This window comes from Hallella faecis (genome assembly GCF_018789675.1).
GTDB lineage: Bacteria > Bacteroidota > Bacteroidia > Bacteroidales > Bacteroidaceae > Prevotella > Prevotella faecis.
Genome location: NZ_JAHKBE010000023.1, coordinates 1 through 44546 on the forward strand (window position 1 = coordinate 1; position 44546 = coordinate 44546).

The window sequence follows — 44546 nt, forward strand, 5'->3', positions numbered from 1 at the left end:
GCTTATGCAAAACCCTTCAAAACAGAATTCGGATAAGAATCCTTTCTTTCCGGTTAGAATCTGCGTATTTCCTCAAGTCGCATCGTGGGGTAAGGGGATGTTGGCTACATATTGATGTTGTGCTGTTGCTTTTTACTGAAAGCTACTACTAACGACTCATAAATCTACCCTTAATCGTGTATTGGATGATAGTTGCGGATTTTAGGTAATATAATATGGTATTCCTCCTACAATCGTCTCTTACTTCTTCTTGGTGTTTTCCACCACATTCCCCCTTCATTCCACGAATGACAGTGCAAACGAGCACCATGAAACCTTGCTTTCAAAGGGCCGAATGCAACCTCTCTTTTTGCAAAGATAATACAAAAAAACGTAAATCTTTGCACGAATTTTTACTTTTTTTAGGAGACCTTTTCTCCTGCCGTCGCGCTATTCTTTTCTTCCCGTTCGCCTTCGCGTGGGCTGCGACACGTGCCATGAGGCCCTATGTTTATGCCCGAGCCAAGGATCGACATTCCCCTATAACCAAAAGAAAAAGCCTCCGAGGAACGATTCCCCAGAGGCTTTTTATCTTATCTGATTAGGTTTACTCACCCATCATCTTATTGAATTCGTCGAGCGACACACTCTTCTTGTTCAGTGTAACCACACCCTTGAGGGCCTCAACGAGCTTGGCGTCGATGGCGCGGTCAACAAACTGCTGCTGTGCCTCCTTCTTCTTGAGCAACTCATCGGCGTAGTTGTCGACGTACTCCTGGGGCACATTGCTCATGCCATACTGGGCAAACTGAGCCTTGGCCATCTCGCGAGCGGCGCTCTTCACGTCCTCGTCCTCGATCTTCACACCGAGGGCCACAGCGATCTTGCTGCGGATGAGGCTCCAGCTGAGCTCCTTGATGCTGGGCTCATAGTTCTTGTCGATGAACTCCTGGTCCTTATCCTTGTTGTTCTGCTTCATGATGCGCTTGAGCAGTGAGTCGGGATAAGTGAGCTGCCCCACCTTGTCCTCAGCGTACTTGCGCACGTCCATCAGGAACTTCATGTCGCTGTCGAGAGCCAGCTGAGCCTTCAGGCCCTCAGCGATCTTCTCGCGGAACTCCTTCTCGTCCTTAACGGCGTCCTTGCCGAAGGTGAGGTCGAAGAGCTCCTGGTCCACGGCGTGCTTCTCGAAGTGCTGCACACTTGTGATCTGATAGCTGAAGTCGCCAGTGTACTCAGCCACCTTCTCGCGGTCCACCTTCAGCAGTGATGACAACTCATAGTTGCTGCCCTCGTAAGCCTTGCTGGGGTTGAAGGTGATGATATCTCCGGGCTTGCAACCGTCGAAGAGTTTCTTCTGGTCGTCGCTCTTGAGGTACTTAGGCATCACTGAAGCAGCCTCAACGGTAAGACCACCCTCCAAGGTGTTGCCCTCAGCGTCGAGCTGGCGCAGGTCGCCCTTCAGCACGTCGCCATCCTCATAGTGGTCGGCCTCCACGTTCTGTCCCATGCGCGATGCGAACATCTCCACCTGTGAGTCGATGAGCGTGTCGTCGGCAGTGATCTCATAGTAGTCGACTGTATCGTTGGCGTCGAGCTTGATGTCGAACTCAGGAGCCACGGCGATGTCGAACATGAATGTGTAGGGACCGTCCTTCTCGAGGTCTTGGGGCTGCTGCTTCTCTGAGGCGAGGGGCTCGCCGAGCATAGCGATGTTGTTGTCAGCGATATACTTCTGCAACTCATCACCCAGAACCTTATTGATGGCGTCCATCTTCACAGCCGACCCAAAGCGGCGGCGAATCATGCCCATAGGCACTTGGCCGGGGCGGAAGCCAGGCACATTGGCGGTCTTGCGGTATTCTTTCAGGGTCTTCTCAACCTCTGCCTTGTAGTCGTCGTCCTCAACGGTAATGGTCAACAGGCCATTGATCTTGTCGGGGTTCTCAAATGAAACTTTCATCTTTTAAGTTGTATTTTTGTTTTTATGAATAATCTGCGATTGGCAATCATGCAATGCGAGTTGCAAAATTACGCAAATTTCACGAATATGCCTAATATAAAAGGTAAAAATTGTGTTTTCGCCCTGTTTGCGCCTGTGGCGGGGCACCTCAGCGCGCTTTCGGTCAGCCCTGCGTCTCGGCCAAGAGATCTCGACGGGCGCCAACGGCGAAGGCTCGGTCTTCCTCGTTCGACTGGAACTTTCTGTACACGAAGTTCTCGCTGAGATAGTTCTTTCTCACGATCTTGTTGGCCGCCAAGCTCTCTGGGTCGCCCTGGAAGAGGATGCGTCCCTCAAACAAGAGGTAGGCTCGGTCGATGATCGAGAGCGTCTCCTGCACGTTATGGTCGGTGATGAGGATACCTATGTTGCGGTATTTCAGTCGCCACACGATGTGCTGGATGTCTTCCACGGCGATGGGGTCCACACCGGCGAAGGGCTCGTCGAGCATGATAAATTTCGGGTCGATGGCCAAGCAGCGCGCAATCTCCGTGCGTCGGCGCTCACCTCCCGAGAGGCGGTCTCCCATGTTCTTGCGCACCTTCTGCAATCGGAACTCGGCAATGAGGCTTTCCAACTTGTCGAGCTGTTGCTGGTGTGTGAGCTTCGTCATCTCGAGCACCGACATGATGTTGTCCTCCACGCTGAGCTTTCTGAACACGCTGGCCTCCTGCGGCAGGTATCCGATACCTGCGCGGGCACGCTTGTAAACGGGGTATTTGGTAATCTCCTCGTCGTCGATGTAGACATGTCCCTCGTTGGGGATGACCAGTCCGGTGGTCATATAGAACGACGTGGTCTTTCCGGCGCCATTGGGTCCGAGCAGTCCCACTATCTCGCCTTGCTTCACGTTGATGGTCACACCGTTGGCCACGGTGCGCTTGCCGTAGCGCTTCACCAGTCCTTCGGTATGGAGCATCTTATGCTTCAGGCGCTTGTCGAGATGCGCCTCCACCTCCTCAGGACTCATGCGTTCTATTTCAGCACGTTCCAGCCTTTGATTCTCGGCCACGTTTGTTGTCTCTGTCATAATTTCCGATTTGGCTGCAAAAATACTAAAAAAAAAGAAGAACGCCTAATGGTTGATAGTTAAGTGAAGTCAAAAAAACAAAAGACCCAACATTACCCACCTGTTGGCCACACACTACATGAACTGCGCCCCCTACCGCCTCACGCCACGCCCTCCCATTCGCGCAACCCCGACCGCCCGTTGGCCTCAGAAGGCCGAACCCATGGATTTTGCAGGGCTTTGGGTTCACAATCCGCTATTATCCCAAATTGGTCATTAGACCGAAATTGGGGAAATAGTAGGATGTAACAAACACTAACAAGAATTGAAATCTAATGACCAATTTGGGATTATTTGGCCCTTTTGCCAAAGATTTCTGCCTGTTTCCGCCTGTTTCTGATGGTTTATGGCTAAATTTGTGTGAACAACATACCACATCATTGATCCATGACCAACCTAAGTTTCGACAGATACCTGCACACGCTGCCCATTGGCGAGGTGGCGCCAAGCGTCAACGATGCGCTGCGCGACCACTCGGCGGTGGTTGTCACCGCACCTCCAGGAGCGGGAAAATCGACCCTGCTCCCGCTGACCCTATACCAAGGGCAGGCCAAAGCCGACGAGAAGGTGGTGCTGCTTGAGCCTCGGCGCGTGGCCGCCCGGCAGATAGCGGAGCGCATGGCCGAGATGACCCACACGGCCGTGGGCGACCTGATAGGCTACAGGGTGAGATTCGAGAGCAAGGTGTCGACCCACACACGCATAGAAGTGCTCACCGAGGGTGTGCTGACGCGGATGATGGTGGACGATCCGACACTCGACAGCATATCGACCATCATCTTCGACGAGTTTCACGAGCGCAGCATCATCACCGACGCGGCCTTGGCCCTTGTGCGCGAAACGCAACGCACCATTCGTCCTGACCTGAAAATCGTGGTCATGTCGGCCACGATCGACACCTCCGCTATCTGCCACGCGCTGAACGCGCCCCTGGTGGAGAGCCGCGGAAGGATGTTCGACGTGGAGGTGGTGTATGGCAACGACATCAGCGCCTACCAATGTGCTGAGGAGGTGGCGGCCACGGTGTGCCAGGCGTGGCGCGATACCGACGGAAGCATTCTCGCCTTTTTGCCGGGCGAGGTCGAGATTGGCAAGTGCTGCGAGATGCTCGCGGGCAGCTTCACCAGCGACACGGTGCTCTATCCGCTCTACGGGCGCCTGTCGCCCAGCGAGCAGCGGGCGGCCATCGCCCCTCCCAGGAGCGGGGAGCGCAAGATTGTGCTGGCCACGCCCATTGCCGAGACGTCGATAACGATCGAAGGCGTAACGGTGGTGGTCGACTCGGGATTGTGCCGCCGAATGGTCTACGATGAGTGCAACGCCCTGGAACATCTGGAGACGGTGCGCATCTCCATGGACATGGCTCAACAGCGAACCGGACGGGCCGGACGTGTGTCGGCGGGCCGATGCTACCGCCTGTGGAGCAAAGCCGCCGAGGCCCGACTGGAGGCGTGTAGGACTCCCGAGATCATGACCGCCGACCTAACAGCGCTCGCCCTCGACATAGCGGCGTGGGGCGGCACCGCAATGGAGCAGATGCCTTGGATGACACCGCCACCCGCCAACCACATACGGCGCGCTGAGGAGCTACTGAGAAGTCTTGGCGCCATCGACCACCGAGGGCGCATCACGACGCATGGCGAGGCCCTGTCGAAGTTGCCTTGCCACCCGCGCATAGCGCAGATGCTGGTCAAGGCCAACAGCAACGCCCTGAAGGCGCTGGCCACCGACATCGCCGCATTGCTTGAGGAGCGCGACCCGCTCTCCAACGACAACGACGCCGATCTCAACCGGCGCGTCATCGAGTTGAGAGAGGCGCGACGCCGGCGGGCACTGGGGCGTTGGAAGCGCATCGCCCTGATAGCCGAGCAATACCGCCGCATGGTTCGCGTGGGCGAGGACAACCAAGCGTCGTCGGCCTACGACACGGGCATGCTGGTGGCCGTGGCCTACCCCGAGCGCATAGCCAAGGCGGACCCCGACGGCACATACCGTATGGCCAACGGCGAGCATGTCGCCCTCGACACCAACGACAGCCTGCATGGCTACCCACTGCTGGCCGTGGCCGCTGTGGGACGAAAAATTTTCCTTGCCTCGCCAGTCGATGAGGCGACGGTCGACCCCTTGGCAAGCGATTACGACCGAATCGCTTGGGACGACGCATTGGGACGGGTGACGGCCACACGCGAACGGCGCATCGGAAGCATCCTGTTGTCCGCCAAGCCGTTGGAGGCGGTGCCCCACGACAAGGCCGTAGCCATCGTGGCGCAAACGCTGAAACGGGAGGGGCGCAGCCTGCTCAACCTCTCCGACGGGTTCCAACAATTACAACGACGCATAGCCACCTGCGCCAGTTGGCATGCGGAGCTTGCGCTGCCCGACGTGTCTACCGACGGCTTGCTTCAGAAAACGGAGGAGTGGCTGCCGATGTACGTTGGCAGGTCGGTCAACGCGACGGAACTGAAAAAGATCGACATGGCGGCGGTGCTGTGGGAGCAGCTCTCCTATGAGCAGCAACAAGCGGTGGAGCAGCTGGCACCCTCCCACATCGTGGTGCCCACAGGCAGTCGTATCAGGGTCGACTATCGTGAGGGGGCCGACGCGCCGGTGCTCAGCGTCCGCCTGCAGGAGTGCTTCGGCATGACCGACACGCCTTGTGTTGACAATGGCTCACGGCCTGTGCTGATGGAACTGCTGTCGCCGGGATTCAAGCCTGTGCAGTTGACCAAGGACTTGCGAAGTTTCTGGAACAACGCCTATTTCGAGGTGCGCAAGGAACTGAAGCGCCGCTATCCCAAGCATCATTGGCCCGACAACCCCTTGGAAGCCGAGGCGGTAAGGGGCGTGAAGCGAAAGCCCAACAACAAAGGCGGGGCCTGACCATCGGTCCTCCCATACAAAGGCGACATATCACAGCCCAACAACAAATATCATTCATTCATAACACAACCCTATCACAACACCAAGCAAATGACTTACAAAGCAATCGTGCTCGATCTCGACGGAACACTGACCAACAATAAGAAAGAGATAACACCCAAGACCCGCGAAGCCCTGCTGAGCGCCCAACGCAATGGAATGTGCGTCATCCTGGCATCGGGACGCCCCACCTACGGCATACGCCCTCTTGCCGACGAGTTGCAAATAGGCCAACAGGGCGGCTACGTCATGGCTTACAATGGCGGTTGCGTCACCCAATGGGACAGCAAAGCCATCATCTTCAACCAAACGCTCAACGCCGACCTCGTGCCCATCCTGTATCGGGCAGCCAAAGAAGATAGCCGCCATTTTGAGATCCTCACCTACCAGGGCGAGGGCATAGCCGCCACCGACATCAGCAACGAGTATGTGCGCCACGAGGCGTTCATCAACAAGATGCCCCTCACCCAATACGACGACTTCGTCCATCAGGTGCAATATCCCATCAACAAGTGTCTCATCGTAGGCGACCCCACCCCACTCGTCCTGTTGGAACGCCATCTGGCCCAGACCCTGCAAGGCCAGTGCAGCGTCTACCGTTCCGCCGACTTCTTCCTGGAGTGTGTGCCACTCGGCATCGACAAGGCTGCCTCGCTCGCACGCCTCCTGCCCACCCTCGGCCTGACACGCGAGGAGATCATTGCCGTAGGCGACGGCCACAACGACATCTCCATGATCGAATATGCCGGACTGGGCGTGGCGATGGCCAATGCCGCCGACGCCACCAAGGCGAAAGCCGACTACATCACCCGCTCCAACGAGGAGGACGGCGTGGCCCACGTGCTGCAGAAGTTCTGCGGCGTGGAATGAGATTGGAAAGCCTTATCGCAAGGCTTTCCCAATCACTTATTTGCCTCCCTTTCGTCGGTTACACTCACGGCATAACACCTGGCAGTTCTCCAACACGGTCCGGCCACCATCACACCAAGGCGTAATATGGTCGGCCTCCATAAACTCAATGTCGAATTCCTTGCCGCAAAGAGTGCATTTGTGGCCTTGCTGCTCCCAAACTGCAAGTTTTATTTTCTCTGGAAAGGCTCGGAGGTCAAGATAACGTTCTTCTCCCGTCAACACATAAGGGATAATTCCTTGCGGTTTTTGAATTTCGTCATCGCTCAAACAGTCGACGATACGTTGTTCCATGTCTTTTATGTCAAGCGACTTCTCATGATATTCATCATAGAACTTAGCCCAATCCAATCCCTTCATTATTTTCTTGAACTTTTTCATATTGAAGGTATCCATCGTCCAATGCAACACACTTTGGAAATAAGTCCACAAGGGTCCAGCGTTCAGGTCGTGCTGATGTTCTGACATATAGCCAACAATGGTTTGGGGCTTTCCATAGCGAGTCTCATGGGCGGCCATCCAATCCAAGGCTTTCTTGAAGAATTCTTGTCGGATAGGAGAACCATTCACTAAGTCTTTTCCCAAGCGATATGCTGCACAGTTGGTCTTGGAGAAATGCTTCTTGGCATCGCTCACAAACGGACCAGCATAGACTGCATTTCTAATTTCTTGCTCATTCAAAGACTTGCCGGCAATATTGATGGTCTTGAACCATTCCAACTTCTCTGACTCCTCACCCTCACAAACATACACCGTCAACTTGTAGTCGAGAATCTTCTTCTGAATGTCGGCAGGCTGATTGAAGAAATTCTTAAAATCGTAAGCAAACTTACCTGCCACATATTCGCAAAGCGACAAGGTACGTTGCTGTCCATCCATTACCTCGTATGGGCATTCAGCGTCATCATTTCTCTTTACCCAATACATGATATTGAGGGGATAACCATTCAACACCGTTGTTATCACAGCTTGTTGTTCTTTTTCGTTATAGATAAACTCACGCTGATATGGAGGGCGGATGTCGAGCAATCCTTTATAGCCTCGCACGCCTTGCTCATCATTGTTGACGTAGTCCTTGGTTATCTCCCCAACGGTCACGCTTATTTGTTTGATTGTCATCATAATGCTTGTGGGTGCTTGTTACGAATGAATATTCTTTTATATGCTGAATGTACTATTTCTCCATTTGGACCTAAATAATAAGTCTTCTTGGTTCCTTTCCCCTTTAATACAGCATTTTCATTAGTCTTACCACCTGACGAACCTGTAGGCTTGTCTGTTGCCCTCGTTATTTCCTTATAATCATTATAACGTTTCGTGTCTGGACATAAATCATGGCAACCAATTTGACTCAAGCCCAATATTTCGAACTGTTCAGGATTGTATTTATCTAGGAAGGTAATTGGGACTCCCATAATGCCAGCATAATCATAAGGTATATCTGAAGTCTTTCCAACTTCAATCGCGTCAAAGTTATCAAACGTAGGATATTCGTCTTCTGAATAACGACAAACTAAATCCAAATCTTCATGGCGCTTATTGTGGTCTAAATTTGTAAACCATCTTATACCTTTAACACGAATAAAACGTCTGCCATCCGAGTCGATTCCACAACCTGCTGCATTTAATGGATAATCATCAGGAACATAAAATTTTCTATCACCACTTGAAATACTTGGTCCTATCCACATTCGATTATCTTGAATATATGGAAAGACTTCTTTGCAAGTAATGGAATTCATATTACCAATTATCAAAAACTTCTTCTGATACTCCATCAACTGCCCGATATATTCACGGAACAAAGAGAAAGGCGGGTTGGTTACTACAATATCTGCTTCTTTGAGAAGTTCTATGCACTCTTGCGAACGGAAGTCTCCAGTTTTCAAGATAGACTTCACATTTTTATCATTCTGCAAGAGGTAACGAACATCGGACAAATCCACAGCCCCATCGCCATTTTCATCCTTCACCTCTGTTATCTCAACCTTATAGGCAATCTTCTTCGGCTCCTCATCAAAGCCCGGGAAATGGATCCTCAATTCATTACCAGTAACAGGAGAGCCATTATAACACGTGCAGATGAGCTTCTTCAATCCGAGTTGGTTGAAGCGGAGCGCAAAATACTTGAAGAAGTTGCTTTCGTAGGGGTCGTCGCAGTTGCAGAGCACCACCTTCCCACGAAAATGCTGCCAATAATGCTGCAATTCGCGCTCAATGTCTGAAAGTTGGGTGTAGAACTCATCTTTCTTTGCCACTTTCGCGGCATTTAGGTTCTTGTTTGCCATATTGTGTGATTGATGGTTATAAGATACAATACGTGCACACAACTATCAATCACGCCAAGACGCAAAAAGGGCGTGATGCTCCTTATTGCGTTCAGCTATGAGGCAGCCTCGGAATGGAAACCTCAACCCACATAATAAAGAATACACCACGCCTATGGCGAGATGCATTTCTATTATACATGTAGGTTAAGGCACTCCATACCGAATGCCTTATCACGATTATTTCTGTTACGTTATTTCCATCCAATAAGTTTCCGAGGCTTTTGGCTGAACGCGAAATAATAGCGAATGCTTTGTTTTACCAACGATGTCTTGGAAAGGGGTAAGCCCAATCCGAGCGTAAAATTACAAATAAATACCGACACACGCCCACGTTTCACCATAAAACTTCTAAAAACTTTCTGCCCGATTGCAGTTTATCGGGATGTTTTGGTTACTTTTGCATTGATAACGTAAAAAAACGACAACGCACATGTTTCTCATTAAATTACTCCGCAACTGGCTCACCACGTTTGGCAGCTACCTCTTCCTGATGGGCCGTTCCTTTTCGCGCCCCGAGCGCATGCGTGTGTTCATGAAGCGCTACGTCAAGGAGATGTCTCAACTGGGTGTCGACTCCATCGGCATCGTGCTACTCATATCGTTCTTCATCGGCGCGGTGATCTGCATCCAGATGAAGGTGAACATCCAGAGTCCGTGGATGCCCCATTGGGTAACGGGCTATGTGACGCGCGAAATCATGCTGCTGGAGTTCTCCTCATCCATCATGTGCCTGATTCTTGCGGGCAAGGTGGGTTCCAACATCGCCTCGGAGATTGGCACGATGCGCGTGACCCAACAGATCGACGCCCTCGATGTGATGGGCGTCAACTCGGCCTGCCACCTCATCCTTCCCAAGATCATGGGCTTGGTAACCATCATGCCGTTCCTGGTGATTTTCTCATCGACCATGGGCATTGTGGGCGCCTACGCCACGGCCTACGTCGGCCACATGATGTCGCCCGAGGACCTTACGTCGGGCATGCACCACGCCTTCAACTCGTGGTTCATGTGGATGAGCATCATCAAGAGCCTGTTCTTCGCCTTCATCATCTCGAGTGTGTCGAGCTATTACGGCTACACCGTGGAGGGCGGCTCCGTGGAGGTCGGCAAGTCGTCGACCGACGCCGTGGTGTCGTCGAGTGTGCTCATCTTGTTCTCCGACGTGTTCCTCACCCAACTGTTGTCGTAACGCATTTCCCAACCCTCTCAACCATCAGCCATCATGATTGAAATTAAGCAACTCACCAAGTCGTTTGGCGACAGAACGGTGCTCCAGGGCATCGACGCTGTCTTCGAAACGGGCAAGACCAACCTCATCATCGGCCAGAGCGGATCGGGAAAGACCGTTCTGATGAACGACCTCGTCGGACTGCTGGAGCCCACGTCGGGACAGATACTCTACGACGGTCGCGACTTTGTTACCATGGACAAGCGCCAACGCATCCTGTTGCGCCGCGAAATGGGCATGACGTTCCAGGGATCGGCCTTGTTCGACTCGCTGAACGTGCTTGAAAACGTTAGGTTCCCGCTCGACATGTTCTCATCGATGAGCAGCCGGGAGCGCGACAGGCGCGCCATGGAGTGCATAGAGCGCGTGAACCTCAAGGGCGCCGAGACCAAGTATCCCGACGAGATCTCTGGCGGCATGCAGAAGCGTGTGGCCATTGCCAGGGCCATTGTGCTCAACCCGAAGTACCTCTTCTGTGACGAGCCCAACTCGGGTCTCGACCCCAAGACATCGCTCGTCATAGACCGCCTGCTGTCGGACATTACACACGACTACGGCATAACGACCATCATCAACACGCACGACATGAACTCGGTGATGGGCATCGGCGAGAAAATTATCTTCATCTACCAAGGACACAAGGAATGGGAAGGCACCAAAGACCAAGTGATGGACGCCAAGAACAAACGCCTCAACGACTTCGTCTTCGCCTCCGACCTCTTCCGAAAGGTTCGCAAAGCCGAGCTCGACGAGGACAACAACAAGTAGCAGCCGCAAGGGGTTGCCATAATCCCACAACACAGGCGGGCGCTTTTAGACCATTCTAAAAGCGCCCGCCTGCTGTTTATCCCACATCGGTCATTAGACCGAGTTTCGCCTTAGCGCATGTACCACACGCCACCCCGCTCCACCATGGGAACGACCACTTGCTCGTTCAGGCTGTCGCCATAAACGAACCCGAGGAAGACGGTGGCGACATGGCGCGCCGTGTCGGCCGTGGCCCTGATAACACGCACCTCCTTGATGCCGTGGTGCTCGTCTTTCTGCTGTCCCACAAACATCTTCGCGTTGGCAATGAGCTGCTCGCGGTAACTCTTGGGGATGGAGTCGGTGCGATAGGTGCCGTCTACAAAACTGGCATAGTCGCCCTGCAGCAGTTGCTCATAATAGACCTTCGCCGACTGGGCTGCCAGCTCGCTCGCATCGGGCCCCGTCGACTCGCCGCAAGCCACGAGAAGCGACAGGGGAAGAAATAAAAGAAGTAGCTTTTTCATCATTCGAACAATCGGGTTCTCCTAAGTGTCGACCGCCTGAACGCCATTCGGTCGGTCGGTTTCTCATAACACCTGGCGTAGGTTCGGCTCCTCCACGGGGCCACTCTACGGGCCTCAACGCAACGCGCCGTCCCACCCTCTTGGGCTACGGACGGCGCGGCAGAGACCTGCGGCCTCCTTATTTCTGTCGGATAAAGACGTTGATGGGGCAGCCATGGAGCGACCAGTTGTCGCGGATCTTGTTCTCCAAGAAACGGCGATAAGGCTCCTTGATATACTGCGGCAGGTTGGCGTAGAACACAAACGACGGGATCTGCGTGTTGGGCAACTGCGAGCAATACTTAATCTTGATATACTTACCCTTGGTCGACGGTGGCGGCGTCTGCTCGATGATGGGCAGCATCACCTCGTTGAGCTTCGTGGTTCCGATGTGGATGTGACGGTTCTGGTACACCTCCTTGGCGGTCTCGAGCACCTTGAAGATGCGCTGCTTGGTGAGCGCAGATGCGAAGATGATGGGGAAATCCACGAACGGGGCCATGCGGTTGTAGATGGCGTTCTTAAACGTGTCGATGACCTTCTGGTCCTTGTTCTCCACAAGATCCCACTTGTTGACCACCACGATGAGGCTCTTGTTGTTCTTCTGAATGAGCTGGAAGATGTTCATGTCCTGCGCCTCGATGCCACGTGTGGCGTCGACCATGAGGATGCAAACGTCGCTGTTCTCGATGGAACGTATGCTTCGCATCACACTGTAGAACTCCAGGTCCTCGGTGACCTTGTTCTTCTTTCTGATTCCCGCCGTATCGACGAGGTAGAAATCGAAGCCAAACTTATTGAAACGTGTGTAGATGCTGTCGCGCGTGGTGCCCGCAATCTCGGTCACGATGTTGCGGTCCTCGCCGATGAAAGCGTTGATGATGCTCGACTTACCGGCGTTAGGACGTCCCACGACGGCGAAGCGAGGAATGTCGTCATCCACAATCTCCTTGGCCTCCTTGGGCAGCGTAGCGACCACAACATCGAGCAGGTCGCCCGTTCCGCCACCTGTGGCAGCGCTGATGCACTGGGGGTCGCCCAGTCCGAGCTTGTAGAACTCGGCGGCCTCGTAGGCCTCACCACTGTTGTCGACCTTGTTGGCCACAAGGATCACGGGCAACTTGGCGCGGCGAAGAATGGTGGCCACGTCCTCATCCCAATCGGTGAGGCCCGTCTCCACATCCACGAGGAAGAGCACGAGGTCGGCCTCCTCGGTAGCCACCTTCACTTGTTCGCGGATGGCACCTTCGAAGATGTCGTCGGACTTCACTACCCATCCGCCGGTATCGACGATGGAGAACTCCTGTCCGTTCCATTGGCACTTGCCGTACTGGCGGTCGCGCGTGGTACCGGCTGTGTCACTGACGATGGCCTTGCGGCTTTGCGTCAGACGGTTGAAAAGCGTGGACTTGCCCACATTGGGCCGTCCAACTATCGCTACTAAGTTTGGCATATTCGTTCAGATTATTTTGTTTGTCAATGAAGCCCGGGCGCCGCATGGAACGTCGGTCCATCCGTAGTTGTTGCCCAAGGCTGTGCGCGCCAAGCCACCGGAAATGGCAGCCCGTGTGGCCACTCCTTACTGGGGATTGTAGCCGAAATGGGTGAGCTCGCGGTCGGAGTTGCGCCAATCCTTGTCGACCTTCACGAAAATCTCGAGGAAAATCTTCTTGTCGAAAAATTTCTCAAGGCTCTTTCGGGCCTCGGTCGACACCTTCTTCAGCGCCACGCCCTGGTGGCCGATGATGATGCCCTTCTGCGAGTCGCGCTCCACATAGATCACGGCGTTGATGCGTATGTGGGTGTCGTCTTCCTTGAAGCGTTCCACAACGACCTCCACCGAGTAGGGTATTTCCTTGTCGTAATAGCGCAGGATCTTCTCGCGTATAATCTCCGACACGAAGAACTTGGCGGGCTTGTCGGTGAGCTGGTCCTTATCGAAGTAAGCGGGGCTCTCGGGCAGCAGCTCGCGAATGCGCTTCATGAGCATGTCGATGCCAAACTTGTTCTTGGCGGAGATGGGCAGTATCTCGGCGTTGGGCAACAGCTTGCTCCACTTCTCCACCAGTGCGCCCAGTCGTTGCGTGGGGTTGGGCGCGCCTTTCTTGGGCGCGTCGGTGGTGGCCAACTCGTCAATCTTGTTGATGAGCACAATGACGGGGATGGTCATCGTGCGCACCTTCTCGAGAAACTCCATGTTTTTCTCAGGGTCCTCCACCACATCGGTGACGTAGAGCAGCGTGTCGGCGTCGGCCAGGGCCGACTCGGAGAACTGCAGCATCATCTCCTGCATCTTATAGTTGGGCTTGAGCACGCCGGGGGTGTCGGAGAACACGATCTGCGTGTCGTCCGTGTTGACGATGCCCATGATGCGATGGCGTGTGGTCTGGGCCTTGAATGTGGCAATGCTCAACTTCTCGCCGACGAGCTGGTTCATCAGCGTCGACTTTCCAACGTTGGGATTACCCACGATGTTTACAAATCCTGCTTTGTGCATGCTTATGTAAAATATTGGATAGGGGTGATGGTATTGCGTTTGATGGGGTGTAGAGCGTAAAAGTGAGGGGTGTGATAAGAAGACAAAAGTCCAGAAGCTCAGTCACAACGCCTTGGCCTACGGCCCGAGGCTATTGCTTGTTGGAATGACTGGACTTCTGAACTTCCTGACTATGTTGTCGGTGTTGCTCGATCGCTATTATTTCTTTCCGGCTACGGCAGCTCCGTCGTATGCCCACTTGTAATAGGCTGCGCCGTGCACAAATCCCGCACCGAAAGCTGTTAGGATGAGTTTGTCGCCTTTTTTGAACCGATCTTCAAAGTCCCACATCGCCAAGGGGATGGTAGCCGAACTGGTGTTGCCATACCTCTCGATGTTGATGAGCACCTTCGACGGGTCGATTTCCGCGCGCTTGGCCACGGCCTCCTCAATGCGGAGGTTGGCTTGGTGGGGAATCACCCAGTCGACATCGCCGGGCGTGAGGTTGTTCTGCCTCATCACCTCCATCACGTCGTCGCTCATGTTGGTCACAGCATAGCGGAACACGGTGCGTCCCTCCTGGTAGAGGTAGTGCAGTCGGTGGTCGACGGTGAAATGTGAGGGTGGGCAAACACTGCCGCCAGCCTTCAGGTGAAGGAAAGGCAAGCCCTTGCCGTCGGTGCGGAAGAACGAGCTCTGCACGCCGACGCCCTCTTCCTCGGTGGCTTCCATGAGCACGGCGCCTGCGCCATCGCCGAAGAGCACGCATGTCTGGCGGTCGGTATAGTCGACCACCGACGACATCTTGTCGGCTCCGATGACAATGATCTTCTTGTAGCGTCCGCTCTGAATCATCGAGGCCGCCATGTCCATCGTATAGAGGAATCCGCAGCACGCTGCCGAGAGGTCGAACGCAAAAGCGTTCTTCAATCCCAGCTTGCCGAGCACGATGCTGGCCGTGGAGGGAAACTTATAGTCGGGCGTGGTGGTGGTGACGATAAGTGCGTCGATGGTGTCGGGGTCGACACCCGTCTTTTGCAGGAGCTGCTTGGCGGCCTTGCGCGCCATGTAGCTGGTGCCAAGGCCCTCCTCGGTGAGGATGCGGCGCTCCTTGATGCCCACACGCGTCTGTATCCACTCGTCGCTGGTGTCGACCATGCGCGACAACTCCTCGTTGTTGAGGACGTAGTCGGGCACATAGCCGCCAACGCCGGTGATAATCGCGTTGACCTTACCCATTATTCAGCTGCTTCCTTAACGATAGCTACCTTGCCACGATAGTAGCCGCAGGTGGGGCAAACCGTGTGGTAAACGTAATAAGCGCCGCAGTTGGGGCAAACAGCCAATGTGGGAGCTACTGCTCCGTCGTGGGTTCTACGCTTGAGTGTACGTGTCTTTGACTGACGTCTTTTAGGATGTGCCATTTTAAATAATAGTTTTAATTTGTTATTTTTAAATCTTTCAATGCCGCCCATCGGGAATCCACGGCTTTCTCTCCATCCTCGTCACCGCTTCGGGCGGCCGAATGTTCCTTGAGCACATTCATCATGGCAGGATTGCATTTTCCAGGTGCATGCACATGCCTGAGCGGGATGCTGAGCGCTATGGACTCGTAGACGAACCACGCCACATCGAGTATTCCTTCTTCCTCGCTTACCGTGACCACGTCGTCGTCCTCCGAGCCGGTGTCGCCGAGCTGAGCGGTGAGCCTGTCGTGGGTCTCAATGGGTTGGTCCATATCGTCGAGACAAACGTCGCAGGGCACCGTCACTGTGCCGGCAGTGTCGACAAGCAGTTCAAAGAGGTTGTCGCGGCGGTGGATGGTCAGTGTGCTGTGCAACTGGCCGCTCCTCACGTCGGGAGCGTCGATAGATGCAAAGAAATCATCACCGAGGTCGCGTTCCATTACGGTCTCGCCCTCGGGAAGGCTCTTCAAGTCGATCTTAAACTTCTCTAAACTTGGCATATCTACACTTTGGGTTGCAAAGTTACCACTTTTCCCCGATATAAAAACAATTTTTGGCAAAAAGTTGAATGTTAATGGGCTAAAATTGTATCCTCCACCCCTTTATCGGCCTCGCGAAAGCCTCAACGGCCGCTCCGCCACGCCTCTACACTCCTACGCGCTCCTATATATAGTCCCAAATCGGCCATATAATCCCCAATCGGCCATTAGACCGAAACAGGGGGAATGGCAGGATGTTATTGTTTACAAGAATTGTATTTACAACCGATTATTACTCAATATTTTATAGATAATAAGTCAGAAATATGGTTGTTATTTTTAATTGCACATTCTAAAAGGTGAAGATTTAACGCTTTTATTGATTATTAACTCAAAAAGGACATCAACTTGGGTCGTTTCTTCTCTTTTCCTTGCTATTCGTTTCCGATATTCCACTTTTGTTTTGGTCTATCTCATATGTACTGCAAAGGTATTGATTTTTGTTTGATATTGCTCCTTGCTTGCTCCTTGTCGTAGATTAATTTTCACACAGGAATTTTTGTTCTCTTCTATAGGGGCTTGAAACAATCCATTTATTGGAAACAATTAAAGACGGAGCTGGTTTGCCCCAGTGCTTTTTAAGAAACAGGGCAATTATTTTATCTCCACAAAGGCTCTTGTTCCCAATTATGAGGAAAGCCTAATAAACGGGTTCTTACTGATGGGTATTTCGATAAAAGCTGCTTGAAATCTGCAACAAAAGTGTTGCCCATAGAAATGGAGTTAAGCCAATACACCACATAGCAGAGTTGCGGATAAAGTGTTTGTTCACGGAACGAGAAATCCGTAATCCATGTGTTTGGCATACGCATAGGCATCATTGGCTTGACAGGAAAGACCCGATTTGACAGTCTTGAATGATGGGCGCAGCAATTACGAAGTACGGGTCTGGGTACGGATTAAAAGGCTAAGTGATTATTTTCAGTCATTTAGCCTTTTTAATTATCTAATTTTTCCCCACAGCTGTCTATTTATATATTTTAGAAACATATTTTTCCGTAAAGTTATGTACCTTTGTCGGCAAATAAAGATATTCTCGTCAAACAAATATAAATAATATAAACATGGGAAAAAACAGAAAAAAACAAATCGTAGTTTTGTGTATAGCTTTAGTTTGCATTTTCATCTTGGTATTTTCATTGTTCCATAAATCAGCGACAAAAGATAGCGCAAATCCTCCTTTAACAAATGTTTTGACTGATAGCATTTCTCAAATTGTCTCAGCTTGTCCTGGCGAAATTGGTGTGGCGGTTATTGTTAATAACAGAGATACGGTTAAGGTCAATAATAAGAGTGTTTATCCTATGATGAGTGTGTTTAAGGTTCATCAGGCATTAGCTCTTTGTAATGACTTTGACAATAAAGGAATTTCACTTGATACCTTAGTAAATATAAATAGGGATAAACTTGACCCAAAGACTTGGAGTCCTATGCTGAAAGATTATTCAGGGCCAGTCATATCATTGACAGTGAGAGATTTGCTGCGTTATACTCTTACTCAGAGTGACAACAATGCAAGCAACCTTATGTTTAAGGATATGGTTAATGTCGCTCAAACAGATAGTTTTATAGCCACACTCATTCCTCGTTCAAGTTTTCAGATAGCTTATACGGAAGAGGAAATGTCGGCTGACCATAACAAGGCTTACTCTAACTATACATCTCCTCTTGGTGCTGCAATGTTGATGAATCGTTTGTTTACTGAAGGTCTTATCGATGATGAGAAACAAAGTTTCATTAAGAATACGTTAAAAGAATGCAAAACAGGTGTAGATAGGATAGCAGCTCCACTTCTTGATAAAGAAGGGGTTGTTATAGCGCATAAGACAGGTTCAGGTGATGTTAATGAAAATGGTGTTCTTGCAGCTCACAATGATGTTGCCTATATATGTCTGCCTAATAATATCAGTTATACCTTAGCGGTATTTGTTAAGGATTTCAAGGGAAATGAATCACAAGCGTCACAATATGTTGCGCATATATCAGCTGTAGTATATTCTTTATTAATGCAAACTTCAGTAAAATCTTAAACTGCACTTGCTTTGATAATTAATGATTAGTAATCTAAAAGCACTCTAATCGTTATCGGAGTGCTTTTAGATTACTAATCAAATTGCTTCTATTATAATTTGAATCCTCTACTTTTTCTTTCTTCCTGTTGCGGCACTCTTGCTCCATATCTAAGCCTGTGCCATTGCTCCCTGAACCAGTCGGCAATCGGCTTCCTGTTTATTGTCAGGTTCAGCCTGCTTTCATCGTCAGGGTCATTTTCCACCCTTAAAATATCATCCTTTATATCAAAGTTCCGCCTGTGTTGCTCGGAATAGATTTTACCGCTACATTTCAGGGCTTCTTTTTTGACTATAAGACTTTCAGTCATTTCTTTAGAGAATCCCAGCATGGCACATAACTTTTCCATGCGCAGCATTTCCCTGAACATCGGAAACCACCTAAAAGCCTTGTCTATGATTCTGGCGAGCCGTGACAGTTCTTTTTCTTTCATGTCAAGTTCCTGCCTGTGCATTTCTCTGAGATTGTGGATTTGCGTATCATGCTGTTTCTGCATCTGCTGTACTTGGCTCTGCAATTTTTCAATATTGGTGTTCCGTTTTGAAACCTCGTCTTGCAGTTTTTCGTTGGCACGTTCCAGTTCTTTCAGTTTTCCACTCCCGAAAAGAGAAGCAACTCCACTAGTTATGGCTGTCGCTGCCGTGGTGGCTGTCTTCTTTAACTTGTCAGTGCGTATTTCTGATTTCACCTGTTTCAGTTCCTGCTCGGCAAGATTTATCTGTTCTTCTTTGTGCCGTTTGGCTGCATCCATGCGTTGCAGTTCAGCTTTCTGCTTCTCAATGATAAAGTCGTTCCGTTCCAGATGCTCCTTACCAGTGACAACCTTTGACTGCCCGCGTTCCATCAGCAGGATGTCGGATGCAAGGGTCTGCATCTGCATCATGTCATCGTCATTGAGCTTTCGGCTCTTTCCTGTTTCGTGGTTCATCCAGTCGAAAACGATATGGGCATGATAGTTCGGCTTGAACCATCTGTCCCCGACTTTGAAGCTTTCCCTGTCTTCCGCTTCCGGCTGACCGTTCAGCCAATGCCCTTCATCCTTGTGCAGGAAGATTTGCAGCGGTGTGATTCCCCAGCGTCTTTGACACTCCTCACCGAATTTACGCACGTCTGCCAGTGTGGTGTCCGACCTGACAAGCAGCACTCCTTCACGTATGGGGGAGCATCCCGCAATCTTGACTATTTTACCGTTCTTGCCTTTGCGTTCACGCTCCTTTTCCTGCATGGCACGTCCGGTCTTTTCCTTTACCATCTGTCTGATATTGTCATAATGCGTCCGCAAATCCGGACTGCCGAAGTCGGGATTTATCCACTGTTCGTTATCGGTGGATAGTTCAGGAACGACATAGATTCTGGACTCTCCGATGTGGCGCATGTATTCGGCAGTCCTCCTGTTGTGAGCCTCGCTCGATGCGATGTTGCAGGGCTTGATATGTATGCTTGATTTTGTTGCCATAGATACTTGTTTTTTGGTTTGTACTTTATTGTTAGCTTTTCCGCTGTCCGTAAACGCATGGGGTTCTTAGGGGTGCAACCCATAAGCGGAGATTGCAAAGAGAGGGTCACTCTTTGCTCTGGGTTCTCAGGGGAGAAACGCCCTGAGTGGGTTATTAGGGTAAAACCCTAATCCTCTCGGGAGAGCCCACAACTACGTAAGCGAAGCGTGTAGTTATAGTGGGCTATATCAATGGCAAGCCATTGTCCGACACTACAACCTCCGGTTTCCGCTCTCCTCCGTTAAGGAGGGTTTCCGTCACCGCTGCCGATTAGGGATGCACTGACCAGCACAAGCCCCAGATCATCTATCAGCTTTTGAAGGGCGGGGTTCTTTCCTGTCATTCTTAGCAGGATTCTTTCCGCTTCCACCAGATGGTCAGCTGTACAATTTATCCTGCTGTCCCGTATCTGGTAAATTATCCAGTCGGCTATGTCGATATGTGCCGCCTTCTGCTCCGGCGTTGCGTTCTTCTCTATGAGGTCAGACACCATCACCTTGCAGAAGGTCATGCCGTCGGCACGCTCTTTCCATTCGGCATAGGCATCGGCATCTGGAAAGAGAAGTAGGGTCCGTCCGCTCAGTACACGGAGCTTTTCCTCCCGCAACTGGCTTTTGCCTCCTGCCGCCAGCCATACATAATCGGGGAAGAGGGCGGAACCGATAACGGCACTCTTCTCGGATTCCACCAGAACCGCCACCTTGTCAGGATAGACACTCAGCAGGTGTTCCCCGAAAAGGCATTGGGAAAGCTGCCATTCCTCCGCCAGCACCCGCTGCCTTTTCAGTATGCTGTGTATCCAGTTCACTGCCGATGCATGTCCGTCCTTTACACGGTGTCCGTCCCCGGGATTGTACTGCATCACCTTGCCAGTCCGCACCTTGTTCTCCCGGTCAATCTGCCAGAAGATGACCGCACCGTCACGGGTAGCTCCCAGACGGTAATCCTCCATCAACCGTTCCAGCACTTCCTTTGCCTTGCTGCCGTAATAGGAATCAAGCAGTACTGAAAGGAAACGGCAGAAGTTGCTATGCACGCTCTGCGATTTCTCCACATAGTGCGGCGGTATGTAACCGATGGCTGTCTGTTGCAGCGGTTGCTTGGGCTTCTGCGCCATACATTGTCTGCCGGAAGAGAAATCACCGGCGGTCCGGCATTCGGGGTGGTCGTGAAAATACTGTCTGGGCGTATAATGATACCCGCAACCGCTTTCGTGGTTGCATCTGCCGACTGACGGGTGAAGGGGCGTACCGCTTTCGTCCACATAGTAGGCAAAGGAACGTCTGTCCCCGCAATTCGGACAGGTATGCCGTGTTGACGTTCCTTTATATTTCTGTAATGAATAGTTGCTCATGACTTTTTTTGATGTTTGGTTTTCTACTGTTGTCCCGCTGTCCCGTCCCCTAAAGGCTGGGACAGTGGGACACTTGGGACACCCCGGGACACTCTGGAAAATCAGGGCCCGGTTTGTATGCTCCCATGTTCTGCAAATGATACGGTCGGCTGGCATACAGCCGTGTGCAGGCTGCTTTTTCATGGTTTGTCCTCCTTTTCATGTCCTGCAAACAGCTCCGCCTGCCTTGCTTCTCCTGCTGTCCCGCTTGTCCCATCTGTCCCATGCTGTCCCACCTGTCCCATTGTCCCGTTCTCCTTGGGACGGGACAGCGGGACAGCAGGGACAGCTGCGTTCCTGTCCTCCTTGCTGCGCTGGATTATCCGGCTGACGGTGGACTTGCCGCAATTGACCTGCGAGGCTATCTCCCGGACTGACTTCCCGGATTGGGACAGTTGCAGGATAAGGCAATCCCTTTGTCCCGATTCGTTGTCACCCGGTTTCTTCAGGTGTTCCTTTTCGGTTGAATAGCCCCTGAACACGAATTGCAGGAAGGCATCCGTTTTCTCAATCTCATAGACAATCACATTGTCGGCATCATACGAGAATGTCCCGTAACGGACCTTAAGCTGCTTCACATAGCGGAGTCCCCCGTCCAGTGCGCTTTTCCCGATGACAAACACGCTGTCAAAGAAATTGTAGAGCCGCTTGCTTCCGGCAAGGTCGTTGGACGTGATGGGACAGTCCAGTGAACGCTTTGGGGTGTGTGCCAGGACAAGGATGGAAAGCCCGTATCTCTTTTTGAGATTGTTGAGCTGTATCATCAGCCGTCCCGCCGCATCGCCTTTCTCCATGGCACAGCACAGGTAAGTAAGGTTGTCAACGATGAAGATCCTGCAGCGGGTCTGCTGTGCCATCTGTTCGATGCTGCCGATGATTGTCCCTTCAAAGTCGGCATCCAGAAGGGCGTCGCTGTCAAGCGATACCCGGTACAGCCTTTCGGGAAAGGTGTAAGGCTTTCCGTACTCGTCGGTATAGCGGAGCTGGAACTGCTTTTCAGAGAGTTCAAAGTCCAGATAAAGCACGTTGTCAGTCCGGGCGATACGGTCGGCTATCTGCACGGCAAGGATGGATTTCCCCACGTTGGAATCCGCAAAGAGGCAGGACAGTTCCCCCTCGTACCAGAAACTGTCCCACAACGCACGGGGCGTGGGCAGCTGCGATGCTTCGAGTATGGTCCGGTTGGCGGTCTTTATGCTCATCACGCCGATATTTTCCGGCATACCGTTCTGCATCTGGGCTGCCCTTGTCAGGTCGCCATGGATCATGCTGATATAGTTCTTGTCCTCTTCCATGGCTTTTACCAGTTACGTTGGCCGGGCTTGCGGCGATGGGAGGAGGACATGGACTCGCTGAGTTCCTCATCGGACAGGGGTACGGGATTCTTGCGGGAGGATTCCAGCCATCTGTCCAGTTCGTCACGGTAAAGGCAATAGCGTTTGCCGGGCTTGGTGGCCGGAATGCTTCCGTCCGACAGTTTCATGTAGAGCGTTCCCTTGGGAATACCGAGATATTCCGCCGCTTCATCCACGGACATGGGGACATGGGTGTCCACCGCCTTTGCATTGTTCACACTGCGCTGCTCGGTAAGCAGGCTTCTCAAGCTCATCACTTCGTCCCGAAGCTGGGCTACGACCTCCGGTAGGTCGTTGAATGTAATCACTGTTTTTTCCATTTGCGTACTCGCCTCTTTTGTAAGGCTTGGCGCAAAGGACCGCAATGATATGGCCGTGAAGATATTCACGGGATGTCATTGCAAAATAATTCCCAAATAACGATGCCCAACCGTGAATGACGGGCAAAGCTATTCGGGAAACAATGAGATACAGGCTGTTACGTGTTGCCTGATACTTGTCGTTATTGTTGTTATATCCCCGGGAAACGGTCAACTGTTCACTTTCCGTGCATAATCTTCGGGATAATGGAAGTCCAGACTGCCGTTTTCGGGTTCGTCAATGGGAATAAGCGTCTTTGACGGATCGACCTTGAAGTTCTTTATGGTCGCTATATCCGTGTCGGCAAACTCACGTGGAAAAAGGGTCTTGATAAAATTGGCACGGTTGTCCCCGTTGTAGTATTTCTTGTACATGAAACGCTCGGAGATGTTCCACACGAAATGGCGGAGCGGAATGTTGGTAATCTCCCTGGTCAGCCGTCCTGTTATCGGCTTGGGCTTGTAGCTGTGAAGGCACATCCACTTGTTGACCTCGGCACAGATATGGTTGACGGTCTCCTTGTCGGCAATACGGGGCATGACGAAGTGGATGTACTCCATGACCATGCGGATCCGTTCCGCCTCTTCCTGCTTCTGTCTGTCCTCATAGCTGGCACGATTCTTTTCGTGCAGTTCCGGGGCAATGGCAATCTCTACCGGTTTTATATCCGGGGTTGCTTCCCTGTTTGTCGGCATTGGTGTCGGAGCTGCAGGTTCATTTGCATCCTGTAGCTGTTCTTCCTGAGCCCTTATGATTCCGGCAGATGCCTTTTTCTTGCTGGACTTGAGTTTCCAGATCTCGTATGAGTCGAAAATGACCGTCTGGAAAGAGAGATAGAGCAGCCAACCGAGAATGTTGCTGCATACAAAGACTATCAGCCTTACAAAATTGTCCTGATTGAAACTTGCGGAGACAATCAGCGTGATAAAAAAGGAAATCAGGCAGATGGCAACGCCGATGAATCCCAGAATGATGTATTTGTCCTTTATCGTTGGTTCCATATCGTTTTTTTCGGTTATTACTTGTAACTGTCAGGTCTTTGCAAATTTAATGGTATTCTTCCAATTATTGCTCATTAGCCTTGGTTGGCGGTTTCTTTTTCAATGTTTTTCACCAAAAGTCCGGAATCATACCAAAATATCATACTATAATGACTTTTTAAGGAATGGTGCCATCAGAAACTGAGGGAGCGGTTAAAGCCTGCACGCAATAACCGCTCCCCCTGAATATCCTGAAACAAGGCCTATGCTTCCTTGTGTTTCAGGGTTATCTTGTCCACCACCTCGCACATCTGTTGTGCAGCCATCTTGGAATAGATTTGTGTGGTGGTAATGTTCTTGTGTCCCAGACAGGCTTGTATGACAGCCATGTCCGTGCCCATTTCCACGTGCAGGCTTCCGAATGAATGCCGGGTACAATGGAAGGTTATCTTCTTGGTTATGCCTGCCGCCGACAGCCAACGCTTCAGGGGCCCCTGCAGCATCTTGTCCTTGAAGCCCTCAAAGATAAGTCCTTCATGCCGTTCCCCGAGCAGTCCGTAGGCTTCATCACTGATGGGGTTGTGTACAATCTGCTTCGTCTTCTGCATACGGGTGGTCACGAACATCTTGCCGTTGGTATACGGCTGTATCTGCTGCCAGGTAAGCTGCCTGATGTCGCTCTTCCGCAATCCCGTCAGGCAGGCGAAAAGGAAAGCTCTTTTCAGAACCTCTTCCTCGCATGGCGTTTCGGCAAGCCGTATCAGTTCCTCCTGGCTCAGATGCTCTCTCATGGTGGGAATACTCTCGATACGGTCCAGAAAGCCGTTGGGATTCTCCTTTATCTTCCTGTCACGGTAGGCCGTGTGCAGGACGGCACGGAAAGCCGACCAGTAGCCCGCCGCAGAATTGATATGCAGCTTTTGGTTGGTATGTATGGTCTGGGGAGCGTTCAGCAGGTACTCCATGAACTTGCGGCACAAGTCCACGTCCACCTCTTCAAAGGTGCATTTGCCATTTACAAACCGTTCAAAGTGTTTGTAGACGTGCTGCCACTTGATATTCCTTCTGTCTGCCAGTTCCTTGAAGTAGGCGAGGAAATCCCCTTTCATCCTGGCCTTGTCAAAGAAGCCGTTGTTCTCGTTGAAGATGGCTTCGTAACGCCTGTTGCGGAGTATCTCTGCCTTCTTCATCATGCGTGCGTTGAAGTCACGCTCCTGCTGGTTGGCAGGTTTGGCAAAAATGTAAATACCCAGAGCTTCACGTGTTATCACTTTCATGGTGGTGTTGTCACGGTAGCCGGGATAATAGTCCAGACACAGCGAATACTGTGTACCGTTCTTGATCTTGCGCTTGCGCAAGGTTACTGTCTTGCATTTACTCATATTGATGATGTTTTAACTGGTTGTACATTTCCGGAGGTGTCTCCGTGTTCACGGTGGCAAAGGAACAACGTGAAACAGCCGTGAATATCTCCACGACAATCATTTTAAAATAATTTTCGAGTAATGGCGGTTGCTTGCGGTTATTTGTTCCTTTCAGCCATGACACGCTCCACGTCGGAGCGTAGAAGCAGGTTCTTCACGCCGACCTTTATCTTTTCGATGTGCCTAACCTTGACGATATGGCAGATGTTGGCTGAGGAAAGTCCGTAAATCTGCCGGACCTGTTCCACGGTGTAATAACGCTCGTCGTTCACAAGGTCGGTTCTGCGGAGTTCGTCCAGATGGGACTTGGAGTAATAGGTGCGGCCGTATTCTCTTTTGGTCGGTATCCTGTGCCGGTAGGCGTATGCCCGGAGTGCGGCAGGCTTCATGCCGAACTGCTCTTCCGCTTCTTCGGTCAGGAGCCAGTCGGTGATACTGTCCATATCAACAGCCGTACCGAAGAACTCGTCAACATGCTTCTTGCTGTAATAGTTCTTTCCAGCGATACGGCAGATGGAAATGCGATTGCGTTTGGCGGTGGTATAGAGCCATGACTGTTTGATCTTATAAAGGGACATCACCTCTTCACCGGAATAGAAGTCCGGCACTTCATCGGTTACCTTTTCCCTTTTTTCTTTTTTCGCCGGGAAGGAAGATGAAGCGGATTTTTTCGGTGTGGAAGTGCTGCCGGGCAGGATGCGGTGGTAGGGATTGCTCTCCAGCATCCGCTCGATGTCGGCTCTGCGGATGAATGCCATGCGGTTGCTGATGCGTGAGGCTTTCAGCTTGCCCATGGCTACAAGTTTATAGATGTACTGTCGGGAACAGCCCATGAGTATGGCTGCTTTGGAAAAGGTGAGATACTCCTGATGCTGTATCTCCATGATTGGCCGGACGGCTTTGAAGAGGTTGTTCTTCTGTGTCATTCTGGCTCGCCGGGCTTCCGCCTGACAAGCCTCGCTGCAATACCTTTGCATTCCGCTGCGGGTTACAAAGGACTTGCCGCAAAAACTGCATTTTCGGGTTGCTTTCATACTGCTTTATCGTTTACTGGTTCATTTCTTCAATCCTATATTCCTGAAGTGGTGAACGGATGTAAACGGCAGTCAACGGTTGTCGCCTTTCTACACGATGTGACCGTCACTGAATGTCGGGGCGGATATTGTCGCTTGTCGTAAACGGTTGTAAACCCTTGTCAACTGTCTGCACGGTGTGACAAAAAACAAGCCCCGCAAATTCTCCACGTCAGAAATACGTCTCAAAAATATGTGGAAATTTGGGAAGCATCAAAAAGCAGCCGAAAAGTGTTAATTTTTAGAATGTACTGATAATTAAATGTTTATGTTTGGATATTTCTGATTGTTTTTGGTTGTTCTACGCTTCTAAATACATAATTTGAAATCTAATGACCGATTGGGGGTTACGCTTCTCAAAATACGCAACAATCTATACATCAATCTACACGTTTGTTTTCCACGACGCAAAGATTTGCCGCAAATACGCGATTCTCAGCGGGTTTTTGTAACAGATTGGCGGTCAGCGGGTTGCATGGTTGGCGCAATGTTCGGCTGATAATTTTGGGTGTTTGGCGTTGCGAAAGATGCCTTTTCGCTACGCCAAAGATGCCCATCGGCAAGACGAAACCTTCCCAATCGAGGCACGGTTAGCCATCTTTCGCAACTCGATACATGCCCAACGGCAACCGCTACGCTCATTTTAGCAGCGCCCATCCCGCAAAAACGGTGTTTCCGCGCGCTGGTTCGCGCAAAATCCCGACACAACTTCTTAGCAATATTATCCAACAATCTGCTGCGCCAACCCACCATCCTTCCAGCCTCACCCAACAAGGCATAGGTGCCGTAAACCCCACAGAGGGCCACCAAAACCCCGCTACGGCACAAACCGTAGCGGGGCAATGTAACAACGGACGACCGATGAGCCCAGCTTTACTCTTCGCGATCCATATAGTCGTCAATCCTATTTACCTCATCGGCCAATTCATCAGACACAGCGTCATAACCGAAGTCGGGCATCAACTGAATGCGCTTCACATAATTCGGATTGACAGTCTTGTCAAAGTCTTTATTGGTCGACATGAAGTCCTCGTATATACCTACAGCCACCTCTACGGTAAACTTCATGGGCAGGTTACACATGAAATAGGTCGACACAAACCCATAGGGCTTATCATGCAACAAGGTGAAATATCGGGTGGTAAGGAGTTTGCCCCACTCATCATAGAGCTTCACACGCATTCCCTTGCGATAATAGTTCTTCGTGCCACTATACTCCCATTCGGTCAAGAAGCCATACTCGTAGTACTCATACGTCTCTCTGCCCATATTTTGGGTAACCCGCTTCACCCGGGCACCCTCCACAGGCTTGTGGAGCTTATACTCATCGATGTTCAACATTCGCTTCTTATCGTGCTCCACCACGGTCACCAAAGCGCTCCAGTCTTCGCTCTCGTCAAAGTTTTCCACATCAAACTTGATGGGGTACCTCTTGTTTTTCTCCAAGTTCATTCCAGGAGCCAGGTTCACCATCTTCACGATAGCGGTGCCTTTCCTGATGAGCAGGCACAGGTCGGAGAAGTGGTTGGGCTCTATCTTCTCGCGCCCTGCCCTTTGGAACACCACGTGTCCCTCGAACCTCGTGGCGTTGCTTGTGCCACTCGACACGGGTGCCACCGACATTTCCTTGATTGTGGGGAAATAGTATTCGGTCTTGGTGGGGAGCTTGTCCTTCAGCAGGGATATGTTTCCAAACACGCTTCCCACTCCGGGTATGAGTTTCACCACGGTCGGCACCTTGTCGTTGATGCCATAAGCGTTGAACATGCTGGTCACTATAGCCACATTCTGCACCTTAAAGATTTCCAGGCCAACGCTGCGCTTGGTGACATCGTTGCCGGCCGTAAACTCATAGAAGCTATAGGGAAGCTTAATGCTGTTAGGGTTCTGCCATTCGCGCTTCGAGCACTTGAAGTTCTCGGCAAACGCATCCTCCACGCTGACTGTTGCACCCAGGCCACCGTCGAAAAGCGAGACGCCGAAAGCCGACACAAACGACAGATTTAAGCCAAAGGTGAAGTTCACCTTGTCGAAGGTTCGTTTTCCGGTATGGGTGTCGGTCGAACTGGTTGTGAACTGGCTATCCCTAAACTTCAGATAGGGCAAGGTCTCATAGCTCCGCTTACCCACCTCCATGCCGAAGATCAACTCTCCCTTATCAGTCCAGGTCCTATCTATGTGGTCGAATCCCATTTCGCTCTCCAGTTGGAACGACGAACCGATCGACAACACTAAAGGAATAATGTCGACGCTCATGGAGGGAATAGGAATGCATGGCGGGCGCTCCACCGAGAACGGTCCCAGCAAACTGGTGTTGAGGGTGCCTGTTCCAGAGAGATTGATGGTTTGCTCCAGCGTAACGACATAATCTTTCTTCAACCAGAAGTCGATGCCGTCGCCGCTGTCGTCGTAGTGGGCGTCGCAGTAAACCCTCAGGCGGGCCTTAAACTCATGGTTCTTCTTGAAATTGCCGGTCCACACATAAGGTGTGGTTATCGGTGGCAGATTCTTGCTGTCGGCAGCATACCCAATGGTAAAGGTCTTGTCGAGAACAGGTGTGCCTGAGGGGCGGCCACGCGTAAGATACTGCTTGGCCAACGACTCGTCGGGGAGGCGGGTCCTCAGGTCGAACTTCAGCACCTTGAACACACGCTTGGTGCCGACGCTCTTACCGATACACTTATACTGGTCGCCCTCCTTGAACACGCTCTCGGCCTCGATGGCGATGCCAGCAAACAGCGAGTCGGCGGCATGGTACACCACCTCGCCCGTCTGGGGCAGCAACTCCTTGGGCATGCTGGTGCTGAAACTCACAAGCGAGTCTTTGATCTCAGCGATGTAGCCCTTGTAGTTGTCGTGGTTGAGCCATATCACATCCTCGTTAAACTGATACTGGGCATTGAGCGTCGAGCTTTTCACGTGGCGTGGCGCCGTGAATCCGTCGCCGTTGTTCTCTATGCCATCGTCGTCGGCCGTCGGCTCATCGACCAGCGAGTCGAAGGAGAGTGAGCACGAGGCCAGCAAGCCCACAAGGAGCAGGAGAAGGTAATGCAGTCGTTTCATATTGTCGTTGTTGTGTGTGGGTTAATGAATGGTGAAGGGTGAGGGGCTAACGATGGATAGCGACGCGTCAGTCGATCCTCAAGCTGACGAGGTTCGACAGGGTGCCGTGGCTCTGTCCGTCGAACTCCACCTCATAATCGAACTCATAGAGCTTGAACGTGGAGCGGTCGATGGCTCGAAACTTGATGGTTTCGCCCAGCACCACGTCGCGGCGGCCACTAATGCGAAACACATAGTAGGGGATTCCCTTCCACTCCTGACGCACAGGCACGCCACGCAACTCGCCCGCCACAAAAGCTCCCACGAGCAGCATGTCGCTGGGCTGGCGTCCGTGCACGCTGATGTCGGCATACACCACCGTCTCGTTCATATACTCACCTTTCTGGTCGCGCCACGGGCCCACGACCCTCACCAGGCAGGTGTCGGCCACGGTGGCGTCGACCACCGACCGCGCCACCACCTTGCACACGCCGGCCTTGAGGGCCAAGAGCGAGTCGCCGGTCACCGTGGCGATGGAGTCGGCGTCGCTCTCCCACTCCACGCCCACGTCGCCCGAGACGGCTGGCATCACGAAGGCTATGAGGCGGCATGTGTCGCCGGCAAGAATGTCGATGGTGTCGCGATAGAGCACCATGGTGGGCTTTTGTTGAGAGTCATCCTCTTCGTAGGTGTAGAAGTCGCCACATGAGCACAGGGCTGCGGCTGTGAGCAGCAAGCACGCCGCGACACGTGCCAGGCTCAGCGATGACGAGGATAGATGTTGTAGCTTCATATCGACAAGATGTGAGTGGTTTGGAGATAGGGATTGTAGCTTATTGTTTCGTGGGCGCTGTCACCGTCACGATGTTCGAGGGGTTGCTGGAGCGTCCGTCGGAATAGAGAAGCACCACATAGTAGTCGGCGCTCTCGCCTGCCGACAACACACGGTCGGAGTGCATCAGATCGTTGAGGTCCTCTGAGATGAGATACTCGAAGGTGTCGCTGCCCGGCTTGCGGACATACACGCCCCAATAGCGCTCGCCTTCGGGCTGCTGGCCGTGGCAGTCCCACGAGAGGCGGGTGCGCCCGGCCTTGGCGTCGTAGCGTCCGATGAGCTTCAGCGTCACGTCGACGGCGGTGTTGCGGTCGTTCATGGCCGACACCACAAGGCTCGGGCCGGAGCTGATGCCGGTGGAGTTGAACGACTCCACGACATACTCGTAGCGGCGCTGGTTGTTGAACGGTGGGTTGTCGTCGACGCACATGCGGTAATCGTTGGCGGCCATCTGATCGGCTTCGTAAGAGGCGATGAGCTCCCAGTCGGCCTGGCCCTCCAGTCGGCGATACACGTTGTGGAGGATGATGGCCTTGTCGGCGCCCACTATCCAGCAGAGGTGTATGCCGGCGGTGTCGACCACGAGGGTGTCGAGGTGCGCAGGCGTGGGCGGCAGCAAGTGGGGGCGCTCCACCTGCAACATGGCGGTGTAACGGCCGATGTTGGAGGCGTAGTCGGTGGCGCGCACACGGTAGTAGATGTACTTTTGGTTGACATCGACGGCCACCGAGTCGGTGAACGTGGTGTCGCGCATCTGCTGCGGCGAGATGATCATGAACTCATGCGTCGAGTCGTTGGCGGCCGCCACCTCGTAGAAGGCTATGTCGCCACGGTCTTGCGGTGCGGGCGACCACGACAGGTGGATGCGGCCGTTGGGCTCCACGGAGGCCTTGAAGTTGAGGGGAGGCTCGGGAGCCTTCTTGTCCTCAATGCGCAGCTGCACGGGCATGGAGTAGCCCATGTTGCCGGCGGTGTCGACGGCGGCAATGGTGAGCATGCCCGTTGCCAAGCCCGTCACGTCGACGGTAAGCACCGTGTCGTGCGGATTATACATCGTTTCGGTGAGGCGCTTCCATTGCTTGCCGGTGTAGCGCTCGTTGTAGTAAAGGGGCATCAGGCCGATGCAGTCGTCCTCAACATAGGGCTTCTCTACCTCGATGTGGGCGGTGATGGTCTGCAGGGAGTCGGGGTTGCCATCGCGGTCGATGAGGATGCGGCGAACGACGGGTGCCGTCGGGGCGTCGAGGTCGCCCACACGCACCTTATGGGTGGTGGAGCTGACGAGCAGGTCGCCGAAGGCATCGTAGGCCAGCACGCGATACTCGTACACGCCGGGCTTCTCCACCACGTCGGCATAGCGGCTGGTGTTCTCCTGTGTAAGCCCCAAGTCGAGTGCTGAGGTGTAGGGGCGCTTCGTGAGGCGCTGCCACTCCGTCTCGCCCTCCAGGCGACGCTCCACCTCGAAGGCCGAGTTGACGGCGTCTTCCCAGCGAAGCAACACGTTCAGGGCCTTGCCCACCGAGTCGCTGTAAGCGGGGGTGTAGGTCATCGGCTTATACTTGGTGCAGGTAACCTCCACCTGTCCGGGCGCGATGGGCAGACGGCCGTGCGGATCGCGCTTGGCGGGCTGCAGGATATACTCGTAGCGCACGCCGGGCTTCACATCGCGGTCCACATAGCGCAGACCGATGGCTTGCGCCACGTCGGGACGCCATTCGCTCACCATCTCGGCGAAGGCAAACTTGGTTTGCTGATCGTCGTAAACCTCGAGCATGCCACCCACCTCGCCGTAGGGCTCGCGCGTCTGGCCTGGCATCACCTCGCCCTTGCCATAGAGCATGCCCACGGCCACGAAGGCCAGTGAGTCGCTCTCGGGATAGCGGGCACGCAACTGCTCAAGCGTCTGCGGGCGTATGCCCTTGGCAATGAGGTCGTCGTGGTATTGGCCGCTCTTGTCGGTGTAGATGCGATAGAGGTTGTAGCCCACCTGGTTGAGGTAGTTCCACGTCACGAAGTCCTCGGGCGCCCAGCGCAGCACGATGCTGTCGCCGTAGCAGCGCGCCAGCAGGTTGATGGCTGCGGGCTTCGCCTTCACGGGCGTGGCATGGGCCGAATCGGGCTTCAGCACGAAGATGCTACTGTCCTTCAGGCTATCGGTCACCTCGGCCGACGACCTGTTGGCGCGACCGGGCGCAAGGATGGCCGATGCCGACACCGCCATAAGGAGCGATGCCAGAAGTGTTGCTATGACCTTGTGTCTTTTCATAATCCGTTGTTTTTTATGTTTACTTTGATGTTAGTGGATAGGATATTCTCGTCATCTGACGCGTTTACGCCGGGTGGGCGTGGAGGTCGTGGTCGAAGAACCGGTGGCCGCCTTCCGTACTGGCGTGGTGGTCGTAGATTTCTTCGTCGGCGTATTCGTGGTGTTAGACGTTGCGCCACCCCTCGACGTGCTGCCCGACGTTGAGCTCGAACTGCTGGTGCCGGTCGACGTGCCCGTTATGGTGCCGGTCGGCACGCGCCTCAGGGGTCGCTCTGTTTCCACTTTCGATGTAGAGGTGGTGTCGGCCGTCTCGGTGTTGATCGGTCCCGACTCACGGTTCTGCTTCGTAGCGTCGGCGCGCTCAATGTCGCCCCTCGTCAGGGTGCCAACCTTCTCCACCGTAGTGGGCGGCGTAGGTGTGGTAGTGGCAGGCTTCCTGATCGGAGCCTCGTCGGTCTTGGGAGCCGACTCTATCAAGTTGTGATTCTTATCATACTTGTTGCCAGCCTCATCGACCCAGTTGCCATCAGCGTCAAGCTTGTGGGTCTTAAGCCAGTCTAACGCTTTCTCCTGTTCCATTTCCTTCCTGAACTGCTCAGGCGTCTTGGCGTTGTTCATCTGCAGGTCTTGCTTCGATGTGGTCTTCGAGCCAACAGGCTGTTGGGTTGTTCCAGTTCCTTGCGTTGTGCCACCGCTTCCCGTCGACGGAGTTGCTATCGTCAAGCCACCATCGTTGGGGAATCGGTTGAGGTCGGCCACAGTGGTCGGCACAAAGCCCTCTGGCTTGTCGTCGAAGGCCGAGCGCAACAAGATGTTCACCACAGGAGCGTTGTAGGTCATGACACTCTTATAGCGTCCCTTCGTCATGTCGTACAGGTCGGGGATGGCCACATACTCGCCGCTATTGAGGTCGAACGTGTTGACACGGTATGCCTGCACCTTCACGTAGTTAATGCCCTTCAGCGCCTTGGCATAATCGAACGGGCGGTAATCGGCAGACGTCTCGTCGGCGAGCGCTGTCCACACCTTCTTCTGATTGTCCTGGGCGAATCGGTCGACCAGTTCCTTCGACTGTCCCTCAAACTCGAAGATGTCGTTCGGATCGAGCAGGTACGTGGTGAGCGCCATCTGATAGAACGGCACCGACGCCTTGGCGTAATTTCTGACGAACGAGAAGCTTGTAGAAGCAACGAAGCTGCTGTCTCGCTTATCGGTCTGCACGTTCATGTATAAGCCGTTGCGCTCTTCCAGATAATTGGAAACGAGATTCTTCAGCTTTCCCTTTTGCTTAAACAGGCTGTTCGCACGGGTCATCTCGCTCTGCAAGCGGTCGCTGACTCGTCTTGCGAGACCATACACATCCGTGATGTTGCGTAAAGCCTCTGAAGACAAGCGGGCAAATCGCTCGTGTAGCATTCCAACATTAACGCCACCCATACGGAAGTTGCCCACGAGGGCCACATCCTCCTCAGGTTTGTCCAACTCGCGAACGGGGAAGTAGTCGCGCTCAGGACAGTAAACCAGGGTGTTGAAGAGATCCTTGGCGCCTTGGAACACATTGCGTGAACCATTACGGCCAAGCAAGCCGGCATACAAGCCGCCGTTACCCACTGCCAACAACGACTCGGTGGTGGTTACACCGATGTTGTACTTCAACAGCTGGGCTCTCCAACCGCCTACCAAAGCGTAGTTGCTCAACCAACTGAGGTAGAAGAAGGGGTCGCGCTGGATCCAGTAACCGTTGACATCATTGACGAGCATCGCCGAATAGTCGGTGTGGTTGGGGAAATAGTCGTACTTACGGGTATTCACCTCGTAGTCGATGAGGCGCGACGTGACGAACGGCTTCTCATACTGCGTCGTATAACCACCGAGGTCTTCGCCGCCCTGCCATGAGGATGACGTTATGGTGAGGGGCAGGTATGCCAGGTTGATGGTGTCGACAACCTCGTAAGGAATCTCCTCTTCGGCCGTAAACTTCTTAGTGGTGTACATGTTGGCATTGCTTGCCAGGCCGTCGAGGATCTTACGGATCTCGTTATCGACCAAACCACGCGACTTCCACTGCTTATAGAAAGTCTCCGCCAATTGCTTTCGGTTCTTGTCAATAGCCGTATTGCTACCGGATGGCGACGTGGCACCAACCTTCGATGATGTGCCGCCAACCTTCTGACCGTTCACGGTGCTGCCCGCACCCTTCGCCCCGCTCGTGCCTGTCATGCCGGCCGTTGCCCTTGAGGGAGGCAACGAGCTCGACGAGCTGCCCGAAGAGGAGACGCCTTGAGCGCTCATATACTGCCTGATGTCGGGTACCAACTCCCTCCAAACGTTGATGGCCTGCTGGGTAGGCATGGCGCCTCCATTGGCCTTCGTGAGCAACAGGGTGAACGAGGTTGGAGACGTCTTTTCCTTCTCCACCATTTCTTTCCTCGTCATAGTCCTCGTGGTAATGTAGTCGAGGCTCAGGTCGACGTCGACATTATATCTGCCATTCGACACATCGCTAAGGCCGTCCTCCGGGGCAATGATGTTGCAACTAACCACCTTCTTCTTCGAAGCGGGAAGTATCGAGGTCATCGTCTTCACCACAGCGTCCTTGGTGGTGTAAAGTCGGCGTCCGTCCTTCTTGTCGTACACATACTGTCGCCATATCATCTTGTCGCCTGGCTTCTTAAACTTGAACTCGCGCGTCAGGGCGATGTTCGGGAAGATCAGGTCGTACGAGTGGGCGTAGATGCGCTCCACCTTATTGTTTGACGACTCTGCCGACCCAGCGTCCTCAACATCCACGTCAAACTTAAGCTTGTTGTGCTGCGACGGATAAGCCAGCGCCACATAATCCTCAAGGTTGAAGTCCTCAGAGAGTGGATCGAAATCGTCGAAGCCCTGATCAGTGGTGCGGAAGTAGTAATACTTGGCCTGCTCCCATGGGGTGTAGTTGGCCTTGTAAGGAGTCGATGTGGTGTCAACGGTCCAAGGATCCACCTCCATACCAGCCTCAATCTGCTTGGCGCATCCCACAACCTTCAGTGCATAGAAGCGGTTGGGCCTCAACATGCGCACGTCGAGAAGGTGCTGCGAGGTGGTCTCCGCGCCACGGTAGTAAGATATTGTCTCCACAAACTCGGGCTTTCTGTGCAGCGAGTCGGCAAAGGCTTTAGCTGAGTCGGTGTACGAATAAAGATACGCCACATACTTGCCGTCCTTCATATCCTTGTTGCGGAAGATGAACGTACGCGAAGCCAGTGCGGCAATATCCTCGCTGACAATGCCGTTCTTCTCAAGACGGGCACGCTCGTTCTCATCAATCAGGCGATAGTGCTGGTTGAGGTTGGCGTTGGTCTTGATGGTAGGACGTCTGCCCAGCTCGGGCGCGATGCGTGCGCTATAGGCCCATCCCTCACGACGGCGCTCGCTACCAATGCTCATCTCGCTCCACATGTCGAAGTTGTCGAGCGGATTGCCGTAGAACATATCGCACACCTCGCCACACTCGAACGAGAAGCTTCGGTTGACGTTCACCAGTCCACCCAAGAGTTTCAGCTTGATGCGGGCCTTACCCACCGCGTAGTTGGGGTTAGGAAGTGCGCATCGGAACATTCCGCCAATGCCGGCGTCGAGCAGGTTGAATGAGTTGTTGTAGAAGCCCAAACGGATGTGGAGCTTCAGTACAGCGTAAAGGTACGCGCACATCTGACCCTCGGCATACCAGCCATTGTGGCCGGGCTTTGCTCCCTTACCGTGGTTGAGGTTGGTACACCAGCCGCCACTGAGGTTGCGCAGCGACAGGTCGAAGCCTGCCTGCACACCCATGTCGGCGGAGATGAGTCCGAGGTCGAACTTGATGAATCCGAACACCTGCGCTCCCACCATCACGCCACCTTTCACGTTTCCGGTGATGCCTGTCACACCATTGCGGCGCGCCTTATCGGCCTCGCCTCTTGACGCCGACTTCACACCTTCCTTGCTTCCTCCGTTGAGGAACTCGCTGATCTCGGCGGGAATGGGTGGCAGCTGGCCGTTGCCTGGCAACTCATTGCCGAAGCATACGTAGACGTTGGCGCCCACCTTCACCTTCACGATCTTGGCGTCGAAGTCGATGAACGTTATCTTGCATCGTTTCTCGTAGTCGGGCTCGCCGATGTAAACATGCCACTTGGGCGTGCTGAGATTCTGGCTGTTGGCACGGAACGTTATCTTGAAGTCAAACGTTATCGTTGACTCCATGGCCTTCAACGATCCCTTCGGCTTTTCGGTATCGGTGTCCTTGGCTTCCAACGACTCGCTCTCCGTGGGCTTGTCGGTCTTGCCTGAAAGACCGTTGAGACCTGCCTTCATGTCCTTCTCATACTTCTCAAACTGATTGTTGAGTTCCTGCAAGTCTTTGGTCAGATCGTCGAGCTTCTTCGCAAGCTCCTTAAACTCAGACGATCCGGTCTCAAAGGTCACATTGAGCTGGAAGTACTTGTCCACATCGTCGCAGAAGTAGATGATGCTGGCCTTACTCTTCACCAGTCCACCAGCGCCCGATATGCTTCCGTTGAGCAAGAATGCCGACAGATATCCGTCTTTATCCTCGGTTGCTTTCTGATAGATTACCGTCATGTCGAAATCGCCACTCATGGTTGATTCGGAGATGGCCGACAGGCTCAGGCCCGCGATGATACCGATGGTGCCGTAAGAGGGAACCGGCGCATCCTTCGTATTCGACAGGTCGACCTTCGAGCCCTTGCCTCCTCCACGCTTACAGTTGAAGAAGAGGCCGAACTTCACGCCGGTAATCTTCACAGGATCCATGCCCACGCCTGTCTTCGAGTCGAGCTCGCCATAGAAGTAACCCCAAGTAAACTTATCGCCTTCCTTGGGATCCTCGGCGCCACTGTCGTGCTCAAAGCATCCTCCGTCGACCGTTACCTTGAAGAGGTCGCCGGGCATCGTCACGGTGAGGTTGCCACCGAGACCGGTGTCCTCGCCGCTGGTTCGGATATCAAACCTACCATCGAGCTTCACCACACCGAAGTTGGCACCGATGGATATCTCATCGAGCTCCCAACCATCGTACTTCAGGTCGAGGTCTTCGATGTTGACCTTGGCGTTGATGGCGAAGCCTGTGCCGGCATCGAACACGCCGTCGACAATCGACAACGATCCCTTGAGGTAGAGACCCACCGTATGGGCCGCCATATCGCTGCGGAACTGATAGTCGTCGAACTTAAACTTGAACGGGCCCAGTTTCTTCTCGATAGACGCCAGCGACCACTGTCCGGCGCTGAAGTAGCAATCCTGGCCCACTTGCATCTCCTTCCACTTGTTGAACTCGATCTTCGAATCCGTGGGCACAAAGGCCGCCTTACGATCTTCCTCCACCTTCGCTATCGACGACTGCCATGCCTCGCGGCCCTCAGGCTTATAGGCGAAGTTGGCAATGCGCATGCCTACGAAGTGGATGTCGGGCAGCTTGGGAGAGATTTTCTCCTTGCCGTTGATGCTGAGCACACCACCGAAGCAGAGCTCCACATGAGTCTCGGTCTTTCCATCGTCTTGATCCTCGGCCTCGAGCAGGAAGTAGGTCTGCGACTTGGTTATCTTGGCCTTGGCGAGGAAGAAGTCGAGGGCCAACTCGTCGGTTCTCGGCTCCACCTTGAACACATAGGTGTAGCCGTTCTTATTCTTGCTGCCCTTGAGCGTCCTCTGGTTGTAGATGTCGCACCGGTAGTCGATGTTCTTCTCGTCCTTGTCTTTGCTTCCGAGCAATGGCACACCAATGCCACCGCTGAAGTTGCAGCCATCGAACGAGTTCTGCACAATATTGAGCTCCATCTTCTTGATGGAGAATCCCCAACCGCCGACCTTACCTGTCACGGCGTCGAAGATGTTGTTCAGGTTGGCCTGCAGCGAAGCACCGCTCTTGTCGAAGAACATGTTGTCCACGCTTGCCTCCAAGCGCTTCTCCTTATCGGCGCTTCCAAACGCGAGGGCCTTCGGGAAGCGGATGCCTACCTTCTTGATATAAAGTCCTTGCCACGTCTCGATCTTGTTGGCGGTGAGCACCTTCGACCTATCGTAGGTCTTGGGGAACGATCCCATTCCGCTTGCGTTCGTCGAGGACGAGTGGTCGTAGATCATTTCGCCGGGCATGAAGGTCCAACCGGGCAGGTCGTCGGCCTCAAACGAGTCCATCTTGACGCTGGTCTTCCAGTCGCTCCAATCGCGCACACCAAACTTGATGTACACCTTCGGAAGTTCGGAGGTGACATCGCCTGCGTCGGTAACCTTCTTGAGCTTGGGGATGGCCATCTCTATGTCGACCATGAAGGCCGAGAGCGTGTCGGCGCCCCAACTGATGTAGCAACCGTCCTCGGGCGCCTGGCCGTTGTTGGTGACGGTGATGTCGCTCGGCGACTTAAACGTGAACTCAAACTGCGAGTCTTGCTCGGTCAGCGTAAAGTCGGAGAGCAGGCAGATGGCTCCGCTCTCTGGCAACAGGCGGTCGGGACTGATGCAAAGATGCGGCGCACCCAGCACAAGCACCTCGTTCTTGACATGGCTGCTCTTGGGCATCATGAACGTGCCCATGAGGTCCATCGAAGCCCATGTGGGGGTGAACGTTACGTTGACGATCTGCAAATCGACAGGCACCTTACCCATGTCGTCGGGCAACTTGATGGGGAGGCACACGTTATCGAGCTTGCCCTCCTTCACAAAGTCCTTGGCATCGTGGTACCACTTGTAATAGTTGCCTATGCCCATCTTCTTGGCAAACTCGCGTCCGCGCTTCGAGGCCTCCTTCTGCAACTTGTCGGCAAAGGGCAGGCGGGTGTCGCTCACGAGGTTGTCGAGGCCCCACTCAGAGAACAGCTGGTCGACCTGCTCACCGTTGTGCCCGTAATAGTTGTCGTCCTTGCGGCCACGCACGATACCCGAGTAAACGATGTCGTCGGTGTTGATACACAGCGAGTCGAACTCCACGGCCACCATGACCTTCAAGCCCAAGGGTCGCCACTCCACGCGGCCCCGTCCCTTGAAGCCCTGCTTGCTCTTCGCGAGTTCGTCGAGGGTGAGCTGGTACTGGCCAATGCCCACCACCTTGCCCTTGAGGTCGGAAGCCGACTTGTTGGTTGGGGTGGTGTTTTCGATGGTGACCTGCGAAGAGCATTGGAAGAACTTCTTGCTGATGCGGTCGCTCAGGGCAAAGTCGCGCACATTGAGCGAGTCGTCGATGAATGCCACCGACTGCACGTTGAGCGCCTTGGGCTTGACACGCAGCAACAGGTAGTCGCCGATGCTCACATCGCCATTGATCTGCTCCCACGAGATGCTGTCTTGCAGTTCCTCGGTGGTGTGGCGATATACGGGTTCCTGCTTGAAGTTTTCCTCATAGCTCAACGACGGGTCGCCGCGAAACAGCTCCACGTCGTAACTGAAGCGCACGCTGTCTTGCCGCGCACCGCTTCCGCCCACAAACCACACGCGCTTCCACTCCACGAAGATGTCGTCGCTGACAAACACCTTGCGCGCACCGGCGTCTTCGCTGAAAGCCGGCGAGAGAATCTCCGGGTTGCGGAAGTTGTAAAGCGAGTCGGTGAGCGCACCTTCCTTTTCCTTGAATCCGAACTTCAACACCAAGCTGTCCTCAGGCTCGTCGCTGGTTTCGGGCTTCTGCTCTTCGGTAGGTGTGGGTGGCGCGGGAACATCGTCGGCCTGCAACCTGAACACCATGAGGTCGCTCTTGCCCTCATTGGCCACGAGCGTGAAGTTCATGTTGTTGGAGGTAACCTGCGTGCGCTGCTTGGCCGTTACGCGAGCCGCATAGGTGCAACTCTTGTCCATCATGCGTATCACGTTCTGCGGAATGACGGCCGTTGCCGACGTCAGGTTGTCTTTTTTATAGAGCACATGGGTCTCGTGGGCCCAGGCGTCCTCGGGATCCTGGTCGGGGCCCACCTCCACCACCTTAAAGTCGTAGTTGAAGTGTACGGGCCGCGCGCCTCCCAGCATCGACTCGGTCCATGCGAACATAGGGTTGATGGGGTTGAGTTTGGCCACCCCCTGCAACGACTCGAGCGTAGTGCCCATGGGACGCATGGGCGTCACAAACTTAGGCGCGTCGACCTTATAGCGCACCGAGAACTGGCATGAGTTCTTGCCATTGGTGGCCACGGCGCTCTCGCCATTGAGCTGAATGTCGGTTGTTCCGTCGACGTTCCACTTATACACGTTGAGCTGCAAGCGGTAGTCGCCCTCCTCGAGCAGACCAAACTGCCCACTCTCGAAGCCACTCGAATAGTCGAGCCTCGTAACGATGTCGGATGCGTTGAGATGGTTGAACATCTGTCGCATCTCGGTGAGGTTGAGCTGTCGCGTCTCGTTGGAAGCGAGGGCCACGGTAGGCATCTTGGGCATGCGGTTGCCAGGCACAATCACCAGCGGGTCGGTGGTGTTGGGCATCTTGGCGAGCGTCATACCGAAATAGATGAAGGCCTGCTTCGACGTGGTGTTGGTAACCGTCACATTGAAGTAGGCTCCCGGGTTGCTTACATACGCGCCCAACTGGGGAGGAAGCACGGGCTGCACCGGATTGATGTTGACGATGATATCGTCGGTCGCCAGCGCCATGAGTGTGTTCATGAGCAGCAGTAGCGAGGTGAGGCAGTATCGCAGTGTCTTCATATCGTGTAGTGTTTTGTTAGCTTATGGTATCATTATTATATAAGGTGGCTCAGTTCTTCGCCCGCTTCTCGGCACGCTCGGCGTTCCTCTTGAGTTCGAGCAGCGTGAAGGTGTAGTTGTAGTTGAAGCTGAGGGTGATGTCGGTGGCGTTGAGGTCGTCGTGGGTCTTCGACGGGTTGACATCGCCATACTTATACATGCCGGCGGTGAACGAGAACAGATGCACCTTCTTCAGCGAGTAGCTGGCCGCCATGTCGAAGCCCACCGAGAGGCTCTTCGACAGCCTTTCCACCTCGTTGTAGCACATCGACACGGTGGCCGACAGGTTGAGGTTCTTCTCCTTGAGGAACGATCGGCTGGTGGTGATCGACGCCACATCGCTGGTGTAGCGCGTTCCCGACCCCCTGGTGTTCTGGTGGCTGATGGAGGCTATGAAGTCGGTTTCCCAGGGTTTCACCCCGAGGTCGTAGGTGGCTCCGATAGCCAGCGACGTGTAGTCGCCCACGCCTGTTGCAAACCGGTTGAGGTCCTTGTTGCGCGACCAGCTCGTTGAGACCGAGGCGGTGTGGGCCAGGAGGTCGTTCTCGGTGGTGAACGTTGGCGTTACCGACACCGAGTGCATGATGCGTTTCACCTGTGTGCTGTCGTTCACGCGCTCCGTTCCGTCGGCCTGCGTAGTGAGATACCCGCTGTAGGCCGCCGAGAGGTTGAAGTGCTCGCCGAAGCGCGTGCTGGCGTTGGCCGAGTAGACATAACCGCGCGTGGTGTACAACTGGCGGTTGGTAAGGTTGTCTTCCTGTCCTGAGAACGTGGCCGAGAGCGCCACCTTCTTAAAGAGATAGGTGCCCATGGTCAGTCCGAGGCTGTGGTAGTTGTTGGCGAGATAATTGGTGCCGAGCGTCAGGTAGTCGGGCTGCACCATGCGGTAGAACACCGACGTGTTGAACGTTGGCGAGTTGAAGTTGACGCTCACGTCGCCTGCGAAACGTGCGAGCGAGGTGTAGCGTGTGTCGAATATCTTGTCGAAACGCTTGGTTTCGGATGTGGTCACTTTATCGGCGCGCCTGTCGGTTGAGAAAGCCGACATGGCGACGTTGGCCGAGAACGAGAAGTAGCGCCTGAAGGCGTAGCTGCCTTTCAGGGCAAACGACAGGTTCTCCTGTGGCGTGATGCGGTCGCGCCACACCTCATCGACCGTGTTCAGGCGGTCGTAGGCGCGCAGCAGGTAGAGGTCGATGGCTCCGCGCGCATTGTTGTACCCCACGTTGAAGCCCCATCCCACACGCTGGTACTGCGGGTTGCGCGGCGACGGGTCGTCGGGGTTGTCGTTGATGGCATTGCGGAAGGTTCCGTAGAACACGCTCGAATGGAACGTCTTTCCGCGGTATTCCAGTCCTACGCCGTTGAACGACATGTTCATTATGTAGGGACTGTAGTTGAGCGTTGTGCGCCCAATGTATCCGCGCCAGTTCTTATAGCGCGGGTTAATCTTGAAGTTGATGTGTGGATAGTTGAAGTCGAGGTTGTTGTTCGAATAATAGAACGAGAACGGCATGCTGAACCCATACAGGCTCACATTGAGGTTCAGGTAGAACATGTTGCTCATGGGCGAAGCGTAGCTCGAACCTGCCGACGAATGGAAATAGGTGTTACGCGTACCTACCGAGCCGGTGATGATCAGGGGATCGCGCTTGGCTATCTCCGAGATGGTCTGTGCTTGCACGCCGCCGTTATACATAAAGAGGGCTGCCACAGCCGTAAGTATGGTTTTGTGTAGGGGGCTATTCATCGCTTCGCTTCTTTGGGTGAGTAATATATGAATGGTTGTAATGGAAGAGGGGTTACACTTTCGTGTGGTGGCAAAGGGGTAAACGAGGTGGGGATGTTACGCCCCACCCTGTTTACCCATTGCTTATCATTTCATGATCTTCTTCGTAATGGTCTTTCCGTCGGTGGTCTTCACCTTCACGATGTAGACGCCCGAAGGCAGACTGCTGAGGTCGGTCTGGTTGCGCAGCACCACGGCTCCCGTGGTGTTGACCACGGCGGTCGAGGCTACGCTCATGCCCTGGATCGAGAGCTGTCCGTCGATCACGGCAATGCCCGAACGGTCGAGAAGGGTCTGGTCGATGGCGGTCGACTCGCCCAAGGTCATCTTCACGGGTCGCTTCATGGTGCCTGCCATGTCGGCGAACGGCATCTGCTCGTTCACCATGCGCATCTCGCCTGTCAGCTCGTCATAGAGGCGGAACGAGATGGTCTCGCCCTTGTCGGCGTGTACGGTGATGAAGCACTTGCCGCCTACCATGCGTCCCTCGCCACGGCACTCGTCGCCCACGAAGGCTCCCACCGAGTAGTTGTCGGTGCCATAGCGGCTGCCGAGGTCGGCAATGATGGTCATGTTGTCGGCGAACGGTGCGCTGTTGTAGGTCCACACGCTGCTCTTAACGTATGCCGACTTGGCATACTCCCTATCGGTAGGCTGGTCGAACTCGCTGTCGCTCGCATAGCTAATAAGCTTCGTCTCGCCTGAGGCGTTGTAGTACATATAGCCCTGACCGAAACGCAGATACTCGAGCGTGCCTTCCCATCCGTTGGCGGTGTAAGTGGCAAAGCCTTCGTTCTTCGAAACGATGCGGTCGCCCTCGGAGAATTTCTCCTTGTTAAAATACTGATCCATCGTAAGGTCAAACTGGCTGTTGTAAGAAAGCCAGTTCCACTGGGGCCGGTACTCTGCCTCGCCATTGATGTCGGCAGCATAGCTATCCGACGGCAGCACGAAGCTAACGTATCCGGGCTCCTCACCGATCTTCACCTTGTAGCAGGTTCGTTCAACGAGGTTGGTCAACGTTCCAAAGTAGCCATACTTGGGGTCGTTGTACATAAGGTCGTTCTCGCTGCGGATCTCCTCAACGGCCTCATCGAAATAGCCATGCATCGCATCCTCGCTCATGTTGCCCAGGAAGGTGTTCCAGCTCCATCCTGCCTTCTGATCGAAGGGCTGGCCAACGGTAAACGACGCGCTGCCCATCACGATCTTGCCATAAACCACCCGGATCGTTCCATGACCCATCGACTTCGGCAAGAGCGTCCAGGTCTGTCCGTCTTCGCTTGCACGCTGGATGGTGGCAATGGTCCACGTGTCGGGGCATCCATCGGGGAACTGTGCATTCCAATCCACCTGGACCTGAACGTCCTTAGGCTCGTAAGGAGCGGTGGCGGGATTGGGAGTAATCTCCACAGTGGCCTGTCGGCCCAAGGTGGGCGGATCCACCACATTAATCGTGAAGCCCTTGAGGGCGCACCCGACAAACCCTGTGGAGTGCTGTGCAGATGCTAACCCAAAAACTAT

28 protein-coding genes are annotated in these 44546 nt (G+C 53.6%); 5 read left to right on the plus strand and 23 right to left on the minus strand.

Features of this window, described 5'->3' with window-relative positions; translation table 11 throughout:
* Positions 1–586 precede the first annotated feature (586 nt).
* Positions 587–1942, minus strand: coding sequence for a trigger factor (tig, locus tag KM934_RS06870; protein ID WP_215759889.1), 1356 nt, complete (start codon positions 1940–1942; stop codon positions 587–589).
* Between the two features lie 163 nt (positions 1943–2105).
* Positions 2106–2951, minus strand: a complete 846-nt coding sequence (gene lptB, locus KM934_RS06875) for an LPS export ABC transporter ATP-binding protein (protein ID WP_215759909.1) — start codon at positions 2949–2951, stop codon at positions 2106–2108.
* Positions 2952–3437: 486 nt separating this feature from the next.
* On the opposite strand from lptB, the gene hrpB reads away from it, so the two are divergent.
* Together hrpB and KM934_RS06885 are read left to right on the plus strand one after the other, a co-directional pair.
* Positions 3438–5930 carry an ATP-dependent helicase HrpB gene (hrpB, locus tag KM934_RS06880; RefSeq protein ID WP_215759890.1) on the plus strand — a complete coding sequence of 831 codons (2493 nt, stop codon included), beginning with the start codon at positions 3438–3440 and terminating at the stop codon, positions 5928–5930.
* A gap of 90 nt (positions 5931–6020) precedes the next feature.
* On the plus strand, positions 6021–6839 hold the full coding sequence (locus KM934_RS06885) for a Cof-type HAD-IIB family hydrolase (protein WP_215759891.1): 819 nt from the start codon (positions 6021–6023) through the stop codon (positions 6837–6839).
* A gap of 36 nt (positions 6840–6875) precedes the next feature.
* Here the strand turns inward: KM934_RS06885 and KM934_RS06890 are convergent, their stop codons facing one another.
* Positions 6876–8000, minus strand: coding sequence for an HNH endonuclease family protein (locus KM934_RS06890; protein ID WP_252344929.1), 1125 nt, complete (start codon positions 7998–8000; stop codon positions 6876–6878).
* Complete coding sequence (locus KM934_RS06895) at positions 7997–9166, minus strand: adenine-specific methyltransferase EcoRI family protein (protein ID WP_215759892.1); 1170 nt, start codon at positions 9164–9166, stop codon at positions 7997–7999. The genes KM934_RS06890 and KM934_RS06895 overlap by 4 nt, the downstream gene beginning before the upstream one ends.
* Positions 9167–9638: 472 nt before the next feature.
* Here KM934_RS06895 and KM934_RS06900 point away from each other — a divergent pair, with 472 nt between their 5' ends.
* Both KM934_RS06900 and KM934_RS06905 read left to right on the plus strand, forming a co-directional pair.
* A complete protein-coding gene (locus tag KM934_RS06900) occupies positions 9639–10397 on the plus strand; it encodes an MlaE family ABC transporter permease (protein ID WP_215759893.1) in 759 nt (252 codons plus the stop codon).
* 33 nt (positions 10398–10430) lie between these two features.
* A complete protein-coding gene (locus KM934_RS06905; RefSeq protein ID WP_215759894.1) occupies positions 10431–11204 on the plus strand; it encodes an ABC transporter ATP-binding protein in 774 nt (257 codons plus the stop codon).
* Between the two features lie 110 nt (positions 11205–11314).
* Here KM934_RS06905 and KM934_RS06910 read toward each other — a convergent pair whose 3' ends face one another.
* The 6 genes from KM934_RS06910 to KM934_RS06935 all read right to left on the minus strand — a co-directional run bounded on the left by KM934_RS06910 (position 11315) and on the right by KM934_RS06935 (position 16191).
* Positions 11315–11710: a hypothetical protein gene (locus KM934_RS06910; protein WP_215759911.1), complete on the minus strand. Its 396-nt coding sequence runs from the start codon at positions 11708–11710 to the stop codon at positions 11315–11317.
* A gap of 178 nt (positions 11711–11888) precedes the next feature.
* Complete coding sequence (gene der / locus KM934_RS06915; protein ID WP_215759895.1) at positions 11889–13202, minus strand: ribosome biogenesis GTPase Der; 1314 nt, start codon at positions 13200–13202, stop codon at positions 11889–11891.
* Between the two features lie 126 nt (positions 13203–13328).
* Positions 13329–14246, minus strand: coding sequence for a GTPase Era (era, locus tag KM934_RS06920; RefSeq protein WP_215759896.1), 918 nt, complete (start codon positions 14244–14246; stop codon positions 13329–13331).
* A gap of 198 nt (positions 14247–14444) precedes the next feature.
* Complete coding sequence (locus tag KM934_RS06925; RefSeq protein WP_215759897.1) at positions 14445–15464, minus strand: beta-ketoacyl-ACP synthase III; 1020 nt, start codon at positions 15462–15464, stop codon at positions 14445–14447.
* Positions 15464–15649 (minus strand): 50S ribosomal protein L32, encoded by a 186-nt coding sequence (gene rpmF, locus KM934_RS06930; protein ID WP_215759898.1) that lies wholly within the window; start codon positions 15647–15649, stop codon positions 15464–15466. Before rpmF ends, KM934_RS06925 begins: the two co-directional genes overlap by 1 nt.
* 14 nt (positions 15650–15663) lie before the next feature.
* Positions 15664–16191 carry a YceD family protein gene (locus KM934_RS06935; protein ID WP_215759899.1) on the minus strand — a complete coding sequence of 176 codons (528 nt, stop codon included), beginning with the start codon at positions 16189–16191 and terminating at the stop codon, positions 15664–15666.
* A 1103-nt stretch (positions 16192–17294) separates the two neighbouring features.
* Between KM934_RS06935 and KM934_RS06940 the strand changes: the two genes are divergently transcribed.
* Positions 17295–18260, plus strand: coding sequence for a CfxA family broad-spectrum class A beta-lactamase (locus KM934_RS06940; RefSeq protein ID WP_215759900.1), 966 nt, complete (start codon positions 17295–17297; stop codon positions 18258–18260).
* A 92-nt stretch (positions 18261–18352) separates the two neighbouring features.
* Here the strand turns inward: KM934_RS06940 and KM934_RS06945 are convergent, their stop codons facing one another.
* The 13 genes from KM934_RS06945 to KM934_RS07005 form a co-directional block, all read right to left on the minus strand.
* Positions 18353–19756, minus strand: coding sequence for a mobilization protein (locus KM934_RS06945; protein WP_215759901.1), 1404 nt, complete (start codon positions 19754–19756; stop codon positions 18353–18355).
* Between the two features lie 281 nt (positions 19757–20037).
* On the minus strand, positions 20038–21150 hold the full coding sequence (locus tag KM934_RS06950; RefSeq protein WP_068856576.1) for a DUF6371 domain-containing protein: 1113 nt from the start codon (positions 21148–21150) through the stop codon (positions 20038–20040).
* Positions 21151–21329: 179 nt separating this feature from the next.
* Complete coding sequence (locus KM934_RS06955) at positions 21330–22484, minus strand: AAA family ATPase (RefSeq protein ID WP_057259283.1); 1155 nt, start codon at positions 22482–22484, stop codon at positions 21330–21332.
* A gap of 5 nt (positions 22485–22489) precedes the next feature.
* Positions 22490–22864, minus strand: coding sequence for a helix-turn-helix domain-containing protein (locus KM934_RS06960; protein ID WP_007758558.1), 375 nt, complete (start codon positions 22862–22864; stop codon positions 22490–22492).
* Positions 22865–23074: 210 nt separating this feature from the next.
* Positions 23075–23905 (minus strand): hypothetical protein, encoded by an 831-nt coding sequence (locus KM934_RS06965; RefSeq protein ID WP_057259282.1) that lies wholly within the window; start codon positions 23903–23905, stop codon positions 23075–23077.
* Between the two features lie 242 nt (positions 23906–24147).
* A complete protein-coding gene (locus tag KM934_RS06970) occupies positions 24148–25266 on the minus strand; it encodes a site-specific integrase (RefSeq protein ID WP_057259280.1) in 1119 nt (372 codons plus the stop codon).
* 140 nt (positions 25267–25406) lie between these two features.
* The gene (locus KM934_RS06975; RefSeq protein ID WP_215759902.1) at positions 25407–26342 is read right to left on the minus strand and encodes a helix-turn-helix transcriptional regulator; all 936 of its coding nucleotides are present in this window, start codon (positions 26340–26342) and stop codon (positions 25407–25409) included.
* 912 nt (positions 26343–27254) lie between these two features.
* Entirely contained in the window at positions 27255–29444 is a 2190-nt protein-coding gene (locus KM934_RS06980; RefSeq protein ID WP_215759903.1) for a hypothetical protein, read from the minus strand.
* 67 nt (positions 29445–29511) lie between these two features.
* Entirely contained in the window at positions 29512–30216 is a 705-nt protein-coding gene (locus KM934_RS06985) for an Ig-like domain-containing protein (protein ID WP_215759904.1), read from the minus strand.
* Positions 30217–30256: 40 nt separating this feature from the next.
* Positions 30257–32524 carry a fibronectin type III domain-containing protein gene (locus tag KM934_RS06990; protein WP_215759905.1) on the minus strand — a complete coding sequence of 756 codons (2268 nt, stop codon included), beginning with the start codon at positions 32522–32524 and terminating at the stop codon, positions 30257–30259.
* A 51-nt stretch (positions 32525–32575) separates the two neighbouring features.
* Entirely contained in the window at positions 32576–41194 is an 8619-nt protein-coding gene (locus tag KM934_RS06995; protein ID WP_215759906.1) for a hypothetical protein, read from the minus strand.
* 49 nt (positions 41195–41243) lie between these two features.
* Complete coding sequence (locus KM934_RS07000; RefSeq protein ID WP_215759907.1) at positions 41244–42983, minus strand: hypothetical protein; 1740 nt, start codon at positions 42981–42983, stop codon at positions 41244–41246.
* Positions 42984–43109: 126 nt separating this feature from the next.
* The coding region (locus KM934_RS07005; RefSeq protein ID WP_215759908.1) for a T9SS type A sorting domain-containing protein at positions 43110–44546 on the minus strand (1437 nt) is incomplete at its 5' end.

What these genes read in the sequence shown, in the direction of transcription:
- tig (WP_215759889.1), bottom strand. Translation starts at nt 1,942, where the DNA reads ATGAAAGTTTCATTTGAGAACCCCGACAAGATCAATGGCCTGTTGACC.
- lptB (WP_215759909.1), bottom strand. Translation starts at nt 2,951, where the DNA reads ATGAGTCCTGAGGAGGTGGAGGCGCATCTCGACAAGCGCCTGAAGCAT.
- hrpB (WP_215759890.1), top strand. Translation starts at nt 3,438, where the DNA reads ATGACCAACCTAAGTTTCGACAGATACCTGCACACGCTGCCCATTGGC.
- KM934_RS06885 (WP_215759891.1), top strand. Translation starts at nt 6,021, where the DNA reads ATGACTTACAAAGCAATCGTGCTCGATCTCGACGGAACACTGACCAAC.
- KM934_RS06890 (WP_252344929.1), bottom strand. Translation starts at nt 8,000, where the DNA reads ATGATGACAATCAAACAAATAAGCGTGACCGTTGGGGAGATAACCAAG.
- KM934_RS06895 (WP_215759892.1), bottom strand. Translation starts at nt 9,166, where the DNA reads ATGGCAAACAAGAACCTAAATGCCGCGAAAGTGGCAAAGAAAGATGAG.
- KM934_RS06900 (WP_215759893.1), top strand. Translation starts at nt 9,639, where the DNA reads ATGTTTCTCATTAAATTACTCCGCAACTGGCTCACCACGTTTGGCAGC.
- KM934_RS06905 (WP_215759894.1), top strand. Translation starts at nt 10,431, where the DNA reads ATGATTGAAATTAAGCAACTCACCAAGTCGTTTGGCGACAGAACGGTG.
- KM934_RS06910 (WP_215759911.1), bottom strand. Translation starts at nt 11,710, where the DNA reads ATGAAAAAGCTACTTCTTTTATTTCTTCCCCTGTCGCTTCTCGTGGCT.
- der (WP_215759895.1), bottom strand. Translation starts at nt 13,202, where the DNA reads ATGCCAAACTTAGTAGCGATAGTTGGACGGCCCAATGTGGGCAAGTCC.
- era (WP_215759896.1), bottom strand. Translation starts at nt 14,246, where the DNA reads ATGCACAAAGCAGGATTTGTAAACATCGTGGGTAATCCCAACGTTGGA.
- KM934_RS06925 (WP_215759897.1), bottom strand. Translation starts at nt 15,464, where the DNA reads ATGGGTAAGGTCAACGCGATTATCACCGGCGTTGGCGGCTATGTGCCC.
- rpmF (WP_215759898.1), bottom strand. Translation starts at nt 15,649, where the DNA reads ATGGCACATCCTAAAAGACGTCAGTCAAAGACACGTACACTCAAGCGT.
- KM934_RS06935 (WP_215759899.1), bottom strand. Translation starts at nt 16,191, where the DNA reads ATGCCAAGTTTAGAGAAGTTTAAGATCGACTTGAAGAGCCTTCCCGAG.
- KM934_RS06940 (WP_215759900.1), top strand. Translation starts at nt 17,295, where the DNA reads ATGGGAAAAAACAGAAAAAAACAAATCGTAGTTTTGTGTATAGCTTTA.
- KM934_RS06945 (WP_215759901.1), bottom strand. Translation starts at nt 19,756, where the DNA reads ATGGCAACAAAATCAAGCATACATATCAAGCCCTGCAACATCGCATCG.
- KM934_RS06950 (WP_068856576.1), bottom strand. Translation starts at nt 21,150, where the DNA reads ATGAGCAACTATTCATTACAGAAATATAAAGGAACGTCAACACGGCAT.
- KM934_RS06955 (WP_057259283.1), bottom strand. Translation starts at nt 22,484, where the DNA reads ATGGAAGAGGACAAGAACTATATCAGCATGATCCATGGCGACCTGACA.
- KM934_RS06960 (WP_007758558.1), bottom strand. Translation starts at nt 22,864, where the DNA reads ATGGAAAAAACAGTGATTACATTCAACGACCTACCGGAGGTCGTAGCC.
- KM934_RS06965 (WP_057259282.1), bottom strand. Translation starts at nt 23,905, where the DNA reads ATGGAACCAACGATAAAGGACAAATACATCATTCTGGGATTCATCGGC.
- KM934_RS06970 (WP_057259280.1), bottom strand. Translation starts at nt 25,266, where the DNA reads ATGAGTAAATGCAAGACAGTAACCTTGCGCAAGCGCAAGATCAAGAAC.
- KM934_RS06975 (WP_215759902.1), bottom strand. Translation starts at nt 26,342, where the DNA reads ATGAAAGCAACCCGAAAATGCAGTTTTTGCGGCAAGTCCTTTGTAACC.
- KM934_RS06980 (WP_215759903.1), bottom strand. Translation starts at nt 29,444, where the DNA reads ATGAAACGACTGCATTACCTTCTCCTGCTCCTTGTGGGCTTGCTGGCC.
- KM934_RS06985 (WP_215759904.1), bottom strand. Translation starts at nt 30,216, where the DNA reads ATGAAGCTACAACATCTATCCTCGTCATCGCTGAGCCTGGCACGTGTC.
- KM934_RS06990 (WP_215759905.1), bottom strand. Translation starts at nt 32,524, where the DNA reads ATGAAAAGACACAAGGTCATAGCAACACTTCTGGCATCGCTCCTTATG.
- KM934_RS06995 (WP_215759906.1), bottom strand. Translation starts at nt 41,194, where the DNA reads ATGAAGACACTGCGATACTGCCTCACCTCGCTACTGCTGCTCATGAAC.
- KM934_RS07000 (WP_215759907.1), bottom strand. Translation starts at nt 42,983, where the DNA reads ATGAATAGCCCCCTACACAAAACCATACTTACGGCTGTGGCAGCCCTC.